Genomic DNA, 57671 nt, shown 5'->3' on the forward strand with positions numbered 1-57671 from the left:
CTGCATCTTCAGTGCTAAGAGAACGATAGAGAGCCAAAAACTCTTCCTCATAATCTACGACAACATTGTCTAGAAAATGGCTTACAGGGGTTCCTAGGGCTCTAGAAAGAGCTGTTAAGCTATCGAGGTTAGGCTCTGTTACAGAATTTTCCCATCTTGCTACTGCCTGTTGTGTAGAGAAGATTTTTTCAGCTAATTCTTTTTGTGTCCACCCGAGAGCTTTTCGCTTTTCTCTAATGACCTTTGCATATTGTTTCTGTTTCATTAATACACCCCCATCTCAGTATAGTACAACAAGTTGTTGTATTTGTAATGGTATTTGAAGTTTTTATATTTTATGAGTTGAAATACATCATATTGTTGTATATAATAAAACAGGAGGGGAGAATCATGAAAAAAGTAAGTAATCTCAGCCGATACAGAAAAGAAAAAGGACTTTCTCAAACGGAGTTAGCAAAAAAAATGAATGTTACACAGCAATGTGTAAGTTCGTGGCAAACAGGGAGAACGATTCCTAAACCCTATCAAATGAAAATGCTTTCTGAGATATTAAGTGTACCAATAAACGAGCTGTTTTCTGATGTGTTTAATAAAGTAAACAGTTAACTATTAAGCAATTGAATGATTTTAGGAGGAGAAGACATGTATTGTAGAAAATGTGGTAAAGAAATAACAGATGAAAGTAAGTATTGCCAGTTTTGCGGAGCATTACAAGAAACAGATGAGACAACTGGAGCAGACGAAGTAAAGAAAAGTACTGAGCAGACATTTAGTGAAATGAAGGAACAAATCGTACATGGACAAGAGACAGGGAAGCTGTATTTGATTATTGGTTGGATTTCTATGGTAGTATCGTTAGCATTTATTCCTGTTGTATTTGGTGCTGTTGCTGTTATTATGGGCTACTTATATCGAGAAAAAGATGAGAAAATGGGTACGATTTTGATGATAGCAGGGGTAGCTGGAGCAATCTTTGGTGTACTTTTAGGGATGTCAATGTACTGATAAGAGGGATAAGAGCAAATTATTTTGGAGATAGGAGATAAAAAGTTGAATAAAGTAAATATGAACAAGAAGTTTGTCATTATAGGTATCGTTGTCTTGGCTATTATAGGTATCATTTTTTCAAAAATGACAGGTACATCTGGATTAGAGAAGTCATCTAAACCATTGGTGACACAGATTTTACAAGAACAGTACAACTTAAATAGGTCATGTGATGATGTGACGATTACTCATGAAAATGGAGATAACACATACCGGGCTAAAGCTACGTTAGACAATGGAAGTGCTATCAATATAAATGTCGAGTACTATCCAAAGAAAGACCGTGTATATGTAGAGATACCATATACTGAGGTGTTAATGTTAAATTGATTTAAATGTATTATGTATACCGTCCAAACAGGAACTCCTAAAGGTGTAAGCTTACTAAGGAGTTTTTTTGATTCCCTGTAAATAAAATACTAATATAGATGAGAAAAATAATGTTATAATAATTGATGGAAATTGTTTTTAAAGAGCTTTAAAAATTGGGTTCTTACATTGTTGATTAAATGCTTTAAAAGAGGAGCTTTATGATGAAAAAGAATTATTTAAAAACAGGTATATTTTTGGTTATAGGAACTATACTGGTTATTCAATTATCAGGTTGTAGAAATAAAGATAAAGATTTCTATGGATATTGGTCAGGAACTGCTGAGAAAATTCCTGTAGACTATAATTTTAAAATAACTAAAGACAGAGTAATAGAACTACAAAAAAATGGTGAAATGGTGGATTTTAAGTATACTCTAAGACATAAAAAATTTGATTCAACTACATTTCGTTCAATCATGATATCAAAAGATGAATTAGTTAAAGCGATTCCAGAATTAAAGGAAACCACGGGAATAAGCAATATAACGTTCATGCCTATTGACGGTGAAAAAGATAAATTAACTGTGTTGGTAAATTTGGATGAACACTTATCAACAGCCACTCTTTATAGGACTACGAAAGATGAGAGTCCAATTGGTAAGGTAGAAAAGAAAAACGATACAATATCAAGACAAACTGTAGATAAAAAAATTGATACGTTCATAAAAACATACGCGGCTATACCACCTACTTGGAAACTTGTAAATGAAGATAAGGGAATAACGATAAATACTGATACAGAGATTCCGACTGATGCTCAATCTTTATCAGATTTATTAGCTAATCTAACAGGAGTCAGTAATGCGGTGTCAGAGCAAGTCGGTAAAGATATTCCACTTAGGTTACTTGAAAATGGAAAAAAAGATTATTCTGTGGTATTTAAGAACGGAAAGGTAACTGATTACAACGAAATATTTGAGAAAGTCATTGAATAATGGTTTTTCTATCTTTTTATTAACTACCCTACCCCGTTGTTTTTTGACCGTGTTTCGAGAGGAATCATTAGAAAGCATAGGCTAACTAGGGGTTTCTTTTTCTTTTATTTTTTGGGAATCCGCTTAAGTGAAATGTATCTGAAATGAAACGGAGATAAAGTGATTTTTTGCTGTAATGACAAGGTTTTAGCTGTTTCAGATACCATGTAACCCAAAATAGTTTATTGAGAAAATAGGAGAGTATTTGATACTAACTAGTAGGGAAAAATGAGATAAAAAGTAAATGGAATCATTTCAGGTAATCTGAAATAAAAAAATATACAGTCCTGTGGCACTTTACCTATGGGACTGTATATTTTTTACTCTCAGCGTTTTTTGACTCCGTGTCTGACTCCGTTTTATTGATTTTATATGTTATTCAGTGACCCTTTAACAGGTCAATTTTTATGTTTTTGTCTTCGTATGACTCAGTTTGATACCTAGTGATTTCCATGGTAATACGGGATGTTGAACAAGCTAGAGAAGTTCTGCAGGGGTTAATTGCAAACAATTCAGATAAACAAATTACAATAGATTATTTCAAGAGGGAAATTAAAAAATCAGAGGAAAAATATTTAGATTTAAAGTCGGATATCCTATTAGCAGACGATATAGGTTCACTAACTGTCGAAGAAGATAGCCTATTCTACGTCTATTGTGCATTGACTTCGTAAAAGAAGACGTCTTTTCCAGGTATACAGTTCTTTTATCTACTTCATATGAAAATTTGGGTACAAACGACAAGGAAGTCAGTTTTCTGGTCAGACTATCGTACGAACATCTTGTTGTGGTATTTACACTCAGCTTTGATGATGAGTACAAGAGTTTTTCAGCGAACAAGACAGAACATCGAAAGAGGTTTCCAGACGAAGTTTTACAGGCTGGGCTGAAGTATTATCAAGAAGGACTCACCATTAAGAAGTCTTTATCGAGAATATAAGAAGATACAGGTATAGAAGTCAGTCGGTCAACATTCTGTGATTACCTAAACAGCAAGGAGTAACAGGTGAACGGGAAAAAGAGCACAGGGAGGGCTATGTTCACTGGCTGAAGAAGCAAGATAAACCTGTTTATGACTTGTTCTTTGAAATAAAGAAAGCTTTAGATAGTCAGTCATTAGAGAACTTCATTGATGGGTATGATGAAAAGTTATCTAATGAGCAAATGATTGCGATAATGAAAGAGGTGTTTCGTCAGTATGGGTTATCAAATAAACGTAGGAAAGAGGTTTTTGACCACGTTAAGACAATAATGAGCTTTTACCACACGACCCTCGGCTAAATCTAAAGAGGGCGAAAAAGGGACGAGTGGTAAAATTTAATGGGAATAGCTAAAAGTAAATAATAATAAGTCAAAGACTGCCTAGTTTGGTGGTCTTTTTTCATGTTCATAAAAATAAAATAGGACAGACGAACATCTTCGCTAACTCCCCTGTGTTGCAAGAGGCAAACTCTATAATTCTCCAGTTAAGCTATATTTTGTTCTTTATTTTGAGATAGAGGAAAAAACAAAAATGTGTTAAAATTGAACATAAGCATAATTAGAAATTGTCGAGTTTTTTCAAGTAAAAATCTTGACTTGTAAGGAGGAAAAGGGCATGATGACACGCAATCACAGTACTAGCCAGCAGTCTGCCCAAAAGCCCATATATGAAAGTGATAACCGATTCGTAGCATCCGTTTCGGTTATTTGTGTTGGGAAGATGGGTGATTTTTAGTGGTTGAAGATATGGTGATGGTTGAAGAGGAACAAGGACGACTAATCAAAAGTAAAAAACGTGTCCAGAAGCACGGTGAGGTATTTACACCGCAAAGAACTGTCAAAGATATGTTGGATTTGCCAGGCATAAAAGAGGCTTGCGAGGAGCTGCAGACGACTTTCTTAGAGCCTTCAGCTGGAGAAGGTGCTTTCTTAGTTGAGGTTTTGACTAGAAAAATGGCAATGGTTGCTCGTGAATATAATGAGTCCCTAGAACAGTATGAAAATTACTCCTTACTGGCGCTTTCAACTCTATATGGCGTGGAGTTACTCGAAGACAATGCTCAGACCTGTGTAATGAACATGTTTCAAGTATTCAACGATTTGTACAGAGAACAATCGAAAAAACATGGTACCGCAATGAAAAGGAAAGTCCAAGACAGTGCAAAGACTTTGATTTCTAGGAATATCAAACAGGGAGATTTTCTTACAAAACGAACACCAGATGATAATCCGATTATTTTTAGTGAGTGGACACCTAAGACGCTAAGAAAAGGACAGAAAAAAATCACTGTAAATCGAACTGAATATTCTTTGGAGGATATTTATTCAGGGGTAACACGAGAGTTTGGAGAGGCATACTCAGCTCTGCCTGTATTTGAACAGCTCGATTTGTTTTCATTTGATGACGAGGTCGATGAAGAAGTTTCAAATGATCCAATATTACGTTATGTAGCGATGCCGATAACTGAGGTTTATAAGGAAGAGATGGAGGAAATTGATGACGACAGCGTTGAAATCTAAAGCTAAATACTTCGATTACTTACCTAAATATGGTTCTAAGCTAGAACACTTCCTTGGGATTCCTAATTTAGTAGATGCAATTAACACGTACCGTGTAACCGTTAATCAAATACCTAATGAAGTTGCTATTGGAACTAGACGTTATTCGGAGGTAGCAGCACGGAAGATTGCTTCAAATGTGGGTATTGACCAGCAAAGTATGAAGTATGTTGATGTACTTCGCGAGCTTAGGGTCAGAAATAATATTACTCCTACGATAGCTGACTTATTTCATAAGTTGAGAAAATATGGAAATGTTGCAGCACATGAAAATGGAATTATACCTGTTTCAGAGGCGGTCGAATCTTTAGTTACTCTTGATACCTTGCTAAGAGTCTTTGCACGCAATCTGTCTGGGGATAAATCGTTAAACCCAAAGGAAGAAATTACGGATGAGATGTTTGTTATCACCTATAACACCTTTGACCGTAAACTTATTTACATCCAGAGTGCCAAGGATGCTGACGGCACATGGAAAATGTACCAAGGACTGGAAAAGATTGGGGATGCATCAGTACCAGAGAATTATGAGGCAGACTTTACTCCTAATAGCGAGTATTTAAGAGAGTATGCAAGTAGAAGAATAAAGCAGTACATGACAACAGCGGGGGTACCTTTTGTCCTTCATTGGGCGCAATTGGCTGTTAATAAGAAGAACCAATTTTTCCGTGACCATGACGTGCATGAAGTATTAAAGCGTTCGGGCTATAATCCTCAAACGATTGGCGAAGATGACACAGGGAAGCCTAATGAGTGGTTCAGTGTAACAGTTGACGTTGCCAAGAAAGCAATCCAAGCGGTTAAAGATGGTAAAGGTAGTCTTGACTCAGAAAAAGATGACTTTGACGAGTTCAAAATTAATTTTAGACCAGAACAAAAAGATGCTATTGAGCAGACTAAGACTGTATTCAAAACGAAAGATGAGATGCTTTGGAATGCCAAGATGCGTTTTGGTAAGACGCTTTCTTCTCTTCAAGTGATTAAAGAGAGCCAATACAAAAAAGTTCTTATCATGACTCATCGACCTGTTGTAAGTGATGGTTGGTTTACGGATTTCAAAAAAATCTTCACAGATGGTTCGTACATCTATGGTTCAAAACAAGATGGAGAAAAGATTCAAAACCTTGTTGATACCGAAAAACCTTTCATCTATTTTGCAAGTATTCAGGACTTACGCGGTTCTGAGTGGGCAGGTGGAAAAGCAGGGGATAAAAACTATGAATTCTTAGCGATTGACTGGGATTTTATTATTATTGATGAAGCTCACGAAGGAAACGAAACGGAATTAGCTAATAACGTAAAGGCTAAGTTGCGGAAAGAGCATACCAAGGTCTTAGAGCTTTCGGGTACACCATTTAACCTTTTCGATAAGTATGATGAGGATAATATTTTCACTTGGGATTATACTATGGAGCAAGAAGCTAAGGAGAAATGGTCAGTAGAGCATCCCAATGAACCTAACCCATACGAAGGTTTACCGAAAGTATCTATGTTCACCTTTGAAATACCAAATAAATTTGATTATTTCGATGAAAATAAGGCATTTAACTTCCGAGAATTCTTTAGGGTTAAGGAAGATGATGAAACAAAGTTGCTTCATGAAGGTGACGTACGCAAGTTTCTTGATTATATTACTACAAACGATGAAAAGACTAATTTTCCTTTCTCAAAACCAGAGTTTAGAGAAAACTTACGGCATACTTTATGGCTGATGCCGGGGGTTAAAGAGGCAAATGCTTTTGAAAGAGTGCTCGAAACGCACCCTATATTCAAAGATTACAATATTGCAAACGTAGTCAAGACAGGTGACAGTGAGCATGCTAGTGATTCAGATTTAGAATTGGTGCGTAAAGCTATTGGTAATCCAGCTAAGTCTAAGACGATAACCTTAACAGTTCGCAAGCTTACAACAGGAGTTAATGTTCCAGAGTGGACAGGGGTATTTTTCCTTTCAAACACAGAAAGTCCTACATCTTATCTGCAGGCAGCGTTCCGTGCACAGACACCTTTTAACCATGCAGAGCTTGGAATTAAGAAAAACTGCTACATCTTTGATTTTGCACCTGACCGTGCTTTAAAAATTATGAGTGGAAGTGTCGGACTAACTAGCAAGAAGGGAAAGGTTAATAGTTCAGAGCAAAAGAAAAAACTAGAGCGCATGCTAAATTTCTTACCTATCCTTGGTAAACAGGGGAATGTGATGAAAGAATTTAGCGTTGACCGAATGCTTACGGCACTGAAGAAGGCTTATGCAGAAAAAGCTGTACGGACTGGCTTTGAAGACAGCTCTCTTTACAATGACAACCTATTAAATTTAGACCAAGCTGATCTTACCAAATTTGAAGACCTTAAAAAAATTGTTGGCTCAAGTAAACCAACCAAAGTGAAAGACTTCATTGTTTCAGATAACGGTATGAGTGAAGAGGAGTATGAAAAAGCTTCGAGGGCAGAAAAGAAACCAAAACGTCAACGTACCAAAGAGGAACAGGAAGCAATAGATAGGGCAAAGAGGCTTCGAGAGCAGCGAAATAAAATGATTTCCATTTTGAGGGGCGTTTCTATTCGCATACCTATGATGATTTATGGGATGGACATTGATATTAAAGATGACGTTACTATTGAGATGTTTCTTAATTTGGTTGATGAGGCTTCATGGAATGAGTTCATGCCAGAGGGGTTAAGTAAAGGGCGATTCAGAGAGTTTATTGAGTACTATGATGCAGACGTTTTTGTGGAGGCAGGACGCATAATCCGTAGACGTGCAAAGTCTTATGATGAGTTAGATGTTATTGAACGTACTAGGAAAATAGGTGAATTATTTAGCACTTTTAAAAATCCAGACAAGGAAACCGTATTGACTCCATGGCGAGTTGTTAATATGCACCTTGGTAACACTATCGGTGGACTTTCCTTCTTTGATGAAGAATACCAAAATTCTACGGAGAACGGTCAACCAATCGTGCGATGGAGGAAAACTGACTGTACAGATGATATTTTTAAGGAAAATAGAAAGATTCTTGAGATAAACTCAAAAACAGGGCTATATCCTTTATATGCAGCAACGAGTATGTACTATGTTCAGCTCCTTAAACAAAGCGATATTAATGCTGGAAGGGTAGATTCAGAGGCAATATGGGAAAAAGTATTATCAGAGCAAATTTTTGTCATTTCTAAAACTCCAATGGCTAAGACGATAACGAAGAGGACTTTGATTGGTTATAACGCATGGAAGGTAAATGTTGAATACTCAAGTGAATTAGTTACGAGTATGAAACGTTCAATCAATGACGGTTTAACGAATTTGAAAGGAGTTTATAAAAACGTGAAATTTGATGTGATAATTGGTAACCCACCTTATCAGGAGAAAGATGGAGGTTCAGGAGCTAGTGCTACACCGCTATATAATCTATTTGTAGAAACCTCTGTTAAGTTATCAGAACGCTATGTTTCGATGATTACTCCTTCGAAGTGGTTTGCAGGTGGTAAAGGGTTAGATAAGTACCGTGACTTTATGCTTAACAGCTCTAGCTTGAAGGTGATGGTGGATATAGTAAATGGGAAAGAAATATTCCCAAACACCAGTATTGGTGGCGGTGTTAGCTATTTCTTGTGGGATAAGAAATATAATGGATTGACACAGTATACTAATCAACATGATGGTGTATCAAATACACAAGAGCGAAAAATGAACGAGTTTCCAGTGTTTGTGCGATATAATGAAGCCATTTCTGCAATTCACAAAATTGGGGAACACGCTAGTGTTGGTGACTTTGTTATATCACGTAACCCATTTGGGCTTCCAACGAAAATTCGAGGGGAAGAAGTGCAGGATTCCAGAAATTCAATAAAAGTAATCTCTAGTGGTGGGGTAGGCTTTGTTCCACTGGAAGATATCACTAAAGGACAGGATATGGTTGGAAAGTATAAAGTCATTAGTAGCTCACTGACTAGCGAACATGCAGGTGAACCGAACAAAAATGGTATGTTTAAGGTGATTTCTACTAACAGAGTTATTAAACCTAATGAAGTAGTTACAGATTCATACCTAGTGCTATTTTCTGCTGATACCGAAACCGAAGCAATTAATTATCTGAAGTATTTACGAACACGTTTTTACAGATTTTTATTACTTCAAGCAGTGACATCTATTCACCTATCCAAAGATAAGTTCATGTTCATACCAGTACAAGATTTTACCTCAGGTTCAGACATTAACTGGAATGTAGGTATTGAAGAAGTTGATATGCAGTTGTTCAAGAAATATTCTTTCGATGCAAGTGAGATATTGTTTATTGACCAAACAATCGTCCCGATTCTTCACGAGGAATATTACTAAGAGAACAAGCTAACAAATGAGGCTTAGAACCCTGTTTTCTTGATTAATTGCCCCACTTTAAATCAAGATTTAACTGTCTATTATCAACAGGTCAAGGTAAAATAAAGGATGTTAGCAAGTAAAGAGATTGATTTGAGTCTACATCGAACAAGGGAATAATCCAATAAAAAATGATTTAGAATATCAAAATAACAAAAAAGAGGACTACCTGTATTAGTCCTCTTTTTTGACCAGATTTTGACCAGTCTATTTTACATTCTAATATATTCATATGAGCTAATTTTATGATTAAATGGTAAGTTTTTCCTTGTTTGTTTTAGTTTAAACTAGTGTGTAATTCAAAAATCTATATGGAAGGGTCTGTGGGGTAATACTTAAATAAAGGCTAGGAACCTGATAACATCAAGGTTCCTAGCCTTTTTATAATAAAATGAAGCGAAAATAATTTCTTTTAAAGAGCCGAGATTATCAGCTATATAAGAGTGAATTTGATGCAAAAAACAGAGCCGAAACAGTCTTGGTGTTCGTAGCTCTGCTTATATGTTTCGAATTTAAGACAAAGAGTTGGCAAAAGATGTTGATAAGGAAGATAAGATAACTGTGTTATATAAACTAGGTAACTAACTGTAACAAGCTAATTTTAAGAGATTCTTATTAGAAGACGTTTAGGAATATAACTAAGAAAATGATTATACAGGTAATTGTCATTTCAATAATGTTTTCTAATTTTCGCGTCTTTGTTTTAAGAAAAAGGCCAGAATCAGTTGGAAAAAAGTTCGTACGATAGTGAAGAGGGGCAAAATTTCCTACTAATATTCCCACTAACAAGAGATAAAACGGCCAGGTTGGTGTGATTCCTCTATAAAAAAATGCCCATGCTACCGAAATCCCATAGATTAACAACTGAACAATTTTTACAATGAAAAAATTGTTCTGCCATTACTCAAAGTCTCTTCCTCCTTGTATCGTTTATTTGTTTCATTTTATCATTATGATAGGCGCTTGAACAATCCATTTTGTATTTTATTGAGTACTCTTGGATAAACTACCAGCGATTATCATATTTATTTATGTTACTGTAAGCCATCATATAAAAGTAAATGAGCAGATCATAGAAATATAAAAAAGAACTAAAATTGATCTAAATTATGTGCAGCTTGACTACGTACCAATCTATATTACTTACTAGATTGGTCGTTAATCTATTCGGATCGAATGAGCAAAATATTTTTGTGAATGTCCATCCTTGATTATGATTCCAAAAAGAATCATTGGGAGGCTGTGGCGTAAATATTATACTATAAGCCAGAAATACCTATCATTCTGAACTTTTTTATTTAGGAACTTTCATCTCAAGGCTTTTTCAATTAATTTGTACCCCTGTTTTTTGGATAAGATCATGTGCATTGATTTTTTCTATCTCTACGTTCATCTCCTACTTAATGCCTATCTGGCTCCTGAGGGCTTCTTTTTAAGGCGTCGTCATAGTCTTGGCTGAGGATTTCTTGGTAATCTGAGGGAATGGCTTCCCAAGTGAGCAGGCGAACGTTCATGACGTGTTTTCCTTTGTGTTTGATTACAGCATGGTTTTTCTCTTTTTCTACCTCTCCAGCGTGAAAAGACAGCCATGTACCATGGCCAAAGATATCATTACATACCCAACGTTCGATGGAATTGTCCACGTATCCTACAGGGAGTGTGGTATAGCCGATTTGTGGTTTCAAAAAAGGATTGAATCGATCGATCGTTTCATTTTTGTATTGATAATTGATAAGAAAAAGATAGACCAAACAAAAGACGAGCAGAAAGAAAGATAGTGTCTTTTTGAGTGAGAAGGGTTGTTTTGATGAATAAGATTTCTTGTTAACAAGAGGTTCATCTGGCAATGTTGGTTCTATTGATTCGGTAGCTGATTCAATAGAAGGAAAATCAATCGGCAGACCTAAAGTATGATGTAAAAGTGACAGCATTTCAAAGTCTGGCATTGTACGAGAATTTTCCCAACTAGAAATCGTTTTATCGGAAACACCAATTTTTTCGCCTAATTCTTTTTGCGTAAGCTTACAATTTCTGCGGTAAGTTCGTATTTTTTCTCCGGTGTTCATCTTCTTCTCCTTTCGATTCTACAGTATATAGATTTATTCTACATGACCTATACACTTGATAGATACGTTTTTTTGATGAAAAACGGTATGATTTTATCAAAGAATCATTTAAGTAAGGGAGAGTGGTGATAATCAAAAAAAAGTTCACAGTTTTACTCACAATCATAGTGACCGGTATCATGAGTGGTTTTGCCTTGGTTAGTATAAATAAACAGGTACTCTATCGGACAAATGAATTTTTCCATCAAACAGATACTTATACTCCGATTCGATTGCCACAACATTTTATTGGGCAAGAAGAATATGAGCAGCTAATCATGGTATTTGAAAATGTCTCATCAGAAACTGAGCTTTCTTATATGAAAAAAACAGTAAATGAATCCAATGAAGTAGATACATCTTGGAACTTCAAGATACAGCCAAAGCTTGAAATGACATTGTATTATCAAGGGGATGTCAAATCTTCTCACGAGAAGGTACCCTATTCTAATACCTCCTTTCGCGTAACGTCCATTGAAGAATCGATCAAAATAAAAGATTTTGAAGGTGAATTTTTCTTGATGACGAGAGAAAAAGAAGCCTATGAACGGGTCATTTCACTATTCACTGATCGATTCAATCAAGCATTTCACACTGATTATGCCACTAATATTTTTGAAGACTTTGAAAATAGCTATTCGTATTCGGTTATTTCAAATACAGACGTATATAATTATCGAGTGTATTTAACTATTGGATTGATTCTTTTATTCCTTTTGTTATCATCCTTTTTCTTATTGATGAATAAAGAAATCAGTTTATTGTTGAATAATGACTTTTCATTACATCAAGTATTGTGGTGTTTATTGGGGAAAAAGAAAATCATTATTACATTCATAATTGCAGGAATCATTGGTGGTTTTATTTTTATGTATTATAAGGAGCAATTTCTTTATTTGTTCCAGATGTACGTTTTCTTGTTCAGCGGAATATATGGTATCTCTTTGATTTCTCTTTTATTAGTTGAAAAAATCGCTTCGTTAAGAGAAGCGTTCAACTATATCCAATACATTCTTTTTACATTTGGATTGTTGTTTTCTCTTCTTTTGACCGTTGCCAATGTCGAATTAGCAACTATCGTTTTTTCTTCTTCACAGTTAGCTGTTTCCCATGAACCACCAAAAGAAATCGCTGGTGAGGACTATCATGTATTTTATCCAGTAACCATCGGGAAAAACCACGTGGATTTTATTTATTCCAATCGTTTTGCATCAGCAGCAGATCAGGAATTATATGAAACTTTGAATAAAAACGGAAGTATATTAGTCAATGTATCAGATTACTTGAATGAAGAAAATGAACAGTTTGGCAGAGGGATAAAAATAAATCTGAATTATCTTAAGAAATTTCCTTTGATTGATGTCTCTGGAAGGTTGATCCAAATAACCGAAAAAGAAACGCACCCTGTTATATTGATCCCTGAACGATATAGACATACAGATTTAAAAAATGACCTGGCGCAAATAACAGAATATTATCAAGAAATCAGTGAAAAAGAACCGAAATTTCTATTTATAAAAAACAATCAACCCATTTATACATTTATTCCTTCTATCCCCTGGATCGAACATTATCCGGTTGTTGAAATACTGACATTGAAAAACAGTATGTATTTGGAAAGAAATATTCTCAGCGGAGAAATCTATCCACCGTTAAAGATCAAGATAGGCTCTTTGTCGAAAGAAAGGTTATTTGAGCTGATTGAAGAAAGTCAGTTACGTGATAACTTGCAGTTATCATTTCCGTATACTCAGACTGAAGAGATAGCTGTCAAAGTGTTAAGCAGATCATTTCATTACTTGATACAGATATTTTTACTCACTTTCTTTTCTTTCTTCTTGTTGAGCTATGTCATGTTATGCATATATTTTGTCTACAATTGTCGGAAAATCGCTATCTTTCGTTCAAGTGGTTATTCGCTCTTTGAAACGTATAAAGATTTCTTCATGATGAACCTCATCAAATGGGGAACGACAAGTGTAATCTTCCTTTTTCTTATAGAAAGAGAGCCTAAATATCTTTTTAATATTTTTTTCTTTAGCTTCATTGATTTTATTCTTTCAGTTGTTTTTATTTTGTCTACAGAAAAGAAAAGTCAGTTATTGCTGATGAATGGAGGTTAACAATTGGAGCCGTTGATAGTGATAAAAGGTGCGAAAAAAATCATTCGAAACAAAACGATTCTTCATTTGGATCGTTTCACTGCGGATGCTGGGGATCTTGTGACTGTTGTTGGAGAAAGTGGAGCAGGTAAAAGTACGTTATTGAATATATTAGGATTGAATGATCAGTTCAGTTCAGGACAATTCTATTTGTTCGATCAAGAGACGAAACAATTAACTGGGAGAGAGAAGCGCTTGATAAAAAGAAATACCATATCTTTTCTTTTTCAAGATTTTGGGTTGATTGAATATGAAACAATCGATTTTAATTTAGATATTGGATTGAAGTTTTCGAATTTAAATGTTTCAGATAAGCGAACAGCAAAGTATGAGGCATTGAAAAAAGTAAATATAAACAAGAAGCTAAGTACGCCTATCTACACATTATCTGGTGGTGAGAAGCAAAGAATCGCCTGTGCGAGAGTCTTATTGAAGAATAGCAAAATCATTTTAGCCGATGAACCGACTGGGTCATTGGATAAAAGAAATAAGGATAAAGTAGTTGAAATCTTATCGCAACAAGCTTCCCAAGGTACGTTAGTTATCGTAGTCACGCATGATCCATATCTGACCAAAATAGGAAACAAGAAGATCATGCTTTAAAAATCAAAAAGGAAAGGATGTCGTTTTATGAAAAAAGCAGTTATTATTTGTGCACTAGGGATAGGTTTTGTTGGAGGAAACGCTATGTCATCTGAAGTGGAAGCAAATTCAGTTCACGGTGAAATCTATTACAAATCTTTAAAGCCAGGAGAGATTCATTTTGATGCTAAAGGTAATATTATTAAGTCAAATTTACCAGTAGACCGGGAAATTTCTAGAACAGCAATTAATCATAGCTCTGGAAGATGGGTTTATTATAGTGATACAACTTGTACGAGAAAAACAGGTCATTCTAACCACTATAGTCGTGTCTATAATCGTCACGGTGCAAAAGCGAAAGTTGGAAACTCTATTCGATCAGCAAATGCAACAAAAGGAGTATGGGCCTATGCAAGTGCGACAGGAAATAGAACTGACACATTCTCATGTTGGTACAATCCAACCGGTTGGTATTAAGTATCCAAAAGTTTATATAAAATAGAAAAAACATATAATGAAACAGCGTTAAAAGTTATTTTTGGTAGTTTTAATATATTCATTTTTAGTTGTATAAAAATATATCATAATAAAAACAACAAAAAAATGTCTGGAAAATCGAACATAAAAGTGTCTGATTTGAATATCCCAGCAGCGGAAGAAGAAAAACAAAATCGATAACATTTGTTCTAAGAATTAGTTACGTTAAATACGGAACGCAAGATAGACTTGAAAAACGGTAACAAAAGAAGTAGTATATTAAGGTGTGATGTGCTACTTGACATTTATTCTGCTGAGCGAACTTTCTGGATTGTGTAGCCTTATATCTATTCAGGACGTATCGAGCAGATTAGTAAAGGTGTTCTTGATGATTTTCATCTTGAACACCTTTGTTTTTAGCAATTCGCAAAAAACGAAAAGTAGGAGAATTGATAAATGAAAAAAAGATTTTTAGCACTTGCCATCGTACTAGGCACTGGCTTATTGTCAGGCTGTACGAATGCCGGTGAAAAAACAGCCGTTAGTTATAAAGGCGGTACAATCAGCGAACAAGAAGTAATGGATAGCTTGAAAAAAATGCAAGGAGCAGATTCCGCTGTGCAACAGTTGATCGTTTATCAAGTATTTGAAGATAAATATGGAGATGACGTATCAACCAAAGAAATCGATTCTCAATATGATCAAACAAAGAAACAATTGGGTGATTCATTTGATTCACAATTGAAATCTGCAGGTTACACAGAACAAACATTCAAAGACAGTATCAAACAAAGTCTAGCCTTTCAAGAAGGTCTAAAGAAACATATCAAATTGACCGATGAAGATTTAAAAACGGCTTGGGAATCTTTCCATCCAGAAGTGGAAGCTCAAATTATCCAAGTAGCAAGTGAAGATGATGCAAAAGATGTGAAGAAAGCTGCTGATAAGGGAGACGATTTCTCTAAATTAGCCAAAGACAAGTCAACTGATACTACGACAAAAGAAGATGGCGGAAAAGTGAAATTTGATTCCACTACTACAACGGTTCCGGCAGAAGTCAAAGAAGCAGCCTTTAAGTTGAAAGATGGTCAAGTTTCTGATGTGATCACTTCTACCAATGCTTCAACTTATACTACGGAATATTATGTGGTTAAAATGGTGAAAAACCAAAACAAAGGCAACGACATGGATAAATACAAAAAAGAATTGAAAGAAATTGCAACAGACACAAAATTAAGTGACAGTACCTTCCAGAATAAAGTAATTGGCGAAGTATTGAAAGACGCTAATGTAAAAATCAAAGACAAAGACTTTGAAAATGTTTTGAGTACATTCACTTCAGATTCTAGTACAGCAAGTAGTAAATAAGCGGTATAAATAAAAAATATGAACTATTTAAATCAATAAAACTGTTCATCTAAATCTTTTTATTAGAACTAAATCAACAGTAGTTTAATTACTACTTGATTTAGTTCTTTTTATTTTAAAAATTTTTTTTACTTAGAATCCAGCGACCCTAGATATTTTTCTGTATAATCTTAAATAAAGAAAACAATATCAAAAAATGCACGTAGAAGTAGATAAATGGAGTGGTTTTGCAAATTTCTTTTATTTCTAGAAGTTATTCACGTATACGGATTTGTTTTTCTCACAAATAAAAAGGCAGGAAGTACAATGGATCATTTGTATATAAAATATATTCATCAATTTTCCGTTTTGGTGTTAGGCACACTAATTATAGCGGGGATTGTCGCATTTATTATTCAAGGCCGTGACATATTAACAGTACATCAAGAGTTTTTCAGTTATGCATTTGGTATTCCTCTGATCGCTATAAGGTCTGATAACAAAAAGTGGAAGAAACGCTATTACATTCTCTTGCTATTTTTGTGTTTTTATCTGCCACCTAAGATTTTTACTTTATTAGGTATACAATGCCTATCATTTTCTTTTATTTCCTATATCATTGTTTTAATTTTCCTCAGTTTCATAGTATGGATGTTTTATCTTGTCAAAAAATAAATGAATGTTTCATGAACAGTACTTCATCACAGCCTAATTTTTTTCTTTATGCTATCGTTATATTAAAGAAATCAATCAGAAGGGAAAGAAAGTGATGAAAAAAGTTTTATTAGTGGTAAACCCCAGTTCAGGCGGTGAACAAGCAAAGGAATTTGAGCAATTAGCGATAGCAAAATTGGAATCGGTGTTTGATGAAGTGGTCGTCTTGCATACAAAAAAAGCAGGGGATGCAAAAAACTTTACTCGCGAAGCGGCTACGGAAGGGTATCATAGTGTGTTTGTCATGGGCGGAGATGGAACAGTCAACGAAGGAATCAGTGGAATCGCTGAACAAGAACATCGGCCAAATTTCGGATTTTTCCCATTGGGTACGGTGAATGACTTGGCTCGAGCATTAGGGATACCGCTAGAACCTGAGGAAGCGATCAATCATTTTTCGATTGAATCAGTCAAGCCATTGGATATTGGAAAAATAAATGACGACTATTTTATGAATGTCGTCGCAATTGGCTCTATCCCTGAATCAATCAATGATGTAGATGCGGAGAAGAAGACGAAATTTGGAAAACTAGCTTATTTCATGTCAGGAATCAAACAGTTAGCTTCCACACAATCCTACTCGTTTCACGTAGAAGTTGATGGAAAGAAGGAAGAAATTGAGAGCAGTACCTTGCTGATAGGACTAACTAACTCAGTCGGCGGTTTTGAAACATTACTTCCAAATGCAAAAGTGGATGATGGTAAGCTCCATTTGGTTTATTTAAAAGATTCTTCTTTGATCGATACGCTTAAAACATTGCCAGACCTATTAAAAGGAGTAGATGAATCTACGAAAAATCTAGCCTACCTTACTTGTGAGCAATTAGTTGTGTCATTAGCTGATGAGGAAGAATTGACGACGAATGTTGATGGAGATGAAGGGGATAAATTACCTGTGACAATCAAAGTATTGCCCTCACATTTACAGGTTTATTGTTAAAATGGAGGTTGTGACCGAGGAGTTGGCGGGAGAACACCGCTTGTTCGGGATAAGGGACTGTGACAAGACTTTTGTCACAGCCTTTTTTTTGTACAAAAAAGAAATTTACACCTAATAGAAAAATTTTTCCATAAAAATACATATTTTAAATATGAAAGTACAATTGGAAATAGATTAAAACGATAAAATAAAATTGTCAAAACGTCAGAGAGGATGGTGGAGAATGAATCAATGTGTAAAAAAGCTGATTGCGTCGATTTTGTTTGTCTTCCCTCTCTTGATGGTGACATCCGTTTTTGCCGATGTAGAGAAAACAAACGAATCAACGCAATCAGAGAATCAAAGTTTTGACAAGACTACTTTTTCAGAAGAATCGATTACTTCTGAAACTACAGAATCTCAAAGTGAGGCTTCTACTAATAAAAGGCAAGAAGAAAATAAGACAAGTGAGACCTCAGAAGTAGCTGAACAAACGTCTGATAGCAGTGAAGCGGCACTGGCAAGAGCTGTTTCAGCGGATGGGTACAGCGAAGCTGCCACAACAGAAGAACTGGCGCAGCTTCTCGCAGACGAATCAGTAACTAAGATCCGACTGATTCAGCCTTTGACTTTAGACAGGGAATTAGAGATCAAACGAGATATCGTTATTGATTTTGGTGGATTCGCTCACAATTTCGGCACACACCATATTTATATCAATGAGATACCTCAGTCGATCGAGTTCCAGAATTTTAAAGGAACAGCTGCACATCCAGGTGGATTGACACCAAATATCGATGGAAATGCCATTATCATTGCTTATATGACCGATTTTTGGGGAAGCAGATATCATTTTACGGGAGAAATAAAATTTACCGGGACACTTGATTTGTATGATGGGTCCAAATTAGGACTGATTTACGCTCCTCGTGCAACTGTCACATTAGATGGTGTTTCCGGTGTGTTGGATGTCCAACCAGTGAAGGAAGGACTGAATGCCGCTCCGGGTAAAGCCTATTTTTGTAGAAGCTATCAATTGAATGTGATCAATGGTAGTCAACTTTATGGACCGTATCTAGGGAAATTCTACGGTTTTCTAGATTCAGGAGATGAGACTGGTAGTGGAAAAACAGCGCCAGGAATCCATATCTTAAGCGGTTCAAAGGTCTCTCTTGATTATGATCGGGCAGATGGCGTTAGCGATGAAGGAGAGGCAGTCGATACGCTACCTGGTAATGTCATGTTTGAAGTCAGTGGTTCGGGAAGCGAATTTTCGGTAAATACAAAGATCAATATTACCAATGACAACAATCGCGGAATCATCCAAATGAGAGGTTCAGGATCGAAAGTCACTGTATCGAATGGTGGGAAAATCACCATCAATACAGCAACTACGGGCGGATTTCGCTTGCAAGGAGATTCTAGTCAAATCCATGTATCAAGTGGTGGACAAATCTCGGTCAAAATGGCTGGAGATGACGATCAACCCGGGAACAATGGGATGCGTTTTGTAGGAAAAGGCCTTTCTTTGATCGTAGAAGGAGCCGGATCAGTTATCGACATCGATAAGCAGAGTGGGCGTTCCAGCGCAGTTCGTTTTGAGAATGGTACGCAAAAGCTGACAGTAACCAATGGAGGCTCATTGAGGGTAAGAAATACAGGTGATGGCAAATCTTACGTGAACAGACTCAATCAAGGAAATCAAGCGATCCAATTTTATGACGCTTCTGGTTTTCTAGAAAGTCCAGGTTCAGCTGATTTTACAGTCACTGGAGAAAAATCAAATATCGATATACGCGCAGATTCCGGAGCAACTGTAGATACAACTGGAGATATTGATTTAAATTTTACGGCAGGTGAAAAAACTTATTTAGTCATGGTCGGGAAAACAGGGGAAGATAAGACCGGCATCATCAGTGGGGATGTGTTGAATGTGGACTTAGAATCTCCTACCTATTTTGATTTCCAAAACAAACGGATTGGAAGCGAGACCAATGGCATAGGCGGCTGGGTATTCCAAGGAAATGGAGATTCTTCTTTAAAGATCGCCCATTCAGAAATCGCTTTATGGCGAAAAACAGGCGCAACATTCGATAACTTTGAAAAAGACCCGGATTATTTTTCTGATATGACAGACTTATCGATCAATGGGACCGACTTAGGCAATTTCGTATCAAGCCCTAGTGCAGGTTTAACAAATGAATTTGCTCAGACAGGTGCCGGAATGAAAAATTATAATCGAATCAGTGCCAATAATCAGCTCCCGATGATTGAATCCTTAAGAGTGCCAACGAATGCAGATAAAAAAATCTATGGGCATGTCGTTGTTCCCGAAGGTGTCGAGGCAAAGCCAAGAGATGCTTGGACAGGCGAAGTAGAAGTGACTTTACGTATTACTTACGCAGATACGACGAAATCATCTGTAGAAATTACTGCTCTCACGCAAGGACAAACAGATGAAAATGAAGGGGCAGGATATAACCCATGGGGAGAAGGCGAACAAGGCGGCTTGTTCGAAGTTCAAGTACCCAATGATGAGAGATTAAAAACGGAGGATCAAGTGCAAGTTGTTGCTGCTAAAAAAGTAAGAGGTGGCCAAGAAGTGACAGAACTGGACTCTGCCAAAACGACAGTCGATGTGATTCCTCCTGAACCTGCTAATTTAAGTACCACATTGATCAATGCAGCTTCTCGCACGATCACAGGTACAGGTGAAGCAGGAGCCTTGGTTTCATTGAAAAAAAATCAAGCTGTTTTGTCAGAAACAACTATTGATGATACAGGGGAATTTGTTCTTTCTATCCCAGAAAATCAACTTTTTGCAGGAGATGTATTAGAAATTGTATTAAACGACCAAGCAGGAGAAGCTACTGCTAAGGGTGTGCAGAACAAGCCAAGTACCAACGATGAAATTGGGAATCACAATCCAAGTGATACGCCAGTTGTTTATCATGATGCCCCGCCTTTTGCACCTGCTACGAAGATCGTAGTAGAAGGTGGTCTCTCATTTCTTGCCCCTTCCAAACTCGATTTTGGTCAGATCAAAGCAACTGGTTTGACACAAGAAGCATTTGGCCAAATGGATATACAGGAAAAATTATGGATTTATGATCAGCGAGAAACGAAAAATCCGTGGATCTTAACGATAAAATTATCTCAGCCTTTCACAAATGATGCAGGATTTTCTATGCAGGATGTCCTATATTTCAAGAAAGGAGAGGAGTATCAATTAGTGAATGAAGAAGAACTGGAAATTGTCAGAGGACAAAATTCAACGAATGTGCAAGCAGATTATTCAGAATATTTAAATAACGGTCGGGCGTTTAAACTTGTCTTAACCAAAGAAAATCAGATAGCTGGTAATTACTCAGCAGAGATAACATGGACATTAGCAGATGCGCCGACAGAATAAAGATCAAGGAGGATGATTGATGAATCGAATATGGAATAAAAGTCATCGAAACAACTGCTCTTTACTTATGATCCTTCTCCTTGGATTCATCCTTTGGCAGACACCTGTCCATGCCTCCGAATTCAATTTTGCGGTAGATTTTGAATTACCGGCTAATCAGATTGATAAGAACAAAACATATATAAATGTAAGGATGGAGCCTGGGAAAACACAGGAAATCCCCTACACGGTCTTTAACCGAACAGATAAATCAGTAACAGTTGAGACATTGATCCACTCCGCTACGACGAATTCAAACGGTGTGATCGAATATGGAGAATCAAAAAGTAAATTTGATGAAACATTAAGTTATGATATGAAAAACTTAGCAAAAACAGTGGGAGAAATAACTGTTCCTCCTCAAAGTGCGGTCACTGAGACACTTTCACTGAAAGCGCCAGAAAAAGAGCTGGCTGGTGTGGTCGCAGGAGGGATCACGTTTCAAGAAAAAAAAGAGAACGTTTCTAACAAAAGTACAGTTGGTGTCGTCAATCAGTTTTCTCAAGTGAAAGCAATCTTGATTTGAAATAGCGAAAAAGAGTCTTCCCCAGATTTGAAATTAAAAAAAGCTTATGCGGATCAAAGCGATGGAAGAAATGTGATTAAGGCGAATCTTCAAAATCCAAATGCTTCTTATATGTTCGGCTTGACTACATCGGTTGAAATCTACAAAAAAGAAACAAAAGAGCCTTACCTTTCAATAAAAAAAGAAAAAATAGATGTAGCACCCAATACAAATTTTGATTTACTTGTCCCATTAGAAGGAAAAAAATTAGCTCCGGGACATTATCAAGCGGTTGTGAAGGGTGCTTGGAAAGAAAAACGCTGGAATCTCCATACCGATTTTGAAATAACTGATGATGCAGCGGACCAATTGAATGAAAAGGATATTGATTTAAAAAATCAGCCAGAAACATTTGACTGGCGATGGCTGATACTTGTTGGAGTCATTCTTATTGGCTTATTTGCTGGATTATTTATTTTAAAAGAAAGAAGGAAAAAGAAATGAAAAAAACAATTGCATTAAGTACCGTTCTAGCTGGAAGTCTATTATTATGTACACAAAGTGTTTTTGCTGAGAATAAGAGCTCAGCCACTACAGAAGGAACGATTTCTGTGACCAAACCAGATGCTGCAAATCCTGAAGACGTTGTTCCAGTTCCTCCTGTTGATCCAAATGATCCTGATACTCCTTTTACACCTGACGAACCAAATCAGGGAACATCCGGATTACTGACGATTGACCAAGCTCCAGATCTTGATTTTGGAACAATCAAGTTAGGTACAGCAAAAACAGTATATGCTGCATTACAAAGCGGAACGGACAGTACTGGAGCACAAACACAAGTACAGAATTTCGTACAAGTAACGGATAAAAGCGGAAATTATGCCGGTTGGAAATTATCAGTCAAACGAACAGAATTTATTGGTACAACATCTGATACGAATAAACTAACTGGTTCAAAGGTGAAATTCAAAAACGCCGTGATTCGAAATAGCGCAACTAATAGCAGTGGAATGCCATCTACCGTTTCTGGAACTGGCGCTGAAGGAATCGAAATCCCAGCAGATCAGGCAGTAGATCTAGTAACTGCAGGAGCAAATGAAGGGATTGGCACATGGATTTATTCATTAGGAGAGAATGTGGAACAAGGGAGACAATCAGTGGAATTATTTGTTCCTGTATCCAATTATGCTGTAGACAACTACGTTTCAACATTCACATGGTCGTTAACAGATGCTCCTACAGAAGAGGAAGCGTAAAATCATATCAACGACTTCAGGGAGTGGAGCCGATTCAAGGCCCACTCCCTGAAATCTGCTATGCTTACGTCTCAGCTCTTATTCATCAACTCGAAGCAGTTTTTTGGAAGTCATGGAAACGTTCCTTTGTCTTTTCAAAGATCTTTCGACCAACGAGTAAGGAGTCACCGTTGAAAAATTCTAACACATAATGAGCAGAATCAATTTTCTGCAATTGCGATAAGTTGATACAGTAAGATTTTAAAAGTAAAAAGTAAGCATACTTTTCTAACTCTGTCTTCAATTGTTTTAAAGAAGTATTCACTAATTTATCTTCTGTAGTTGTTTTGACCATAACTTGGTTTTTCAAACCTTTGATACTTTCAATATATAAAATTTCCCGAGGATACAGGACGAGACTTCAGTCAAGTCCAGACTCCTGTGTAAAATGCTATACAATGTTTTTACCATTTCTACTTATCAAAATTGATGTATTTTCTTGAAGAATAAATCCATTCATCATGTAGGTCCATAAGAACGGCTCCAATTAAGCGATTGGCTGATGTTTGATTGGGGAAGATGCGAATAATCTTTTCTCTTCTGCGTACTTCTTGATTCAGTCGTTCAATTAGATTGGTACTCTTTAGTCGATTGTGGGAATTTCCTTGTACGGTATATTGAAAGGCGTCTTCGAATCCATCATCCAATGATGCGCAAGCTTTTGAATATTTTGGTTGATCGATATAATCATGAATCAATCGATTTTTAGCCTCACGCGCTAAGTTAATATCTGTGAACTTAAAAATTCCTTTAACAGCTTCTCTGAAAGATTTTGAATTTTTTTTAGGAATGGTGGTAAAGATATTTCTTAGGAAGTGAACTTGGCATCTTTGCCAACTTACGTTGGTGAAGGATTTTCTAATGGCAGAGACTAATCCTTTGTGCGCATCAGAAATAACGAGTTCCGTACCTTGTAAACCGCGTTCTTTTAGGTATTCAAAAAATGTTGTCCAGGTCTCTTCGCTTTCGCCACTTTGAATCATGAAGCCGATAATTTCACGGTCGCCATCTTTGGTTATTCCAATCGCTATATGACAGCTTTTTGAGAGTACTCGATTTTCTTCTCGTACTTTTATATAGAGTACATCGGTCATTAAGTAAGGATAATTTTTTTCTGATAATAAACGATTCTGCCACTCGTTAACCATAGGTTCTAGCTGTTCTGTTAAGCTAGAAACGAAGGACTTAGAGACGGATTTACCACAAAGTTCTTCCACAATTTTTGATACTTTACGAGTTGAAACGCCTGATACATACATTTCCAACATTGAAGCCATGAGGGCTTTTTCGTTTCGTTGATAACGTTCAAACACTGTGGGTGAAAAATGGCCATCACGTGTTCTGGGTACTTTTAATTCTAGCGTGCCTACACGTGTCGTAAAGCTGCGCTCATAATAGCCATTTCGTTGACTTTGTCGGTTTTCTGTTCGTTCATATTCTTTTGCTTGAATATATTCTGTTCGTTGATTTTCCATTAGTTGATTAAATACCGTTGTTAAAATATTTTTAGAAACGTCATCCTTTACAGAATATTCAATAATGCTTTGAATCTCTTCGCTTTTCAGTGTAAAATGTACTTGGGTCATGTAAAAGTCCTCCTGGGTATGTTTTTGTCGTTAAAAACATTGTACCGTAAAAGGACTGTTATATGGCCTTTTTACTTTTACACAATTATACGGACTTTATCGAGACTTCCACCTTTTTGATCAATAAAGATTTTATCGACATTTACGATCTGCTGTTCTTTCCAATTGATCTGTTCTAGCACTTGACGAATTTGTTCAGATAAATTCCTGTCTTTTCTGATATATCCAATCGGAAGGATTTTCCGATTGATGATCTCTACTGCAAAATTCGTATAAGCGGTGAAAAAAACAATATTACTATGTGCATTTTTTTTACGTATTTGTTCGGCGACATCAATACCTGTGAGTGATTGCTTCAAGTCGATATCGATAAAGAAAACATCGTGATTATCAATAGTGCCCAACTGGATCAACTGATTGATTTGAGAGATAGAAGTGAGCTGCACGATATTCTCGATATGATGATTGACCAATTCTCTGATGATCCATTCGCTGTGAAACTGGTTATCTTCTATGATAAAATACTTTTTCATATGCAGGCTCCTATTAAAAAAATATGTGTACATTTTGAAACAAAACAATGGAGGAATAAGATGGTCGCAACAGTGACACTTTATTTGACCTTTACTTTGATTTTAGATTTAGGTATCTATTTATTCTTTTCGAAACAACTGCTAGTAAAAAACAGCTTTGGTTGTATAGCTTTGATGGTGGTGACACTTTTACTTCCTATCCCTAAAGTGAGCTTTCCTTACCTAATTGGCTTATTATTGATGTTTCTTTTTTATTTTACTACGAAAAACCTGTTTATCAGCTGTTTGATCAGTAATCTTTTTTTTGCTATCACTGGACTCAGCTTTTTTCTGGTTTTTGATCTGATGGATTATTTAGGAAAGAGACATCTTGGAACAGCAAGTTTTTTTGCACTACTTATCGCATTTATTTTCTATCTATTAGTAAAAAGTATAGACAAACAGACGAGATTTCTCAACTTGCTTTTTACTTATCCAACTGAACACTATTTTGGAGGTATTTGTATTTTATTAAGCTGGGGCGTGATTTACTTGGTATTGGGAAGTGTTCACTTCCGCTCATCTAATTATCTGCTTCTATCTCTTTTGTCGATAGTCATCAGTTTTTTTTCTTTGTTTTTTTCCATTATGTTGATCAGTTTCCAAGTAAAAGAAAGACAACATCAGGAATCGCTTCAACTGTATCAAATAAATGAAGAATATTACCATCATCTAGAGGAATTCAAACATGATTATAAAAGTCTACTGTTTTCATTAAAAATTACTCTTCAGGAAAATAAAAAAGAAACGTTGGAATTTTTAGAAATATTAGAAGATCATTCTGCAGCTATTTTTGAAAAACCGCAAATACAACAGCTAACAAATATTGTATCCCCAGCTGTCAGGGGTGTCTTTTTAAAATTTCTAGAAAAAGCAGAATCGGAGAAAATCCCGATCCAAGTAGTTATTCCTGTCGAAGTGAAAACAATCCCGATTGATCTGGTTGTTTTTATTCGCTGTTTATCTATTTTTATTTCTAACGCATTCGATCATCGTGTAGCCGATCAGAGTCCGATTACGATCAATCTGCTGGAAGAAAAAGAGGGATCACGTTTTAGTATAGCGAACAAGGCAAATCCAACGAATTTGACGCTATCGGAGATGGTCAAAAGAGGAAAAACCTCTAAAAAAAATGGCGGGTTAGGTCTATACAGTGCGAAAAAAATGTTGGATGTTTACGAAAATGCAGAACTAAAAATCGAATTTTCAAAACAGAATCACTATTTTTTTGTAGAAATGTATCTGGCATCTAGAAAGAGCAAATCAGCCTACTGACTTACTGTCAAAGGATAAGTTTGAGGAAAGTCTACACGGAGATAGAGACAACAACACAGCATATTCAAAAGAAACAGAAGCGTGATGACCGTTGTCACCCTTCTGTTTCTTTTGCTATGTAGTTAAACAAAGTAGTTGACACTTCCGCTACTTAGTATTAGTACGAAAGTATACTTCATGATACTAAGTAGATAAGAAGTGAAAAGCGGAACCCACGATCGTCAAAATGCTAACTGCTTTGCTTACACCAGATAAAGGGAAGAGCAATATCGCTTATTTTAGGCGTGGAGAAGCAAGCAAATCCCTACGATCACAAAAAAAATGCTGACCCAGCAGTTAAGAGAGTTAGAACAAGATGAAAGTATCCATCGAAAAGCCTATAACCAAGTCCCGCCTAAAGTAGAGTACTCGCTCACCGAAGAAGGAAAATCATTAAGAGAGATTCTAGTAGCGTTGTCTGTTTGGGAAGAAGAACGTATCGAAAAACAAAAAGCCTCAAGGGAAGAAGACACGCTACTGCATACACATGGTGGCTACCTAAATTATTGATTTTCTATGACATTTATTTTAAATAAAAGAAAACAGGAGTTTTTTTAAAAGCATCATCTATTTTTTATGTAAAAAAATGGTATGATTAATCAAGTAAGAAGTGATTGGAAGAAGGCAAGCAAATGAATAGTATGGAAAAAGTCAACCAGTTTAGAGATGAACGTAATTGGCGACAATTTCATAACGAAAAAGATTTGGCTATCTCTATTTCTTTGGAAGCATCTGAATTGTTAGAACTTTTTCAATGGAAAACGCCGGAAGAAGTAAAAGAAACACAATTAGAACGAATCAAAGAAGAACTGGCAGATGTATTGATCTATTCATACATGATGGCAGACAACCTTCACCTGGATCTAGATGAGATCATTGAAGAAAAATTGATCAAAAATAATTTGAAATATCCTGTAGAAAAAAGCGCAGGTGTACGAAAAAAATACACAGAGTTGTAGAAATGTGTCATTCGGCTGTTGGAAAGAGCAAAAGAAAAACAGTAAAATGAGTCTGGAGGGAGAGAAAATGAAAAAAAAAGGAAAAGCAAAAAGATGGCTAGTCAATATCCTCTTGTTCCTCTTGTTATTAGTAGGACTAGCTTTGATTTTCAATGAACAGATCAAGGATTATTTTGTCAGAGAGACAGGAGATAAATATGCTATAGCGAATGTAACAAAAGAAGATCTGAAAAAGAATAACGATAAAGATGTCAGTTTTGACTTTGATGCGGTAGAACCAATGACGACAGAAGGGGTCATGAGGTCGCAAATGAGAGGAACAGATCTACCAGTGATTGCTAGTATCGCAGTCCCTTCAGTTTCAATCAATTTACCGGTTTTCAAAGGCTTGGATAATACGTCACTACTTTACGGAGCAGGAACATTATCTCCAGATCAAGAAATGGGAAAAGGAAATTATGCCTTAGCAAGCCATCGTGCAACGAACCCTGAATTGCTGTTTACACCGCTAGAAAATTTAGAGATGGGTGCCAAGATCTATTTGACAGATTTAGAAAATGTGTATACATACAAAACATTTTTTAAAGAAAAAGTTGCTCCTACAGATACCCAATTACTGAATGAAGTCGAGGGAAAAGAAATTGTCACACTAATTACTTGTGGCGACATGGACGCCGTCACGCGACTAGTTGTACAAGGAGAACTGGAAAGTGTTACATCGATAAAAGATGCGACAGATGATATGAGATCTGCTTTCAATCTAGAGACAAAAACATTTTAGGATACTGGGACATAAGTCGTTACAGATTAAAAACAGCCAAAGGATATGAATCGATAAGGAAAAACCAATTTGCTGAAAAAAAGAGAAACGCAAAGAGGTGCATCTCTGATTTGGTTGTTTTCTAGATAGACTTGTGTTCCAGTTTTTTTATTTTTTATATGAAAAGGCTTGCATAAATAAAAATTCGATGGTATGATGATTTTGAATAAGAAATGGATTGTTACTGTACGGCAGGCAAAACCAGAATTCAGCTAAGAAACAGTAGGCGAATTCTAGGTTTTTTTATTTTTCTTGAGAGGGCGAAGCAAAATGAAAATTGATAAAATTTTGAATAACAATGTCGTCATTTCGAAAAATGGATTCGGGGAAGAAGTCGTTTGTATGGGAAAAGGACTAGCTTTTCAAAAAAAGATTGGGGACGAGATTTCGCCAGAAGCGGTCCAAAAAGAATTTGTTTTAAGAGATTCTTTTGCTAAAAACCAATTCCAGCAGCTGATGGCTGATATTCCGGCAGAGGAGATCGAATGGGTCAAACAAGTAGTCGAACTGGCTGAAGATAAACTAAAAGTTGAATTTTCGCCTAATATTTATCTGACATTGACCGATCATCTTCATTATGCGATCACACGAGCAAAAGAAAATATCCAACTGCCTAATCCATTATTATTTGAAACAAAAAAATTTTATCCGAAAGAATATCAAGCAGCGAAAGAGGCTCTTTTGTTCGTGAAACAAAAGACGGGTGTGGAACTTTCTGAGGATGAAGCCGGTTTTATTGCCTTTCATTTTGTGAATAGCCAACAAGGAAACGAAGACATGCAAGTGACGATGACCGCTACCACAATGGTAAGAGATATACTGAGTATCATCAGTAAATTCTTCGGCATCGTGTTCGATGAAGAATCTTTGAATTATCAGCGTATCATTACTCATCTGCAGTTTTTTGCCCAGCGTTATCTCAAAGGGGAAGGATCTGACGAGCAAGATGAATTTCTCTACGCATTAGTTCAAGGAAAGTATCCAAAAGCGTTTCATTGTGTCGAACGGATCAATGAGTATCTTCGACAAACGCAAAAACAGGAAATGGGGATCGCAGAGCAGATTTATTTAACGATTCATATTCAAAGAGTAGTAAGTGAGAAAAAAAGCATCCAATCATAAGGATTGTTACTGTATGGCAGGCAAAACCTGGATTGAAAAAATAGGTTCACGAATGTTTGTGACTGTTTTTTTCAATCTGGGTTTTTATTTTTTAAATAAAAAAGAAAGAAGGAAAAAACAATGGATAATCAAGCAGTTGGTCGTCGTGTATGGGAAGCGGTAGGAGGACAAAAGAATGTCAAAAGTTTAGTACATTGTGCTACGCGGTTGCGATTCAGATTAAAAGATGAATCTTTAGCAGATACGCAAAAGTTAAAAGAAGACCCGGACGTGATCCAAGTCGTACAAAGTGGCGGTCAGTATCAAGTAGTGATTGGCAGTAATGTAGCAGATGTTTATCAATCGATCGTGGATGAGGAAGGTCTTGCAGTTTCGGAGGATGGAAAAGAAGAGTCCAAAAATATTTTGAATCGTCTGATCGATATTATCTCTAGTATATTTACACCTTTTCTAGGGGCGATGGCAGCCGCCGGGGTATTGAAAGGATTCTTATCATTGGCAACGGTGATGGGCTGGCTGACAGCTGATAGCGGTACTTATCAAATATTGTTTGCTGCAGCAGATGGTGTCTTTACCTTCTTACCTGTCATGCTTGCTTTTACAGCAGCTAAAAAGTTCAAAGCCAACCAGTTTTTAGCAGTAGCAATTGCTATGGCACTTGTGTATCCAGCTATCACAGCAGTTGCTGGTGCGGGAGAAGCTATCAGTTTCTTTGGGATCCCAGTGATTCTTTCACCATCTGGTTATACTTCTTCTGTCATACCAATCATTCTAGCCGTATGGGTTCAAAGTAAATTAGAGCCATTCGTAAAAAAAGTGATTCCGCAATTTCTGCAAATGATTTTAGTTCCGCTTGTCGTTTTAGTAGTGATGGTTCCATTAACATTTCTTGCTTTAGGACCAATCGGGACGGTTGCCGGTAATGCTTTAGGCGGTCTCTTCAACTCGATTTATGGATTTAGTCCAATCGTAGCAGGTCTAATCATGGGAAGTTTATGGCAAGTATTCGTGATGTTCGGCATGCATTGGGGATTCGTACCGATCATGTTTTTGAATATCGAACAATATGGGTTTGATGTATTGATGCCAATGCTTCTTCCAGCCATCTTGGCACAAGGTGGGGCTGCTTTAGCTGTAGCATTGCGAACAAAAGATACGAAACTTCGAGCATTAGGGATTTCTTCTACAGTGACTTCGTTATTTGGAATCACTGAACCAACTGTGTATGGTGTGACATTACCTTTGAAGAAACCATTCATTGCCGCTTGTATTTCTGGAGGTATTGGTGGAGCTATTATCGGATTTTCCGGAGTAAAAGCTTTCTCCAGCAGTTTGGTCAGCTTATTGACGATTCCGACTTTCATTAATACGGTGGATGGTGTAGAGTCAAATGTGACAGTAGCAGTAATAGCTACAGGAATTGCTTTTGTTCTTGCATTCGTAGGTACATTGATTTTAGGATTTGACGAACAAACACAAGACAATCAATTAGAAAACAAACATGCGAATGCAGGAGAACCGATTACTTCAGCACGGCATACCTTAAAAAGTCCTTTAACGGGTAAAGTACTGCCATTGAGTGAAGTACCAGACCAAGTTTTTTCTTCTGGCGTGATGGGAAAAGGTATCGCTATTGATCCAGAAGTAGGAGAACTAGTTGCACCTGCAGACGGAGAGATCACGACTATTTTTCCAACTGGACATGCTGTAGGGATCACAACGACTGACGGAGCGGAGATTTTGATTCATATCGGGATGGATACAGTAGAATTAAATGGGAATGGCTTTGAGATCTTAGTCAAACAAGGGGATCTCGTCAAAGCAGGAGATTTATTGATTCGTTTTGACATCGAAGCAATTAGAGCAGCTGGCTATAGCGTAATCACTCCAGTTGTCATTACGAATACTGATGCATTTGCCGATATACTTGAATTAGACCAAAAAGAGATTATTGCAAACGAAGATGTTCTGGCAATTGTAAAATAAGGAGGAAATCAGGATGCAATCACGTTTTTCAGAAAAATTTTTATGGGGTGGAGCAACTGCTGCCAATCAATTAGAAGGGGCTTATGATCGAGACGGAAAAGGGCTATCCGTTGCAGATGCTATGCCTGGAGGTAAGCAGCGCTTTGCGATTATCGGCAGTGAAGAATTTGACTGGACGATTGATCAAGAAAAATATATTTACCCGAATCATCGAGGAATTGATCATTACGATCGTTTCAAAGAAGATCTTGCCTTGTTTGCGGAAATGGGATTCAAATGTTATCGTTTTTCGATTGCCTGGACACGAATTTTTCCAAATGGAGACGAAGGTACTCCTAACGAAGCGGGATTAGAATTTTATGATCAGCTGATTGATGAGTGCTTAAAATATGATATTGAACCTGTGATCACGATTTCTCATTACGAAATGCCTCTTCATTTGGCAAAAGAATACGGTGGCTGGAAAAATCGAAAACTGATCGACTTCTATGAACGATTTGCTCAGACAGTATTAGAGAGATACAGCAGTAAAGTCAAATATTGGATGACTTTCAATGAAATCAATTCGGCCTTTCACTTTCCAGCTTTAAGTCAAGGATTAGTAAAAAGCAATGGAGCAGGAGAGTACCAAAATATTTTCCAAGCATGGCATAATCAATTCGTTGCAAGTAGCAAAGCCGTAAAAATCGGCCACGAATTGCGTTCGGATATCCAAATCGGCTGCATGATTATCTATGCAACAACTTACAGCATCGATGCCAATCCAGTCAATCAGGCAGCAACAATGATCCAAAACCAAGAATTCAATTTTTTCTGCACGGATGTCCAAGTACGTGGAGAATACCCTGCATACACAGCGCGTACCCATAAAAAATATGGAGTCGATCCGGAAAAATTAGAGCAAACGGAAAAAGACTTCCAGTTGCTAAAAGAATATCCAGTGGACTACATCGGATTTAGTTATTATATGTCTACGGCAATCAATGAGACTGATCCACAAGCAGCAACTTCAGAAGGGAACTTGCTGGGAGGAGTAAAAAATCCGTTTCTTGAGGCAAGTGAATGGGGCTGGCAGATCGATCCAGAAGGGCTGAGAATCGCATTGAATGAATTATACAATCGTTACCAGAAACCATTATTCATTGTTGAAAACGGTCTTGGAGCCATTGATCATATGGAAGAGGATGGCACGATTATTGATGATTATCGGATCGATTATTTACGTCGTCATATCGAAGCGATGGCTAATGCAGTAGCAGACGGTGTAGATTTGATGGGCTATACGCCTTGGGGATGTATCGATCTTGTCAGTGCATCAACAGGAGAAATGAGTAAACGTTACGGCTTTATCTATGTGGATCTAGACGATGAAGGAAATGGGACACTGAATCGATCAAAGAAAAAATCTTTTGATTGGTATAAAGAAGTAATTGCCTCAAATGGCGTAAACTTGTAATTAAAGCAGCTGAATGAAAAAGAACACACTTCTCACATGTGATTTGTGTTCTTTTTTTATTTTTTATGTGCTATTCTTTTAGTAATAGTAAAGCAAAGGGTGACGTTATGAAAAGGACACGTGTACTATACTTGGAAGTCGCAGATAAAATTAAAGAAGATATTTTCTCAGGAAAATATCCAGTCGGTTCGATGTTGCCGACAGAAAGTGAATTAGAAGAACTGTTTCAAGTCAGCAAAATCACTGTCCGAAAGGCAATCGAACTGCTGGCATCAGATGAATATGTCGCAAAGAAAAGTGGTCGTGGGACGACGGTTCTAAGCAATCGTCCTTACAATCGATTATCCAAAGCGGCAAGCTTTACGCAAATCTTGGAGAACTCCCGATATGAAGTCCGGAAAGAAACGCTGGATTTGCAATTGGTCCATATAAAGAAGGAAGATCCTTTGTTTTCCTTTTTCGGTGAGCAAGCTGTTTGTTTTAAGCGCTTATATTATTTGAACAATCAGCCTTATATTTATTTTGTTCATTATCTTCCACAAGAAATGATGCAATTCAGCAGAGAAGAATTTGGCAAAGAATCTTTGTATCGTTTGCTGACGAAAAAAGGATATACTATTGACTCATTTTCTGATGATTTCTCGGCAGTATTTTTAACAGAAGAAGAACAAGGAATTCTGAAAACAGACGCACAGATCGGCATCAAACGGATACGGAAATCGTCTACGCAAATTGGGGAAATGATTGAATATTCGGAGGCGGTCTACCATACGGAGCTGCATCCTTACCATATTGATTATGAAACATAAATAAAAAAAGAGGTTGTGAAAAAGCTGCCCTGCATCAAGTAATAAGAACAGCCAAACAAAAATAGCTTCTCATATTTTTCGTTTGGTTAGGCTTATTACCGCAGATACACGGCTGTTTCTGGATTACCATTTATTCTGGATAAGGGGGTGTGGCACGATTTTCAGAAGGAATCTATGAACCAATCACTGTATTGATTTTAGCTTCGATGGTAACCCCATTCGGCTTGACGATCGCTTATTTCTTAGGGAAAATCATTCGTAAAAATATACTCAATCGTCAAGAAATCGATACATTGAAGACCGCTTTTCCTATGGGGATCTGTCAGATCACAGAGGGATGTTTCCCTATCGTATTGAACGACTTGGCACGCAATGTCATAGCAACGGGAGTCGGTGGGACAGTAGGTGGCGGATTAAGCATGTTTTGGGGCGCAGATAGCCGTATTCCGGCATCGGGAATGTTTGCAGTCGCTACGATGACCAGACCATGGGCATTCATTGGTGCATTGTTAGCTGGTTCTTTTGTCACAGGAATAACCATTTTATTATTGAAAAAACCAGTAGATCCGAATGCAGAAATCATCCAAGAAGAAAAAGAGGAAGAAGACATATCTTGGGATGATTTGACAATTAGTTAGGAGAGGCAGAATGGATTACAAGAAAAAAGTACAATAGATGTACCTTGAGACAGGAATGGTATGAAAGAATCAGAGTTAGAAAGAATCGAATATACAGATTTTGGTTTAGGAGCGATCGAAACTGTCCAGAGCATCGGCACCCTCCTTGAAATGACGATGAAGGAAAAATGAGAACCTTTCGTTGTCGAAAGGGTCTGGTATACCTTATGTCGAAGGAAAGGAAACAAAAAAACTTTCCTGTACTATTCCAAAAAGGAAAGAAAGTTATTATACAGTAAAAAAAGAAATTATTCTTCATGCTAGAGATCAGTACACGTTCGAGCCCAATATCAAACACTAGTTCCAGGCAGGCGCAACAGGTGCGGTTATCACTGAATTTTCTTCCAGCAGTGACGATTCAAGTGATATTTTTACAAATCCAGCTATTTATCGTTAACAAAAAGATTTTTAGGAGAAGCTGATGAACAAAAATGATCAAATTTTGATCGTTTAGTTCGTCGGCTTTTTTATTTAGAGAAACATCATTTATCAGTGAAACATAACACGAGAACAAAATGATTTTTTCGTTAATAAAAGAAACAAGTATTTGTTGTTTAAAATAATACACGTTATTGGCATATAGGACGAAATCCCAGTATCTTCTATAAGTAAGTCATTTCATATCGATGAAAACACGTTATTTATTTTTGTTTTATCTATAAAATGGCTGAAAAATGATTTTTTTCTAAATACTATATATAGTGGCGTCTATCCTATATACCACTAAAAAACTACAAAATCTAGTCTTTTATTTTAAAAAAACACGTGTAGAATGAAGATAGACTTTTGAGTTAGGGAGTGTTTTTTTATGAAACTTACTGTTTTTTGCGGTTCCCGTTTTGGTAATAAAGAAAGTTACAAATTTATTGCGCAAACGTTAGGAAAATACATGGCACAAGAAGAAATCGAACTGGTTTACGGTGGTTCATACTCCGGGATTATGGGAGTGATTAGTAAAACAGTACTGGAAAATAACGGAAAAGTCACAGGTATCTATCCGAATGGGCTTTTTGAAACTGAATTGCCTGGAAAAGATGTTACTACATTTATTCCTACAGAAACGATCGATGAAAGAAAGGTATTATTATTTGAAAAGGGAGATGCTGTCCTCGTTTTCCCTGGAGGTCTAGGTACATTGGAGGAATTCTCACAACTTCTTTCTTGGATAGCAATCGGTCTGACGCCCGACAAGCCAATCGGAATATTGAATATTGGCGGTTATTACAGCGGCTTGCAACAATTATTAGAAACTTTTGCAAAAGAGGATTTTATGGATAAAAAATGGTTGGATCAAGTAATCTTTTCCAACAATCCATTGGAACTGGTCAATGAATTACGAGCAGTATCTATTAAAAATCAGTTATTATTGAAGGAGGCAAAATAATGAGTCAAATATATTTAGCAGGACCATTTTTTTCAGAGGAGCAAATCGATCGAGTAAGTCGTATCGAAAAAGCGTTGGAGGAAAACAAAACAGTCACAAGTTTCTACTCTCCACGTCATCACCAAGAAAGCAATTATGAACTATTCAGCGCTGGATGGGCGCAGGAAGTATACGAAAAAGATATGGAAGAACTGACAAATGCAGAATTTGTTGTTGCTATCCTTGACTTTGAGCATCAAACAATCGATCCAGGAACGGCTTACGAATTAGGTGTGGCAACTATGTTGAAAAAACCGATGATCATTGTACAAGAAGAGACGGTACCTACGAACTTGATGATTACACAAAGTCTCCATACGTATTTAAAATCAGACCAAGCTGTACGTGAATATGATTTTGAAACATTGCCTGTTGAAACTTACGTAGGCGAGTACTTATAGAAGAGGAAGGGTTGTATGTCAGTGATTTTGATTTCAGGAACGATTGGTGCAGGTAAGAGCAGTTTGACGGATATGCTTGCAAAAGAGATTGATTCTAAACCATTTTATGAAAATGTCGAAGATAACGAAGTATTGCCGCTCTTTTATTCAAATCCTGAGCAGTACGCTTTTTTATTGCAAATCTTCTTTTTGAACAAGCGATTTTTAGCAATGAAAAATGCTTTAGTGAACGATGACAATGTGCTAGACCGATCCATCTATGAAGATAGCCTGTTGTTCCATCTAAACGCTGATTTAGGTCGGGTAACGGATATCGAAGTACAGCAGTACGATAGCTTATTAGATACGATGCTAAACGAGTTAGATGATGTTGCTCCAAAAAAACGGCCTGATTTGATGGTCCATATCAAAGTTTCTTTGGACACGATGCTAGAACGTATCAAAAAACGTGGGCGTGACTATGAACAGCTAGAAAGCGATGAGACGTTATATACCTATTATGAAACGTTGAACACCCGCTATAATCAATGGTATGAAGATTTTGATGTATGTCCTAAAATACAAGTGGATGGGGATAAATTCGATTTTGTAGAAAATCCAGAAGATGCAAAAAAGGTGATCCGTCAGATCCAAGAAAAATTAGCTGAATTGGAAGGAAAGCCTGCTGGAAAATATTTTACGGATAACCAGCATGCAAAAGGTCAAGAATTAGGCTAAAAATAAAAAACCAAACGACGGGAAAGAAAAATTACTACGTGATGTAGAATAAGCCTTTCTATCGTTTGGTTATTTTATATTCAAATATTTGAAATAAATAAATCTTTACTCTTTGATTTGTAAACTGAAATGATCCACTGTTTGTTTTACTGATGAAGCTTGATCAAAGGAAGAAGCTGAGTTTGAAGTTCATAAAAATCAGCCATAGTGAGTTTTGCTTGGATTTGTTTATCTTCTTCTACTTTTTACATAATTTTGAACAGGATAAGATTCAAATGTTTTAAATGAATCTTTGACTAGTTTGTGACAGTTGTCGCATATGCTCAAGCTTCCTTGGTCATTAAATTCTGTATGGATATTTTTGTTGTTATTACATGTACAATAATCAGGACTATCGATCATCCATTTCGTCTCCTTTACAATCATCTTGCTTCTTTACTATAGCAGAAAAGAAGGGGAGAAACAAAAGAAGATCCAACAGACGGCACTATAGACTGTAGATGTTGCCATCCTCATCCTTCAAACGGTAATTACCGATTTTTGTAAATATGACTGTTGTTTCTTTTTTATTTTCTTTTCCTGAAATAATATATTCGTCATCTTTGGTAGTGATCTTGATATCTGTCAGCACTGTTTTTTCTTCAGATGATTCAGAAGAATCAGTTCCTTGTGTCTGATACGTGCGTGTCCATTCCATTTTTTTATCTGTAAATGTCAACTGTCCCGCGGATAAATCCATATCTTTACGTACTTTTAGCGTATATACACTGTTGGTGGTATCTGCTTTTTCCGCTTTTAAGACAGAAGAATCGGTTGTTTCGTCCGAGGATTGGTCAGAGCCGCCAAACAAATCACAGCCAGTCAATGTCAAAAGTCCCGCAGACAAAATAAATAGTACGATTAATTTCTTCAAAATACTTCCCCCATTTGATAGGATAAAGAAATTATACCATTGGAATGTAAAACTTCAAACGGATGGAAGAGAAAAACGCACAAAACACCCACAAATAGAGTAAATTTTAGAATAAAATTTTAAAAAGGCAAAAAATCCGCCACTTTCAGAAAGCGTTTTAAAAAAGTGTTGCAATCTTTTAAAAAAATGCTATATTAAAAATGAACCGGTTCAAATACTTGTTTAAGTATAATTAATAGTGAGAGGAAGTTGCTCTACTGAAGACTTTAGTTATATGGATATTGATGACAAGCAACACTATGCAAAGAATGCGGTCATCATAATCGAACAACAAGAAAGAGAAATCAAATGTAACTGGCAGGAGTGAGAATGTATGGCATCGATCCGTGATGTGGCTAAGATGGCTGGTGTTTCAGTGGGAACAGTTTCCCGTTACTTGAATGGTCAGCAACTGAAGGAAAAGAACATGAAAAAAATAGCAGAAGCGATTTCAGCGTTGGACTATAAAGAAAACATCATTGCTAAAGGGTTGAAGAATAATCGAAGCTTCTCTATTGGACTTTTGATAAACGGGATTTCCAGCCGTTTTGGGTCGGAAGTTGTCTCAGGGATCGAAAGAGTAGCTGAAGAAAATGGGTATAGCTTATTATTAAGCGGGTTTGCCGATCAGCCAGAAAAAATTGAACAAAAAATTGAATACCTGATGAAGCATGTGATCGATGGGCTGATTGTCTTCTTATCCGAAGAAGAGTGGTCTGGATTTGAAATGCTCACAAAAATGAGTATTCCAGTTATCGCATTGAATTGTCCAGAAGGACCAGCAGGTATTGATACAATATTAGTGAATGATCGAGAAAGTGTAGCAAAAGTGATCGCTCATCATGGTGAACAAGGACATAAAAAAATCGGATTTATTGCTGCCACTCAAACAGACTACGTAGCAAGAGAACGTTTAGCAGGAGCCAAAGAAGCGGTCCAAAATGATCCATCGATCCAATTAGAGGTCTTTACAGGAGACTATTCTAGAAAAAGCGGCTATTACGGGGCAAAAGCATTATTAGAAAAAGGGGCAACTGCTATTTTTGTCAGCAATTACAATATGTCGATTGGTGCCATCGAATGTTTCAATCAAGAAGGTGTCAGAATCGGGAAGGATATTGCGTTCAGTCACTATGATTATTTAGATAAAAACGATCTGAGTATCCTTCCGAAAATCACGATCACGCCACCAACAGATAAAATCGGGGAACGAGCAGCAGAACAGCTGTTAAAACGAATCAAAAAAGAAGAGGAAGAAAATGAAAAAGTGATTGTGATGGAAAATATCATACATGGAATCAACTAAAACGAACTAAAAAAGAAAAAGAGGTGCTTTGATGAAAAAATATCAATTTCCAGCAAATTTTTGGTGGGGTTCTGCAGCAAGTGGCCCACAAACAGAAGGAAGGATTTCAGGCGATGGAAAAGGAGAGAACATTTTTGATTATTGGTACAAAAAAGAACCGCAAAAGTTCTTTGATCAAGTAGGACCTGAAAAAACCTCGCAAGTTTATACGAAGTATCAAGAGGATGTACAGTTGATGAAACAGACTGGGCATAATTCATTTCGAACATCTATCCAATGGAGCCGTTTGATACCTGATGAATCTGGAACAATCAACGAAGAAGCCGTTCGTTTCTATCATCGTTATTTTGATGAGTTGATTGAAAACGGTATCGAACCCTTTGTGAATCTGTATCATTTCGATATGCCGATGTATCTGCAAGAAAAAGGCGGATGGTTGAACCGAGAAACGGTTGAAGCCTATGAAAAATATGCCAAAAGTTGTTTTGAATTGTTTGGTTCGAAAGTAAAAAAATGGTTTACTCATAATGAACCAATCGTTCCAGTCGAAGCAGGTTATTTATATCGATGGCATTATCCAGAAGAGTCAGATATGAAAAAAGCGATCCAAGTTGGCTATCATGAAGCGTTGGCTTCAGCGTTAGCCATCAAATCTTACCATGAAATGGAGCAAGGTGGTGTTATTGGTATCATCTTGAATCTGACACCAAGCTATCCAAGAGACGAATCAAACCCTGAAGATGTTAAAGCAGCGCAAATAGCAGATGCGTTCTTCAATCGTTCATTCCTTGATCCAGCTGTAAAAGGCGAGTTTCCAAGTGAATTGATTGAGATAGTAAAAGAACTTGATCTCATGCCTGTGATCCATGCAGAGGATTTGACGGTTATCAAAGAAAATACAGTAGATCTTTTAGGTATCAATTATTACCAGCCACGCCGGGTAAAAGCAAAAGAAACACCAATCGATACTAAAAACGGTCCAATGCCTGAGGATTATTTCGACAATTATGAAATGCCTGGTCGTAAAATGAATCCTTATCGCGGATGGGAGATCTATGAACAAGGAATCTATGATATTTTGATCAATGTACGAGATCATTATGGAAATATCGACTGCTTTATTTCTGAAAACGGTATGGGTGTAGAAAACGAAGCACGATTTATCAAAGAAGATGGCATGATCCACGATGATTATCGGATCGAATTTGTCCAATCTCATCTGAAATATGTCCATCAAGCCATTCAAGAAGGTGCCAATTGTTTAGGCTATCATATGTGGACATGTATGGATAACTGGTCGTGGACCAATGCATATAAGAATCGATATGGCTTTATTTCAGTAGACTTAGCACAAGATGGAAAAAGAACAATCAAAAAATCGGGTCATTGGTTCAAAGACGTATCAGATAAAAACGGATTTGAGGCTTAAGAAAGAATAGTTGAGAGCAAATGCGTGAAATTCTCCATTCTTACCATTTTGTGAAAAAGAAGTTCAATTATTTACGATCTTTTTCAACTTTTTTGTCTTTCTATTTCATTTTTTGTATATAATAGAATAGTCAAAATTAAATAGGAGTGGAGGAAAGCATGAGGAAAAAAAGACCGTTTCTTCTCTTTTGGTTATTCGGTTTTTTCTTACTGCTTATTTTATCCGCAGCATTTTCAGGAAAAATGACAGCAGATCTTGCTCAGAAAGAAACAGAAAAAATCGTAGCAAGCAAAGAATCAGTAGATAATTTCAAAAAAGAATTCTCAACTTATTGGTGGGCGGAGTATAAAATAACTGCCAATTACGAAAAAGGCGAATTGGACATTTATTTGCCAAAAGGAAAAGAAGAAAATCAATTTATTAATATCGATGACGTACTTAGTGCGATTTCTCTCAGACAATATCAATTTAAAGACAAGCATTTGACCGTTTTGCTTTTGACTCATGTTGGCGACAAAGTAGCCCGTTTGAAAAATGGAAAAGTGATCACCGCTTATTCTGAAAAAGTAGACAAAAAAGTGGTCGCCGATCGTTTAGCGGAATGGAAAAAGACAAATGAACAAGTCAAGAAAACAACTGTCTCTTCTCAAAAAAACGAGTCGACAGGAACAAGTCCTTCAGATTCTGGCAGTGGACAAACGATAACGGGAAGTGAAGAAAATCAAGCCTCAATTATTACGAATGAGTCATCACAAGGACAATATCAATCCTATGGACAATGAAAAACAGAGGTTGTGAAATCAGCGTTTTGACCTGAGTATTAGAGAAACAAACGGCAAAATAGTTCCTCATATTTTGCCGTTTTTTGAGCTAATACCGAAGGTCAGCTGATTGAACACCGTGTATCAAGAGGTCTTGAGCCTGCCGTTTAACTCTGAGCCACAAGGAGCAATTTCAAAAAATAGCTCCTTATATTTTTCGTTTGGTTGGGCTTATTACCGCAGATGCAAGCTTTTGAACACCGTTTACCAAGAGGTTGTAAAATTAGCGTCCTGACATAATCTAATACCGAGGGTCAGCTGATTGAACACCGTGTATCAAGAGGTCTTGAGCCTGCCGTTTAACTCTGAGCCACAAGGAACAATTTCAAAAAACAGCTTCTCATGTTTTATAAATATTGTGACTTGTGGCCGAGGAGTTGGCAGGAGAACACCGTTTAAGGAAGAAGTTGTGAAAAAGCTGTCCTGCATCAAGAAATAAGGAGCTGCGACAAGAATTTTGTCACAGCCTCTTTTTTTGTACGAATACCGAGAAACTGGCTTTTGAATACCGTGGAGTGAAGCGGTCACCACAAGACTTTTATCTCTTCATTAGTTTAATCGCTTACATCGCAGCGGTTTTATGCTGTGAAAAGTGGACGGAATAATCTTTAGAAAGAATAAAAAAATCTTAAGATAACAACTTTTTTAGGAAATTTTCATTTTTCAGGAGCAAAATAAGAAAAAATGTGAATAGAGAGAAGTGATATACGTGACACAACTTAAAAAATTGTGCCAAAATCGTTTAGCAATCGTTTTGACAGCTGTTTTCTTTTTCTGGCTGAAGACGATCATTGCCTACTATGCAGATTTTTCATTAGGTGTGGAAGGTACGATCCAGTACTTTATCTTGTGGATCAACCCAATTGCGACTACCTTATTGTTTTTTGGCCTTTCTTTGTATATTAAAAAGCCAAAGCCAGCGTTAGCTATTCTTTTGATCATTGATATTTTAAATACGCTTTTGTTGTACTTGAATATTATTTTTTATCGGGAATTCACAGATTTCATTACAGTCAAATCTGTATTAGGCTTTTCGAAAGTGTCGCAAGGATTGTCAGGAAGCTCCTTTTCTTTGATGAAGCCCCATGATGTCATCTACTGGCTGGATATCGCTGTGTTCATTGGGCTACTGGTTTGGTTGAAGGTCAAGAAAATACCTATCAAAAGCAACCCTGTCGGCAAACCGATGGCTATCGCTGTTACCTGTCTTTCAGGGCTTATTTTTTCAGGAAATCTAGCGCTGAGCGAAGCCAACCGTCCACAATTGCTGCAGCGAACATTTGACCGTTCATATATTGTCAAATATCTAGGAATCGATGCGTATACTATTTATGACGGAATCAAAACAGGAATGACTAGCAGTGTTCGCGCGCATGCAAGCAGTAATGGGATTGATGAAGTTTTAGATTATACAAAGAAACATTATGCAGAGCCAAATCCCGAAACATTTGGGATCGCTAAAGGGAAAAATGTGATCGTTCTCCATTTAGAAAGTTTCCAGCAGTTTTTGATTAATATGAAGGTAGACGGACAAGAAGTCACACCGTTTTTAAATAGTATTTTCCAGAATCAAGCAACGATCAGCTTTGACAATTTCTTTCATGAAGTAGGACAGGGAAAGACAAGTGATGCTGAAAATATGTTGGAAACTGGCACATTTGGTTTACCTCAAGGCTCATTATTCACAGAACTTGGGTCAGACAATGTCTTTCAAGCCGCACCAGCGATCCTTGGACAAAAGCAAGGCTATACAAGCGCTGTTTTCCATGGGAATGTAGCTAGTTTTTGGAATAGAGATCATGTATATAAAAACTTAGGTTATGACAATTTCTTTGATCGATCTTATTTTGATGAATCCGACGAAACGTTAGGTTATGGGATATTAGATAAAGATTTATTCAGAGAATCTGCCCAATATCTTGAGCATCTACAACAGCCGTTTTACACGAAATTTCTTTCCGTAACCAACCACACGCCTTATTATACGGATGACAAGAATTTCGACTTTCCATCTTTGAATACTGGCAATAGCACAGTAGATAATTATGTTCGAACGGCACATTATCTGGATCAATCATTGGAACAATTTTTTACGTATTTGAAAAAATCTGGTATTTACCAAAATTCAATCTTTGTGATTTACGGGGATCATTTTGGGATCTCGAATACAGATAATAAAGATTTAGCAAGCGCTCTTGGTAAAGATCCAGATACATGGGATGAATTTGACAACGCACAGATGCAACGAGTGCCATTGATGATCCATATGCCTGGTTATACTAAAGGGACAGTCAATCATGAATACGGTGGAGAAATCGATGTTTTGCCGACATTACTACATCTATTGGGAATCGATGATAAAGATTATCTTCATTTTGGTACAGACTTATTATCTTCTCAGCATGATCAAGTAGTTGCTTTTCGAAATGGGAACTTTGTGACACCCAAATACACCGTCCTAGGAGGAAAAGCTTACAATAATCAGACAGGAGAAATCATCGATACGAAAGCAGCAGGAATCGATGAGGAAATCTCCAAAGATCAGGAAAAAGTCAAGACTGCGTTAAGTCTTTCAGATAAGCTGAATCAGGAAAATCTCTTGCGGTTTTATGTGCCAAACGGATTTGAGACGATTGATCCGAAAAAATATGACTATAAAAATGAAGCGGAACGTAATGAAGCAATCGAAAAGCAAAAAGGCGAACATTCGACAAGTGTCTTTTCAAAAAATGGTAATAAAACAACAACCAACTTATATCCAGTAACAAGAACAGACGTTGAACAGCAAAAAAATAATCAATAAACAATCAAACCAACCTTCAGTAGTTAGACAACATTCTAATGCTTGAAGGTTGGTATTTTTTATGAAAAAAACATTTTTTTATTTTTTTCGTGTATTTTTCCTTTTTAACGTATCTATTTATTGAATGTGGAAAAATTTAAATTAAAAAGGAGAACTATTATGTATGATGGTGAATTGATCAAGAAACTTCGAGTCAACAAGAAGTTGACACAGTCCCAATTAGCGGAAGGAATCTGTTTTAAGACTTCTCTAGTCGGGATTGAGACAAATTCAGTGAAAAAAATGTCATTTGTAACATTGAGATCATTTTTAGAGCGAATGAACATGACACTTGCAGAATATGAATGGATGCGAAACCAGCTGGATGAACCAATAAAGTTAAAGAAAAAAAGACGAATGCTAGATCGGGTACAAGAAGACAGCTTTGATCCTTATAAAGAGATCAGCAATAACCGTAGGCATTTTAAGAAAACAGAAGATCTGTATTATTTGGTTTTGAATCTTCACATGGTCGAAAAAACAGAAGTATCTGAGACAGAATTTGAATTTTTACGTTATGAATGCCGAATCATTGAAGAATACTTGATGCAGATACCAGACTATGGTCAATTTGAACTATCTATTCTAGCTGATTTTCCTTGGATATTCAGTGATCGGTTCATTGAGAACAATTATTTGAAAATCAAAAAAAGAATGCGACGATTAGCACAGTTGAACAATCATGAGCAGTATCTCTTTACTTTTTTAATGAACCTGACTTCGTTTTATATAGAAAATGGTCGGTTGAAAAAGGCACGTAGTGTGAATGAAGATATGAAACGGAGCTTATCACATAAAGAAAGAAGTACAGTGATCTATGAAACATTGATGGCAGATTATTATCAAAGATTGATTTCTGCTGCTTTAGGGGAAGAAAAGACGAAAGACTACCAAGAATTCTTCACAGTGCTCGAATATATGTTAGGAAAGAATCAACGGAGGTCCTTAGAGAAAAAACTGCTGGCCATTGCTGAACCCAGCAACTAGACCAGCAGTTTAGAATTTGTATCACTTCGCCGCTTTTTCAGACGGTTTGTTTATATCGAATGGCGGGAAAAAGCGGGCGATCTCTTTTACCGCAGCATCACGGGAATCAGAAGCGTGAATGATGTTTTCAGTCCCCGGCAGCGCGTAGTCTCCTCGGATCGTACCTGGAACAGCATCGGCAGCTTTTGTTGCTCCAACCATCTTACGGACGATATCGATCACTTCCTCGCCGACCAGCACAAGATAAACGACAGGACCGGAAGTCATGTAATCGATCAGTTCATCAAAAAAACTGCGCTCAGTCAAGTGCTGATAATGTTCTTTTGCTAATTCAGGAGTCATAGTTTCAAACTTCATTTCAGCAATGGCCAGTCCCTTTGCTTCAAAACGTTGGATGATGCTTCCGACTAAATGGCGTCTCACGCCGTCTGGCTTGATAATAACAAGTGTTCTTTCCATAACAGCACCTCGTTTCCTACTATATTTCTATTATAGCGGGAGGTGGAAAATGAGACAAATAAAACCGCGTGAGACAGGAATATAACGTGTGTATTTTAAAAAAAGTATGAAAAACATGGAAAATTGATTTGACATCCTCTTTTTTAGTTGTTATATTAACGAAGGAAAACCGAATAAGATTTGTTAGGTGAGGCTCCTATACAAACATAGGCTACTGCCCAAAAACGTCGAGAGACGCCAATGGGTAGAACAGGAATTGTCGAGATAAGGCTTTTCATAAGGTAGCTAAAAGCAGGTATCTGCTTTTTACGTTGTACAGTGTCAAAACTCAACGATGAGATCTGAGAAGCTTTTTTTAATATGCTTTTTCAAACCTTTCGCTGAGTATTTGGCGAGAGGTTTTTTTGTTGCCGCAAATCCCCATCGGTGAAAAATAAAAAGGAGGTGGTCTAATTGGAAAAATAACTATTCGAAAAATGATTGGAAGTCATGAATTAAAATTACTTAGTAAAGGAGATGAGAACAAATGGATGACAGTCATTCGAAAAACAAGGATCTAGAGGAAAGGCCAGGGCTATTATCTATCTGTTCTCAGCCCCTTTCAGTTTTTTCTCTATCGATCCGATGAATAGCTAAAGACCAAAAGCAGCGAGAACAGCTGTCTTTTGGACACAAAGGAGAGATTGAGATGGAAAAAAAGAAAGATACACAAAAAATCTATGCAGCTTTTGCTGGAAAAACGAAACAAGAATTATTTGAACTATTCCATGCATCAGCAAATGGATTGACAGAAGAACAAATCGAACGTTCAAGAGAAAATTACGGTGAAAATGCGATTTCATATGGCAAAAAAACACCATTCATTGTAGAAATATTGAAAGCATACATCACGCCATTTACATTAGTGTTGATCGCATTAGGAATTATTTCATTCATCACGGAATATGTATTAGCAGCTCCTGGAGATAAAGATCTTTTCGGTGTAGCCATTATCTTCACTATGGTTATCGTCAGCGGGACAATGACGTTGATTCAGTCCGTACGTTCCAATCAAGCGGCTGAAAAACTGAAATCACTTGTGAAAGTAACGGCAGCTGTAAAACGTAATGGAAAGTACACAGAGATTCCTATGGAAGAAATCGTCTGTGGAGATCTTGTTCGGCTTTCAGCAGGGGATATGATACCAGCGGATATGCGTTTATTGTCCGCAAAGGATTTATTCATTTCCCAAGCAGCATTGACAGGGGAAAGCTATCCAGTAGAAAAGCATGCGAAAGTATGTGAAGACGATCAGCAAAGCGAAACAAGTTACGAAAATCTTGTCTTTATGGGAAGTAATGTCATCAGTGGAAGTGCGGAAGGAATCATTGTTTCTGTTGGAAATGAAACACTATTTGGTCATGTAGCAGAAACGCTATCTGAAAAACCAATTCAATCAAGCTTTGAATTAGGCATCCATAAAACATCCATGCTACTGATCAAATTTATGTCATTGATGGCTCCAGCAGTTATCGTCATCAATGGGCTTACAAAAGGGGATTGGCTAGAAGCTTTTCTTTTTGGACTATCTGTAGCAGTTGGTCTAACACCTGAAATGCTTCCAATGATCGTTACGACGAATTTGGTCAAAGGAGCAAGTGTGATGGCCAAAAAAGGAACAGTGATCAAAAATTTGAATGCCATCCAGAACTTTGGTGCAATCGATGTGTTATGTACGGATAAAACGGGGACATTGACACAAGATAAAATCATTCTTGAATATCATATGGATTGTGAAGGAAATGAAGATGATCGTGTTTTGCGCCATGCGTATCTAAATAGCTACTATCAAACAGGGCTGAAAAATTTGTTAGATGTGGCTATCATTGATGAAGCAACAGAAACTTTAGATACAGATAAGATCAATTATCAAAAAGTGGATGAAATTCCTTTTGATTTTGAACGTCGTCGTATGAGTGTTGTGGTTGCTGATCCAGCTGGTAAAACACAAATGATCACAAAAGGCGCGATTGAAGAAATGCTGAACATTTCTAAATTTATTGATCTTGGCGGTACTGTTACACCATTAACAAAAGAACGAAAAGAAGCCGTACTTGCAAAAGTACAGTCACTTAATGAAGATGGCTTACGAGTGATTGGTGTCGCACAAAAGACCAATCCAAGCGTCGTTGGAGAATTTTCAGTCAAAGATGAGTCAGACATGGTTTTGATTGGTTATCTTGCTTTCCTTGATCCACCAAAAGAAACAACGAAACAAGCGTTGAAAGCTCTGAAAGAACATGGTGTAGCTGTAAAAGTTCTGACTGGGGACAACGAATTAGTTACACGTTCAGTGTGCCGTCAAGTAGGTCTAGAGATCAATGAATTGGTTACCGGTGAGAAAATCTCGGAAATGAGTGATCATGAATTAGCACAAGTAGCTGAAGACCATGAAGTATTCGTAAAATTGAATCCTCAGCAAAAAGCACGTTTGACGACAGCTTTACGTAAAAATGGTCATACTGTCGGATTTTTAGGAGATGGTATCAATGACGCTCCTGCAATGAAAGTGGCTGATATCGGTATTTCTGTAGATACAGCTGTGGATATTGCGAAAGAATCTGCAGACGTGATCCTTTTAGAAAAAGATTTGACGATTTTGGAAAGAGGCCTTCTTTCTGGACGAGAAACTTTTGGGAATATCATGAAATATATCAAGGCTACAGCAAGTTCTAATTTTGGCAATATGTTTTCCGTGCTGATTGCAAGTACGTTCCTGCCATTTTTACCAATGCTGCCTTTACAACTTTTGTTTTTGAATCTGATCTATGATGTTTCCTGCATTTCCTTGCCATGGGATCGGATGGATAAAGAATATTTGGACGAGCCAAAAAAATGGAATGCATCTAGTATTGGGGAATTCATGGTTTACTTTGGTCCAACAAGTTCGATATTTGATATTACTACTTACTTGTTGATGTATTTTGTTATTTGTCCTGCTGTAGTGGGCGGAAGTTTCCATACATTGGATAGTTCACAGCGAGTGATTTTCATCGCATTATTCCATGCAGGATGGTTTGTCGAATCACTATGGACACAAACCTTAGTGCTCCATGCACTGCGTACACCGAAAGTACCATTTATCCAAAGCAACGCAACATTTGCCATGTTTGTTATCACTACATTAGGAATTATTGTCGGTTCTGTCCTTCCTTTTACAAGTTTTGGTGCTGAATTAGGCTTGATGCCACTTCCTGGCAATTACTGGTTATGGTTATTTGCTACAGTCATCGCTTATCTGGCGCTTGTGACAGCTGTGAAGAAAATCTATATCCGTCGATTCCAAGAACTCTTATAAACGAGAAGGCTGGTTCTTTGCTTCTGTTCTTTTTGGACCAGTCGTGCTAAACTATGTGTATTGTTTTGGAAAGGATTAATGTATAGATGAAAGGTGCAATATTTGATTTAGATGGTTTGTTAGTTGACACAGAAAAAACGTATCGTGATGGCTGGCTTTGGGGATTTCAGCAATTTGATATCCATATCCCAAAAGAAATCGTTGACGCTTGGGGCGGAAAAAACTGGAAACAAAGTTTTGATATTTTAGTGAAAGCAGCAGGTAGCCCTGAAAAAGTACAGGAAGTCCGAGCGAAGCGTGAAGAATATTTTTATCAACAGCTGACAAGCGGAGCCATCCACTTAAAACCATATGCAAAAGAAATATTGGCAGACTTAAAAGAACGTCATATGAAACTAGGCATTGCTACGACCACTGTTACGAAAAGAGCAACAGATATCTTGGATCACTTTAAATTAGCTGATTACTTGGACACGTTTACATTCGGAGACGAAGTGTCGGAGAACAAGCCTTCACCGATTCCTTATCTGACAGCTTTGGAACGAACAGGATTAGAAGCTAGTTCAGCCTTTGCAGTGGAAGATTCTTTAGTAGGAGCAACAGCTGCTTCACGAGCAGGATTAGGCGTTGTTTTGATACCTGATTCCAGTTTTGTCCGAAATTATACCGTCGAAGAAAAGGAAAAATTGAAACTTCTTGCGGAAGGAAAAGATCTTCGAACTGTTATTGAAATGTTAAATAAAAAAACAGAAAAATAAATATAGAAAAAATAATTTGAATTTCGTACTTGACTTTTCAGTTTTCCTCATGTAGATTAATCCCAACAACAAAATATCGATTTCGTTGAAAAGGAAAGTAAGTTTGGAAACTTTGCAGAGAGGCTCTGGCTGGTGAGAAGAGTCAAGTAAGAAAAGCTGAAAATGGCCTTGGAGAATAATTTGTCGATAAGTAGGCAAATTCGGAACTGTTCGACCGTTAAAACGAACGCCAATCTCTCTTTTTGAGATGTTGGGCTTGAGGGAAGGAAACTTCCGAAAAAAGGTGGTACCGCGATACGTCGTCCTTTTACTGACATAGTTTATGTTAGTAAAAGGACTTTTTTTTTGAATATTATTTGCATTGAAATGGTAAGTACGATAGAAGAACCTTTGACAGAGAGCTTCGGTAGCTGAGAAGAAGCAAGGAACGACTATTGGAAAATGGCCATCGAGCAATTCATCCCGAGCATAGATGTAAGGCGATGACGGCTGCGACCGATATCTTGCTAGAGTATGATCGTACTTGAAGAGGAGTTGTGTGTGAACACAGCTTGAACATGAGGTGGTAACACGCAAAAAAGCGTCCTCAAGAAAATGACATTTTCATTTTCTTGAGGACGCTTTTTTTAGATAAGGAGGAATTTTAATGATTGAATTGCGAGATGTTTCTGTATGTTTCAAACAAAAAGAAAAAGAGATACAGGCAGTAGATTCTGTAGATTTAACGATTGAAAAAGGCGATGTTTATGGAATCGTCGGTTACTCAGGTGCAGGGAAAAGTACGTTAGTTCGTGTGATGAATTTGCTGCAGAAACCAACAGCAGGAGAAGTCATTGTCAATCAGACGAATCTGAGTCAGCTCTCTCCCAAAGAATTGCGAAAAGAAAGAAAGGCCATCGGTATGATCTTTCAGCATTTCAATCTAATGGAAAGCCGAACTATTTTTGACAACGTTGATTTTTCTTTAAAGTATTCTGGAAAATCGAAACAGGAACGTCGTCAAAAAGTGAATGAACTACTGGAACTTGTCGGTTTGGAAGAAAAAGCATCTGCTTATCCTAAACAACTGTCGGGGGGACAAAAACAACGAGTAGCAATCGCACGAGCTTTGGCGAATGAACCTAAGGTATTATTATGTGATGAAGCAACCAGTGCACTTGATCCGAAAACGACCCTTCAGATCCTTGCATTGTTAAAAAAATTGAATCGCCAGTTAGGTTTAACAATCGTCCTGATCACTCATGAGATGCAAGTTGTCAAAGAAATCTGCAACAAGGTAGCGGTTATGGAAGATGGAAGAATCGTTGAAAAAGGTAGCAGCATCCAGATCTTCAGCAATCCTGAAGAAGAATTGACCAAAGATTTTATTCGAACAGCTACTCATCTTGACCAAGCATTAGAAACGATCATTGCCCATTCTGCTTTTGCCGATCAGATCGCCAATAAATGGCTGGTGGAATTAAGTTATATTGGAAATCAGACGAACGAACCTCTAATCGCTCATCTGTACAGCAAATATCAAGTAACAGCGAATATTTTATATGGCAATGTAGAGTTATTACAAGAAACGCCGTTAGGGAGTTTGATCGTTACTTTAGCTGGAGAAACCAAACAGCGGAAAAAAGCATTGGATTATTTGATCAAATCTGGTGTAAAAATAAATATTTTACAAAAAAACGATTTAGATAGTCGTATCAAAGTGATCGAAGGAGGAAGATAAAATGACTGATTTCTTTAAAACATATTTGCCCAATGTTTATTTGATTCCGGATGAATTTGTCGAAGCGACGAAGCAAACACTATATATGTCTTTTTGGACAGCATTCATTGGCGGGATGATTGGAATCATCTTAGGTGTGACGTTAGTAGTGACACGCCCTAATGGATTACTAGCTAACCGTCTGCTATTTGAAATACTTGATAAGCTGATCAATATCATTCGTTCCATCCCTTTCATTATCTTGCTTTCTCTTTTAGCATTGACTACTCGTTTCTTAGTTGGAACGACGATTGGTGCGAAAGCAGCTTTAGTGCCATTGATTTTTGGAGTTGTTCCGTTTTTTGCTCGTCAAATCGAGAACGCACTGCTAGAAGTTGATCCTGGGGTGATCGAAGCGGCAGAAGCGATGGGAACCAGTCCAATCGGTATCATTTTACGTGTGTATTTGTTAGAAGGTTTGCCTGGTATCATTCGGGTCTCGGCGTTGACTATCATCAACGTGATCGGACTGACTACCATGGCTGGAGCAGTAGGTGCAGGCGGATTAGGGAATCTTGCTATATCGAGAGGGTATAATCGATTCCAAACAGATGTAACGATTGTGGCTACATTATTGATTCTAATCTTAGTTTTTTTAAGTCAATTTATCAGTAATCAACTGATTAAAAAAATTACACATTGAAAGTGGAGGAGAAAAAATGAAAAAAATTATTCGTTTTGTAGTCATTACATTTGTAGCAATTATTTGGTTGGCAGGGTGTAGCCAAGGAAAAGCAGATACAACTGACAAAAAAGAAACTATCGTAAAACTAGGGATTATTGGAGAAGATACAGATGTATGGGACAACGTGAAAGACCGTTTGAAAAAGGAGAACATTAATTTGGAATACGTGAAATTTACAGATTACAATCAACCAAATGTGGCTTTAGCAGATGGATCGATTGATTTGAATTCTTTCCAACATCAATTCTTTTTAGACAATTACAATAAAGAACACGGAACTGATTTAGTATCGATCGGAAATACTGTCAATGCACCGCTGGGAATTTATTCTAACACTTTGAAGGATGTAGCTGATATCAAAGACGGAGCAAAAGTAGCAATCCCTAATGATGTTACAAATGGCGGCAGAGCTCTTCTGTTATTGCAAACTGCTGGATTGATCAAAGTGGATAAGGCAAAAGGACAAGCGCCCACTGTTTCTGATATTACCGAGAATAGAAAAAATCTAGACATTTCTGAATTAGATGCTTCCCAAACAGCACGTGCTTTGTCAGATGTAGACATTTCAGTGATCAATAGCGGTGTAGCTGTAGATGCTGGATTTAATCCTGCTTCTGATGCCATCTTCTTAGAACCAGTGGATGACCATGCACGTCCTTATGTGAATATCATCGTTGCAAGAAAAGAAGATGAAAACAATAAAACGTATCAAAAAATAGTAGACGCTTATCAAACAGAAGACACAGTCAAAGTAATCGAGAAAACATCAAAAGGATCAAGCGTGCCTGCATGGGAAACATTCGGGAGAAAATAAGAAAAATGACTAGCATAGGAGGAATTTTTTATGACAACAACAATCTCAACAAACCAATTGAAGGATCTAATCCAATATCGTTTACCAGAATATCAAGCACTTGCTCTAGATATCCACGAACATCCTGAAGTAAGTAACTATGAGTTTTATTCCTCAGCAGCGTTGATTAAACAATTAGAAAAAGAAAGGTTTTGGGTAGAAAAAGAAGTAGCTGGACACCGAACAGCCTTTGATGCACGTTATATTTCCAATAAACCCGGTCCCACAATTGCCTTTTTGGCAGAATTCGATGCTTTACCAGGTATTGGTCATGCATGCGGGCATAATTTGTTTGGTACTTACTCCGTATTAGCCGCCAGCATAGTGAAGCAATTCATTGATGAAACTGGTGGAGAAATCCGTGTATATGGCACCCCAGGGGAAGAAGGGGGCGAGAACGGATCAGCTAAAGGCAGCTTTGTTCGAGAAGGTTTTTTTGAGGATGTCGATGTAGCGTTATGCGTCCATCCAGCTTTTCGTTATGGGAAAACGACAGAATCTTTAGCGAATGATCCAGTCGACATCAAATTTTACGGTGTCGCTTCCCATGCAGCAGCAGCACCTGAAAAAGGAGTAAATGCTTTGGAAGCATTGATCCAAGTGTTTAATGGAATCAACGCTCTACGCTTGCAATTGCCAAAAGATGTCAATATCCATGGGATCATTACAGACGGAGGAGTAGCTGCCAACGTCATTCCAGATTACGCTGCTGGACGTTTCTATTTACGTGCAGGAAATCGGCAAACATTAGATAAAGTATATGAAAAAGTGGAAAATATCGTACGAGGTGCTGCGATAAGTACGGGCACGACTTTTGAGTTTGGATTGTTCCAAAATGCAGTTGATGATGTCATCGTTACTCCTTCTTTTGATGACTTATTCTTCCAGCATGCAAAAGAAGCAGGTGTTCCAGATGAAGAAATAGAAACGGAACAAAGAACAAGTCTCGGTTCTTCTGATGTAGGAAATGTCAGCCAAGTCATACCAACAATCCAGCCTACGGTAGCAATCTCTGAGACATATATTGCCGGACACACAGAAGAATTCAAAGCTGCTGCTAAAAGTGACAAAGGCCTTGCTTCTATTGCGATTGCAGCAGAACTACTCGCCAATACAGCTCTTGATCTGTTGAAAGAGCCAAAGCTATTAGAAAGAATCAAGCAAGAACATCAAGAAATAGTAGCAAGAAAAAAACAAGAGGGCGCTACTTTCTAGTAAAAAATAAACTTGTGTGTGAAAGTTATAAAAATAATTTTCAGAAAAATGAAAAAATATTTTCTTTTTCATTGACAAATGATCTTATGGAAGGTAAACTTCGTACAAGTCAACTTTTCACGCAGTAGCGGTTAGGTGTTTTGTTCAGAAAGTCGGTGGTCGCTGTGAACCGATCAAGCCTAATTGACGAATTACATGGAAAGTCCATACATTTGAATAAAAGTTTGAAAGTGAAAAACAGATCTGTTTTTAATTAAGGTGGTACCGCGGAGTCATTCGTCCTTAGTTTAAAACAGGTCTTTTTATTTTTATAAAGGAGGAATCGCGGATGAATTGCGGCGGAGTAATCCGATATCTTAACTTTTTTAGAACATAAGAACAACTAAAAAAGGAGAGATTATCATGGGAAAAAAAGGAACACCAAGTTTTTTAGAAGCAACACTTGTATTAATGGTTATTGTTTTAGGCATTGCGATTGGCGTTGTCGGATTAAAGGTCTCACCTAATATCACGATCTTAGCAGCGATCGGAATGGTCATGTTGTATGCAGTGATAAAAAGATACCCGACAGATTGGCTGCACGAAGGAATCATCAATGGCATCAAACCAGGAATCATCCCAATCTTTATTTTTATTTTAGTCGGTTCATTGATTGCTGTATGGATACAAGCAGGGATCATTCCAACTCTAATGGTCATTGGGTTCAAATTGATCAGTGTCCAGTGGTTTGTCCCTTCTGTATTTGTTGTGTGTGCAATCGTAGGTAGCGCTGTAGGGAGTGCCTTTACTGTTATGTCAACGATTGGGATTGCATTTTTCGGTATTGGGACAACACTAGGCTTAAATCCAGCGCTGGTTGTTGGAGCTATTGTTTCAGGTGCCGTTTTTGGAGATAAGATGTCTCCATTATCCGAATCAACAAATCTAGCAGCAGCTATTGTTGATGCCGATTTGTTCAAACACATCAAGCATATGATGTGGTCAACTGTCCCGGCATTTGTTGTTTCTTTCTTTTTATTCATGATTTTAGGACACACAAGTAAAGCCGCAAGTCTTTCATCTATTCGTGAAGTGACTGATGTTCTAGAAGCAAACTTTACTATTTCAATCTGGTCACTGATTCCTTTATTTTTAATGTTACTGTGTGCATGGAAAAAGGTGCCGGCAATTTTAACGATTTTGTTGAATATCGCTGTAGCAGTAGGAATGATTTTTATTCAAAACCCACAAACTTCCTTAACGAAGTTGGCTGGGGTCATCGAATCAGGGTTTGTTTCAAATACTGGAAACCAACAAATCGATTCACTGCTTAGCCGCGGAGGAATCGAAAGTATGATGCCTACTGTGTCATTGATTATTCTAACTTTGTCATTAGGTGGATTGTTGATCGAATTTGGCTTGATCTCAACCGTGATGGAACGAGTATCAAGAAAGATGACGAACACACCAAATTTGATTTTTACAACATTGATGACAAGTATCGGAGTAAATATTTTTATTGGTGAACAATTCCTATCTGTTATTCTGCCTGGTAATGCATTTAAAGAAACTTATGAAAAAGCAGGATTTGATCCAACTGTATTAGGTAGAACGCTAGAAGATGGTGGAACAGTAATCAACTACTTAGTGCCTTGGGGAATTGCCGGAAGTTTCGTAGCAAGTACATTTGGTATTCCTACACTCACTTACTTGCCATTCGTATTTTTCAGTTTGCTTTCTCCTGTGTTTTCGATGGTCAGTGCCTTCACAGGTTGGGGAATCTCAAAAAAATTTGTGAAACCGCAAGAAGCAGTAAGCAAGACAGCGCAATTAGAACAATAAAAACATAAAAAGGGATTGTGACAAGACTTTTGTCACAATCCCTTTTACGAATAAACGGTATTCAAAAGCCAGTTTCTCGGTATTAAGCCAAATTTATACAAAAATGTGGAAAGCCATTTCACAAAATTTTTCTTAATACGCGAAACTAAGCGACTTTTTCACAACCTCTCGATAAACGGTGTTCAATCAGCTGACCCTCGGTATTAGCTCAAAAAATGGCAAAATATGAGGAACTATTTTTCCATTTGTCTCTCTAATACTCAGGTCAGAACGCTGATTTTACAACCTCTTAATAAACGGTGTTCAAAAGCTTGCATCTGCGGTAATAAGCCTAACCAAACGAAAAATAGGAGAAGCTATTTTTGTTTGGCTGTTCTTATTACTTGATGCAGGGCAGCTTTTTCACAACCCCTTATTCACGGCGTTCCAGAAGTAGCTTCTTCTTATTTCTTGAAGCTGATAACTTCTGGAACATCCTCTTTTTTTATTTGGACGGATAATGGTCATTCCATTTCTTTGATCATTTTTTTCATTTTGTCGATCTCTTCTTCTTGTGCCTGAATGATTTCTTCCGCTAATTTTTTTACTTCAGGATCTTTTAAATCAGCTCGTTTACTTGCCAGGATAGCGATAGAATGATGAGGAATCATGGCCTTCATCCAAGCTGTGTCGTTGACAGTAGTTTGGCTTCGTACCATAAACAAGGAACCGGCAAAAACAAGAAGACTAGCGGCTAAGATCATAACATTTATCTTTTTGTTTTCATACATTTTCCACATGAACAACAGCATGATGACTGCCATGACTGCACCCATCATCAACGCCATGAATACTCGTGTACGACTGAAGAAGATATGATCGAGCGCATAGACATTCAAGTACATCATACCAAACATAACTACCGTTGAAACACCGATCATCAACAAAAACTTCCAATACTTTTTCATTTAAAACAAACTCCTTTTTTTCATTCCTTTCTTCTATCATGTCATGAGCATGGAGAACAATCAATTATTTTGCACAGAGGGTTTTTGAACACCGTTTACCAAGAGGTCATGAGACTGTTTATTCGGAAAAAGGAGTTGCAACAAGACTTTTGTCACAACTCCTTTCTTCAATAGCTCCATCTATTCCACATAAATAAAATAAAATTTTCTATCGATTTCATTCATTCGTCAATACGAACGCATCATTCTTTTTTTGATAACTGAAATAAATGAACAGGTAAAGCAGGCCAGTCAATACAGTTACCCCAATGGAGTTCGTGAACAGGATACCAAGGAAAATCAATCCTAAGACAGCTAATGCAAAAAAGCTGATTCCTTTATCCCATAATGTTCCTTTTCTTAGTGCCAGTACAAAGGATGCCGCACTGATAATGATCCAGATCAATAATACTGTATACGAAAGGGAACCTGCCAGATAGCCAAATAATTTGTCACCGACAAAATAAGAAAGAGCTACACCAAGATAAAGAACACTGGTACAAAATAAAACAGCACGTTGCGGTACTTGATGCTTGTTTAAAACAGCTAGTTTTCTAGAGGAACCTTTTCGATCCTTCAAACGGAAGAACAAAATTCTTGAAGATGCATACACACCCGAATTGATAGATGAGAACAAAGCAAGGACAATCACAAAATTGACGATATCCGCTGCAAATGGGATATTCATTTTTTCAAATACCATCACAAAAGGACTGACATTCGTGCCTGCTAAAGTATTCCAAGGAAAAA

General features: G+C 37.2%; 45 protein-coding genes, 5 pseudogenes, 1 riboswitch and 2 other annotated features (2 of these 53 only partly in view). Of the genes and pseudogenes, 40 read left to right on the plus strand and 10 right to left on the minus strand.

Annotated elements, in window-relative coordinates:
- Positions 1–265, minus strand: partial view of a helix-turn-helix domain-containing protein gene (locus ACIFUW_RS02530; protein ID WP_002301912.1) — the 5' portion only. Its footprint begins 71 nt before the window's first position; 265 of the gene's 336 nt are visible here — the first part of the coding sequence; its start codon is at positions 263–265; its stop codon lies beyond the left edge, outside the window.
- Positions 266–390: 125 nt separating this feature from the next.
- Here ACIFUW_RS02530 and ACIFUW_RS02535 point away from each other — a divergent pair, with 125 nt between their 5' ends.
- From ACIFUW_RS02535 to ACIFUW_RS02560, 6 genes and pseudogenes are all read left to right on the plus strand, one after another.
- The gene (locus tag ACIFUW_RS02535; protein WP_002296546.1) at positions 391–606 is read left to right on the plus strand and encodes a helix-turn-helix transcriptional regulator; all 216 of its coding nucleotides are present in this window, start codon (positions 391–393) and stop codon (positions 604–606) included.
- Between the two features lie 36 nt (positions 607–642).
- Entirely contained in the window at positions 643–1005 is a 363-nt protein-coding gene (locus ACIFUW_RS02540; RefSeq protein ID WP_085811514.1) for a zinc ribbon domain-containing protein, read from the plus strand.
- Positions 1006–1050: 45 nt separating this feature from the next.
- Entirely contained in the window at positions 1051–1377 is a 327-nt protein-coding gene (locus ACIFUW_RS02545; RefSeq protein WP_064375953.1) for a hypothetical protein, read from the plus strand.
- Between the two features lie 683 nt (positions 1378–2060).
- A pseudogene (locus ACIFUW_RS02550) lies at positions 2061–2354 on the plus strand (hypothetical protein); the annotation flags it as partial.
- A 1755-nt stretch (positions 2355–4109) separates the two neighbouring features.
- A complete protein-coding gene (locus ACIFUW_RS02555; RefSeq protein ID WP_306297442.1) occupies positions 4110–4895 on the plus strand; it encodes a methylase in 786 nt (261 codons plus the stop codon).
- Positions 4873–9270 (plus strand): Eco57I restriction-modification methylase domain-containing protein, encoded by a 4398-nt coding sequence (locus tag ACIFUW_RS02560; protein WP_064375950.1) that lies wholly within the window; start codon positions 4873–4875, stop codon positions 9268–9270. Before ACIFUW_RS02555 ends, ACIFUW_RS02560 begins: the two co-directional genes overlap by 23 nt.
- 1439 nt (positions 9271–10709) lie before the next feature.
- On the opposite strand, the gene ACIFUW_RS02565 is transcribed toward ACIFUW_RS02560, so the two are convergent.
- A complete protein-coding gene (locus ACIFUW_RS02565) occupies positions 10710–11375 on the minus strand; it encodes a helix-turn-helix domain-containing protein (RefSeq protein ID WP_002347318.1) in 666 nt (221 codons plus the stop codon).
- Positions 11376–11554: 179 nt separating this feature from the next.
- Here ACIFUW_RS02565 and ACIFUW_RS02570 point away from each other — a divergent pair, with 179 nt between their 5' ends.
- From ACIFUW_RS02570 to ACIFUW_RS02615, 10 genes and pseudogenes are all read left to right on the plus strand, one after another.
- Positions 11555–13537 carry a DUF1430 domain-containing protein gene (locus tag ACIFUW_RS02570; RefSeq protein ID WP_002371278.1) on the plus strand — a complete coding sequence of 661 codons (1983 nt, stop codon included), beginning with the start codon at positions 11555–11557 and terminating at the stop codon, positions 13535–13537.
- A 3-nt stretch (positions 13538–13540) separates the two neighbouring features.
- Positions 13541–14179 carry an ABC transporter ATP-binding protein gene (locus tag ACIFUW_RS02575; RefSeq protein ID WP_002291166.1) on the plus strand — a complete coding sequence of 213 codons (639 nt, stop codon included), beginning with the start codon at positions 13541–13543 and terminating at the stop codon, positions 14177–14179.
- Positions 14180–14206: 27 nt separating this feature from the next.
- Positions 14207–14635: a hypothetical protein gene (locus ACIFUW_RS02580; protein ID WP_002288545.1), complete on the plus strand. Its 429-nt coding sequence runs from the start codon at positions 14207–14209 to the stop codon at positions 14633–14635.
- Positions 14636–15091: 456 nt separating this feature from the next.
- On the plus strand, positions 15092–16003 hold the full coding sequence (locus ACIFUW_RS02585; protein ID WP_002288548.1) for a peptidylprolyl isomerase: 912 nt from the start codon (positions 15092–15094) through the stop codon (positions 16001–16003).
- A gap of 216 nt (positions 16004–16219) precedes the next feature.
- Positions 16220–16657, plus strand: a complete 438-nt coding sequence (locus ACIFUW_RS02590; protein ID WP_002321907.1) for a hypothetical protein — start codon at positions 16220–16222, stop codon at positions 16655–16657.
- A 94-nt stretch (positions 16658–16751) separates the two neighbouring features.
- Entirely contained in the window at positions 16752–17636 is an 885-nt protein-coding gene (locus ACIFUW_RS02595; protein WP_002288550.1) for a diacylglycerol/lipid kinase family protein, read from the plus strand.
- 223 nt (positions 17637–17859) lie between these two features.
- Positions 17860–21027, plus strand: a complete 3168-nt coding sequence (locus ACIFUW_RS02600; RefSeq protein WP_002296199.1) for an Ig-like domain-containing protein — start codon at positions 17860–17862, stop codon at positions 21025–21027.
- Between the two features lie 67 nt (positions 21028–21094).
- Complete coding sequence (locus tag ACIFUW_RS02605) at positions 21095–21592, plus strand: DUF916 domain-containing protein (RefSeq protein WP_002321906.1); 498 nt, start codon at positions 21095–21097, stop codon at positions 21590–21592.
- Positions 21593–21610: 18 nt separating this feature from the next.
- Positions 21611–22075, plus strand: a pseudogene (locus ACIFUW_RS02610) (DUF3324 domain-containing protein); the annotation flags it as partial.
- A complete protein-coding gene (locus ACIFUW_RS02615) occupies positions 22072–22830 on the plus strand; it encodes a WxL domain-containing protein (RefSeq protein WP_002288559.1) in 759 nt (252 codons plus the stop codon). The pseudogene ACIFUW_RS02610 and the gene ACIFUW_RS02615, both read left to right, overlap by 4 nt.
- Before the next feature lie 85 nt (positions 22831–22915).
- Here the strand turns inward: ACIFUW_RS02615 and ACIFUW_RS02620 are convergent.
- The 3 genes and pseudogenes from ACIFUW_RS02620 to ACIFUW_RS02630 all read right to left on the minus strand — a co-directional run.
- Positions 22916–23230: pseudogene (locus ACIFUW_RS02620) on the minus strand (LytTR family DNA-binding domain-containing protein); the annotation flags it as partial.
- A gap of 52 nt (positions 23231–23282) precedes the next feature.
- Positions 23283–24455, minus strand: a complete 1173-nt coding sequence (locus tag ACIFUW_RS02625; protein ID WP_000195429.1) for an IS256-like element IS256 family transposase — start codon at positions 24453–24455, stop codon at positions 23283–23285.
- Between the two features lie 101 nt (positions 24456–24556).
- A pseudogene (locus tag ACIFUW_RS02630) lies at positions 24557–24988 on the minus strand (response regulator); the annotation flags it as partial.
- Positions 24989–25048: 60 nt separating this feature from the next.
- Between ACIFUW_RS02630 and ACIFUW_RS02635 the strand changes: the two are divergent.
- The 9 genes and pseudogenes from ACIFUW_RS02635 to ACIFUW_RS02675 form a co-directional block, all read left to right on the plus strand.
- Complete coding sequence (locus ACIFUW_RS02635) at positions 25049–26302, plus strand: GHKL domain-containing protein (protein ID WP_033793060.1); 1254 nt, start codon at positions 25049–25051, stop codon at positions 26300–26302.
- A gap of 321 nt (positions 26303–26623) precedes the next feature.
- Positions 26624–26851 (plus strand): winged helix-turn-helix transcriptional regulator, encoded by a 228-nt coding sequence (locus ACIFUW_RS02640; protein WP_002293846.1) that lies wholly within the window; start codon positions 26624–26626, stop codon positions 26849–26851.
- 122 nt (positions 26852–26973) lie between these two features.
- Positions 26974–27300, plus strand: a complete 327-nt coding sequence (locus ACIFUW_RS02645) for a nucleotide pyrophosphohydrolase (RefSeq protein ID WP_002293844.1) — start codon at positions 26974–26976, stop codon at positions 27298–27300.
- Between the two features lie 67 nt (positions 27301–27367).
- Positions 27368–28081: a class A sortase gene (locus ACIFUW_RS02650; protein WP_002296196.1), complete on the plus strand. Its 714-nt coding sequence runs from the start codon at positions 27368–27370 to the stop codon at positions 28079–28081.
- A gap of 309 nt (positions 28082–28390) precedes the next feature.
- The gene (licT, locus tag ACIFUW_RS02655; protein ID WP_002291144.1) at positions 28391–29242 is read left to right on the plus strand and encodes a BglG family transcription antiterminator LicT; all 852 of its coding nucleotides are present in this window, start codon (positions 28391–28393) and stop codon (positions 29240–29242) included.
- Positions 29243–29362: 120 nt separating this feature from the next.
- On the plus strand, positions 29363–31228 hold the full coding sequence (locus tag ACIFUW_RS02660; protein WP_002296194.1) for a beta-glucoside-specific PTS transporter subunit IIABC: 1866 nt from the start codon (positions 29363–29365) through the stop codon (positions 31226–31228).
- Positions 31229–31241: 13 nt separating this feature from the next.
- Positions 31242–32684, plus strand: coding sequence for a glycoside hydrolase family 1 protein (locus ACIFUW_RS02665; protein WP_002338528.1), 1443 nt, complete (start codon positions 31242–31244; stop codon positions 32682–32684).
- A gap of 107 nt (positions 32685–32791) precedes the next feature.
- Positions 32792–33493, plus strand: a complete 702-nt coding sequence (locus ACIFUW_RS02670) for a GntR family transcriptional regulator (RefSeq protein ID WP_002293839.1) — start codon at positions 32792–32794, stop codon at positions 33491–33493.
- 161 nt (positions 33494–33654) lie between these two features.
- Positions 33655–34131 (plus strand): annotated as a pseudogene (locus ACIFUW_RS02675) (PTS fructose transporter subunit IIC); the annotation flags it as partial.
- A 397-nt stretch (positions 34132–34528) separates the two neighbouring features.
- On the opposite strand, the gene ACIFUW_RS02680 reads toward ACIFUW_RS02675, so the two are convergent.
- Positions 34529–34738 carry a phenylalanyl-tRNA synthetase subunit beta gene (locus ACIFUW_RS02680; RefSeq protein ID WP_002296192.1) on the minus strand — a complete coding sequence of 70 codons (210 nt, stop codon included), beginning with the start codon at positions 34736–34738 and terminating at the stop codon, positions 34529–34531.
- 240 nt (positions 34739–34978) lie between these two features.
- Between ACIFUW_RS02680 and ACIFUW_RS02685 the strand changes: the two genes are divergently transcribed.
- From ACIFUW_RS02685 to ACIFUW_RS02695, 3 genes are read left to right on the plus strand one after another with little or no spacing between them, the layout of a single operon-like run.
- A complete protein-coding gene (locus tag ACIFUW_RS02685) occupies positions 34979–35554 on the plus strand; it encodes an LOG family protein (protein WP_002293608.1) in 576 nt (191 codons plus the stop codon).
- On the plus strand, positions 35554–35994 hold the full coding sequence (locus ACIFUW_RS02690) for a nucleoside 2-deoxyribosyltransferase (protein WP_002293607.1): 441 nt from the start codon (positions 35554–35556) through the stop codon (positions 35992–35994). The genes ACIFUW_RS02685 and ACIFUW_RS02690 overlap by 1 nt, the downstream gene beginning before the upstream one ends.
- A 15-nt stretch (positions 35995–36009) precedes the next feature.
- The gene (locus tag ACIFUW_RS02695; RefSeq protein ID WP_002293834.1) at positions 36010–36711 is read left to right on the plus strand and encodes a deoxynucleoside kinase; all 702 of its coding nucleotides are present in this window, start codon (positions 36010–36012) and stop codon (positions 36709–36711) included.
- 487 nt (positions 36712–37198) lie between these two features.
- On the opposite strand, the gene ACIFUW_RS02700 is transcribed toward ACIFUW_RS02695, so the two are convergent.
- A complete protein-coding gene (locus ACIFUW_RS02700; protein ID WP_002296191.1) occupies positions 37199–37624 on the minus strand; it encodes a hypothetical protein in 426 nt (141 codons plus the stop codon).
- Positions 37625–37997: 373 nt separating this feature from the next.
- On the opposite strand from ACIFUW_RS02700, the gene ACIFUW_RS02705 reads away from it, so the two are divergent.
- The 5 genes from ACIFUW_RS02705 (at position 37998) to ACIFUW_RS02725 (ending at position 45048) form a co-directional block, all read left to right on the plus strand.
- A complete protein-coding gene (locus ACIFUW_RS02705) occupies positions 37998–38969 on the plus strand; it encodes a LacI family DNA-binding transcriptional regulator (protein ID WP_002293830.1) in 972 nt (323 codons plus the stop codon).
- 31 nt (positions 38970–39000) lie between these two features.
- The gene (locus tag ACIFUW_RS02710; protein ID WP_002293829.1) at positions 39001–40398 is read left to right on the plus strand and encodes a glycoside hydrolase family 1 protein; all 1398 of its coding nucleotides are present in this window, start codon (positions 39001–39003) and stop codon (positions 40396–40398) included.
- A 158-nt stretch (positions 40399–40556) separates the two neighbouring features.
- Positions 40557–41180: a hypothetical protein gene (locus ACIFUW_RS02715; RefSeq protein WP_010729641.1), complete on the plus strand. Its 624-nt coding sequence runs from the start codon at positions 40557–40559 to the stop codon at positions 41178–41180.
- Between the two features lie 748 nt (positions 41181–41928).
- Complete coding sequence (locus ACIFUW_RS02720) at positions 41929–44022, plus strand: LTA synthase family protein (protein ID WP_002293776.1); 2094 nt, start codon at positions 41929–41931, stop codon at positions 44020–44022.
- 159 nt (positions 44023–44181) lie between these two features.
- On the plus strand, positions 44182–45048 hold the full coding sequence (locus ACIFUW_RS02725; protein ID WP_002303592.1) for an Rgg/GadR/MutR family transcriptional regulator: 867 nt from the start codon (positions 44182–44184) through the stop codon (positions 45046–45048).
- 21 nt (positions 45049–45069) lie between these two features.
- Here ACIFUW_RS02725 and ndk read toward each other — a convergent pair whose 3' ends face one another.
- Positions 45070–45507, minus strand: a complete 438-nt coding sequence (gene ndk, locus ACIFUW_RS02730; RefSeq protein ID WP_002293327.1) for a nucleoside-diphosphate kinase — start codon at positions 45505–45507, stop codon at positions 45070–45072.
- A 172-nt stretch (positions 45508–45679) separates the two neighbouring features.
- Positions 45680–45854: riboswitch (M-box (ykoK) riboswitch) on the plus strand.
- A 341-nt stretch (positions 45855–46195) separates the two neighbouring features.
- On the opposite strand from ndk, the gene mgtA reads away from it, so the two are divergent.
- From mgtA to nhaC, 7 genes are all read left to right on the plus strand, one after another.
- Entirely contained in the window at positions 46196–48844 is a 2649-nt protein-coding gene (mgtA, locus tag ACIFUW_RS02735; RefSeq protein WP_002296188.1) for a magnesium-translocating P-type ATPase, read from the plus strand.
- Between the two features lie 86 nt (positions 48845–48930).
- Positions 48931–49602: an HAD family hydrolase gene (locus ACIFUW_RS02740; protein WP_002296187.1), complete on the plus strand. Its 672-nt coding sequence runs from the start codon at positions 48931–48933 to the stop codon at positions 49600–49602.
- A 76-nt stretch (positions 49603–49678) separates the two neighbouring features.
- Positions 49679–49912 (plus strand) — a binding site (T-box leader).
- 42 nt (positions 49913–49954) lie between these two features.
- Positions 49955–50193 (plus strand) — a binding site (T-box leader).
- 55 nt (positions 50194–50248) lie between these two features.
- A complete protein-coding gene (locus tag ACIFUW_RS02745) occupies positions 50249–51322 on the plus strand; it encodes a methionine ABC transporter ATP-binding protein (protein ID WP_002296186.1) in 1074 nt (357 codons plus the stop codon).
- A gap of 1 nt (position 51323) precedes the next feature.
- Positions 51324–52004, plus strand: coding sequence for a methionine ABC transporter permease (locus ACIFUW_RS02750; RefSeq protein WP_002293786.1), 681 nt, complete (start codon positions 51324–51326; stop codon positions 52002–52004).
- A 16-nt stretch (positions 52005–52020) separates the two neighbouring features.
- Positions 52021–52860 (plus strand): MetQ/NlpA family ABC transporter substrate-binding protein, encoded by an 840-nt coding sequence (locus ACIFUW_RS02755; protein ID WP_002296185.1) that lies wholly within the window; start codon positions 52021–52023, stop codon positions 52858–52860.
- 30 nt (positions 52861–52890) lie between these two features.
- Positions 52891–54114, plus strand: coding sequence for a M20 family metallopeptidase (locus ACIFUW_RS02760; protein ID WP_002293788.1), 1224 nt, complete (start codon positions 52891–52893; stop codon positions 54112–54114).
- 402 nt (positions 54115–54516) lie between these two features.
- Positions 54517–55935 carry a Na+/H+ antiporter NhaC gene (gene nhaC, locus ACIFUW_RS02765; RefSeq protein WP_002296182.1) on the plus strand — a complete coding sequence of 473 codons (1419 nt, stop codon included), beginning with the start codon at positions 54517–54519 and terminating at the stop codon, positions 55933–55935.
- 503 nt (positions 55936–56438) lie between these two features.
- Here the strand turns inward: nhaC and ACIFUW_RS02770 are convergent.
- Positions 56439–56882 (minus strand): DUF305 domain-containing protein, encoded by a 444-nt coding sequence (locus ACIFUW_RS02770; protein WP_002296181.1) that lies wholly within the window; start codon positions 56880–56882, stop codon positions 56439–56441.
- 217 nt (positions 56883–57099) lie between these two features.
- Positions 57100–57671: the final stretch of an amino acid permease gene (locus ACIFUW_RS02775; RefSeq protein WP_002296179.1), read on the minus strand. It continues 769 nt past the right edge of the window; the window shows 572 of its 1341 coding nt (coding positions 770–1341); its start codon lies off the right edge, out of view; the stop codon is at positions 57100–57102.

Source organism: Enterococcus sp. PLH-Efm8 (assembly GCF_053011625.1).

Coding starts and splice junctions, on each gene's coding strand:
- ACIFUW_RS02535 (WP_002296546.1), top strand. CDS start 391: ATGAAAAAAGTAAGTAATCTCAGCCGATACAGAAAAGAAAAAGGACTT.
- ACIFUW_RS02540 (WP_085811514.1), top strand. CDS start 643: ATGTATTGTAGAAAATGTGGTAAAGAAATAACAGATGAAAGTAAGTAT.
- ACIFUW_RS02560 (WP_064375950.1), top strand. CDS start 4,873: ATGACGACAGCGTTGAAATCTAAAGCTAAATACTTCGATTACTTACCT.
- ACIFUW_RS02565 (WP_002347318.1), bottom strand. CDS start 11,375: ATGAACACCGGAGAAAAAATACGAACTTACCGCAGAAATTGTAAGCTT.
- ACIFUW_RS02570 (WP_002371278.1), top strand. CDS start 11,555: ATGAGTGGTTTTGCCTTGGTTAGTATAAATAAACAGGTACTCTATCGG.
- ACIFUW_RS02580 (WP_002288545.1), top strand. CDS start 14,207: ATGAAAAAAGCAGTTATTATTTGTGCACTAGGGATAGGTTTTGTTGGA.
- ACIFUW_RS02585 (WP_002288548.1), top strand. CDS start 15,092: ATGAAAAAAAGATTTTTAGCACTTGCCATCGTACTAGGCACTGGCTTA.
- ACIFUW_RS02590 (WP_002321907.1), top strand. CDS start 16,220: ATGGAGTGGTTTTGCAAATTTCTTTTATTTCTAGAAGTTATTCACGTA.
- ACIFUW_RS02595 (WP_002288550.1), top strand. CDS start 16,752: ATGAAAAAAGTTTTATTAGTGGTAAACCCCAGTTCAGGCGGTGAACAA.
- ACIFUW_RS02600 (WP_002296199.1), top strand. CDS start 17,860: ATGAATCAATGTGTAAAAAAGCTGATTGCGTCGATTTTGTTTGTCTTC.
- ACIFUW_RS02605 (WP_002321906.1), top strand. CDS start 21,095: ATGATCCTTCTCCTTGGATTCATCCTTTGGCAGACACCTGTCCATGCC.
- ACIFUW_RS02615 (WP_002288559.1), top strand. CDS start 22,072: ATGAAAAAAACAATTGCATTAAGTACCGTTCTAGCTGGAAGTCTATTA.
- ACIFUW_RS02625 (WP_000195429.1), bottom strand. CDS start 24,455: ATGACCCAAGTACATTTTACACTGAAAAGCGAAGAGATTCAAAGCATT.
- ACIFUW_RS02635 (WP_033793060.1), top strand. CDS start 25,049: ATGGTCGCAACAGTGACACTTTATTTGACCTTTACTTTGATTTTAGAT.
- ACIFUW_RS02640 (WP_002293846.1), top strand. CDS start 26,624: ATGCTGACCCAGCAGTTAAGAGAGTTAGAACAAGATGAAAGTATCCAT.
- ACIFUW_RS02645 (WP_002293844.1), top strand. CDS start 26,974: ATGAATAGTATGGAAAAAGTCAACCAGTTTAGAGATGAACGTAATTGG.
- ACIFUW_RS02650 (WP_002296196.1), top strand. CDS start 27,368: ATGAAAAAAAAAGGAAAAGCAAAAAGATGGCTAGTCAATATCCTCTTG.
- licT (WP_002291144.1), top strand. CDS start 28,391: ATGAAAATTGATAAAATTTTGAATAACAATGTCGTCATTTCGAAAAAT.
- ACIFUW_RS02660 (WP_002296194.1), top strand. CDS start 29,363: ATGGATAATCAAGCAGTTGGTCGTCGTGTATGGGAAGCGGTAGGAGGA.
- ACIFUW_RS02665 (WP_002338528.1), top strand. CDS start 31,242: ATGCAATCACGTTTTTCAGAAAAATTTTTATGGGGTGGAGCAACTGCT.
- ACIFUW_RS02670 (WP_002293839.1), top strand. CDS start 32,792: ATGAAAAGGACACGTGTACTATACTTGGAAGTCGCAGATAAAATTAAA.
- ACIFUW_RS02685 (WP_002293608.1), top strand. CDS start 34,979: ATGAAACTTACTGTTTTTTGCGGTTCCCGTTTTGGTAATAAAGAAAGT.
- ACIFUW_RS02690 (WP_002293607.1), top strand. CDS start 35,554: ATGAGTCAAATATATTTAGCAGGACCATTTTTTTCAGAGGAGCAAATC.
- ACIFUW_RS02695 (WP_002293834.1), top strand. CDS start 36,010: ATGTCAGTGATTTTGATTTCAGGAACGATTGGTGCAGGTAAGAGCAGT.
- ACIFUW_RS02705 (WP_002293830.1), top strand. CDS start 37,998: ATGGCATCGATCCGTGATGTGGCTAAGATGGCTGGTGTTTCAGTGGGA.
- ACIFUW_RS02710 (WP_002293829.1), top strand. CDS start 39,001: ATGAAAAAATATCAATTTCCAGCAAATTTTTGGTGGGGTTCTGCAGCA.
- ACIFUW_RS02715 (WP_010729641.1), top strand. CDS start 40,557: ATGAGGAAAAAAAGACCGTTTCTTCTCTTTTGGTTATTCGGTTTTTTC.
- ACIFUW_RS02725 (WP_002303592.1), top strand. CDS start 44,182: ATGTATGATGGTGAATTGATCAAGAAACTTCGAGTCAACAAGAAGTTG.
- ndk (WP_002293327.1), bottom strand. CDS start 45,507: ATGGAAAGAACACTTGTTATTATCAAGCCAGACGGCGTGAGACGCCAT.
- mgtA (WP_002296188.1), top strand. CDS start 46,196: ATGGAAAAAAAGAAAGATACACAAAAAATCTATGCAGCTTTTGCTGGA.
- ACIFUW_RS02740 (WP_002296187.1), top strand. CDS start 48,931: ATGAAAGGTGCAATATTTGATTTAGATGGTTTGTTAGTTGACACAGAA.
- ACIFUW_RS02745 (WP_002296186.1), top strand. CDS start 50,249: ATGATTGAATTGCGAGATGTTTCTGTATGTTTCAAACAAAAAGAAAAA.
- ACIFUW_RS02750 (WP_002293786.1), top strand. CDS start 51,324: ATGACTGATTTCTTTAAAACATATTTGCCCAATGTTTATTTGATTCCG.
- ACIFUW_RS02755 (WP_002296185.1), top strand. CDS start 52,021: ATGAAAAAAATTATTCGTTTTGTAGTCATTACATTTGTAGCAATTATT.
- ACIFUW_RS02760 (WP_002293788.1), top strand. CDS start 52,891: ATGACAACAACAATCTCAACAAACCAATTGAAGGATCTAATCCAATAT.
- nhaC (WP_002296182.1), top strand. CDS start 54,517: ATGGGAAAAAAAGGAACACCAAGTTTTTTAGAAGCAACACTTGTATTA.
- ACIFUW_RS02770 (WP_002296181.1), bottom strand. CDS start 56,882: ATGAAAAAGTATTGGAAGTTTTTGTTGATGATCGGTGTTTCAACGGTA.